Origin of the sequence: Streptomyces longwoodensis, from assembly GCF_001514125.1 — a bacterium.
GTDB lineage: Bacteria > Actinomycetota > Actinomycetes > Streptomycetales > Streptomycetaceae > Streptomyces > Streptomyces longwoodensis.
Window position 1 is genome coordinate 242,458 of record NZ_KQ948557.1, and the last position, 57,671, is coordinate 300,128.

Sequence of the window (57,671 nt, forward strand, 5' to 3'; positions counted from 1 at the left end):
TCAAGACCGCCGGGGGGCAGCGCATGGGCAACAGGCGTTCTCCGCAGCGAGCGCCTGTTGAACGGCATACGCGGCCGACCTGAGGTCTTGGTACATCTTCGGAAGAGCCTGCAGCAATACGAATCGTGTCGTCAGCTGCCGATGGTGGCCCTCCTGGAGCGGTAACACTGAAGACGCTCAATCAGTAGGCGGAGCAGGCAGGCTCCACTCGTCCTTACCGGGTGAACGCCCAGTGGTGTATGCGCGAGTCATCCACCTCTGCAGGTGTGGAGCCTGAGCCAACAGCTGGCGGTGGGCGCGGACCGCATGGTGGTGCAGAGCTTCTGCTATGGGTGCCTCGACGGCTTCCTGACGCCAGACGAGAAGATTGCGCTGCCACAGAGGGTCTCCTGCCAGAGGCTTGACCAAGACTCCGTCGATGGGACACAAGGTGGGTTGAACGGCTGTCACCCCCAGACCTCTGGCGATCATCGTCTGCAGCTGATCGAGTAGATGAAACTCGTGAGTCTTAGCGGGAGTGAAACCAGCGGCATGGCATGCGTCGTAAAAGGCTCCGGGCCAGCCCGCCCCGTCGTCCGAGGAGACGAACCAAGTGTCCTCGCGTAGCTCCTCCAGCGGCACCTCGATGCGGTGTGCCAGGGCGTGGTCGGCGTGTATCGCCACGAAGACCGGAACGGTGTTGATGGCGCGGTGCGCGAGGGCGGCGGAATGCTTCATCGGCTGTCCGGGATAGTCGACGCCCAGTGCGGCATCGAGTTCGCCGGCTTCCAGAAGCCGGAGGAGCTCGCTGGTGGCATACACGCTGTGGACGGAGACTGTGAGGTCCGGGCAGGTATGACGAAGAGTGTCCAGCAGCGCCGGTACTACTGGTGTGTTGGTCGCGCCCAGCCGGATCGTACTGGCTGCGGCGGTCACGCGGTCCGTGTGCCGTCGTGCAAGAGCATCGGCACGGTGCAGGATCTCGCGAGCTTGGCTTACGACATCTGCCCCGTAAGCGGTCAGACCCATGCCAGTGCTACTGCGAACAAACAGTCCCTCACCCAGCAGTCGTTCGATGCGGCGGAGCTGCGTGCTCAGTGCGGGCTGGGTGAAGCCGAGTGAGGTAGCTGCCCGGCCGACGCTGCCAGAGTCCGCTATCGCGCACAGCACACGCAGATGACGCAGCTCCAGTTCCATCGGTACACCTCGTCGTGTCGCGGAAGCAGCGCCCATTATGCGCACGGGTGCCAGCCCTCAGACAAACGGTGCTCGGCACTCGCGAGGTATAGCCGTATGGCCTGGCTGACGAGCCGACTGCAGGCACCTGAATTTATGCCCTCTCCATCCTTTTTCTTATGCCCTCACCGGTTGTCCTGACGGAGTGGCTCCTGGAACTGTCCCCTGTGCGTCCTGCTTGCGTCCGGGTGCATGGGCCGGCACGCCGTGACGCCTGCACCGCTGTGGCACAGCGTTCTGCCTGTGGAGTGCTCGCGCGCCGCAGCGCCAGCGGGTCCGATCCGTGCTGAGCGCCTCGTGTCCAAGGAGAAACACTGTGCCTCACTCCCAGATCCGCTTCACTGTCGAAGCGACTGCAGCTGCGGTTCACAGTGCTCGCCATCGTGTCTCCAGGGCGGTGAGGTCGTGGACTGCGTCATCTGACGACGAGTTGTCCTTCCGGCTGGAACTGGTCGCTTCGGAGTTGCTCACCAACGGCCTCGAGCACGCAGGGGGGCCTATGTTGGTCGAGGTGGTGCTGGACGCGGGCCTCCTCGTGATTGCGGTCCACGACGGCAGTTCGACAAAGCCCCAACCCTGTGACGCGGACGTCGATGATGAGCGAGGGCGTGGTCTTGCGCTCATCGAGGCTCTCTGTCTGTTCCAAGGATCTGACCGCACCACCGCCGGCAAGCGCTGTTGGGCGGCTTTGCCTGCGGCATCGTTACTCAGACCGGAAGTCAGCGAGTTACGGCACGATGCTCAGGACGGCGGAACCGAGGTGGACCAGGCGCGCTGGTCGGTGACTCCCGCCGGAGAGAAGCTGCTGTCGAGCATTTTCCCGTCGATATGATGCCGCAGCTTTCGTGGAGAAGTCCAAACCCGCATATCCAGCTGGTGAGACAGAAACTTTGACAAGGGGGCGCACCTATGACTGATTCGTTGCAGGATTCAATAATTGCGACAGAGGCGGACGAGAACCGCAAGCGTAAGAACGGTCTGTACCGGCAGGTAAGCGCCGAACTCGCCGATAACATGAAGCAGGGCTGGGCAGATACCGAACGCCGTGACCTCAGACCGATCGCACAGGCGGCATACACCGCGCGGCGCAGGCTGGAGCTGTCCGCACGCTTTCCCGATGAACTGCTGGTGGTACCGGCCGGCAGGGTGAAGGTCCGTGCCAACGACACGTCTTATCCCTTCAGGGCCTGTTCGGACTACGTCTACCTGACCGGTGACCAGTCCCCGGGCGCTGTGCTGATCATGGAGCCGGGACAGTACGGAGGGCACCGGGCGCGCATCTACATGCTTCCGCGTTCCGATCGTGAGACAGGCGAGTTCTGGCTCGACTATCACGGTGAACTCTGGGACGGGCGCCGGAACAGTCTGGCCGAGAACGAGCAGTTGCTCGGCCTGCCCTGCCTCGACGTGCGCACGCTCACCGATCGACTCAAGACAGCTACCGCCCCGGTGCGTCTGCTGCGGGGCTACGACGCAGACATCGATGCAGTGGTGGGCACGGAGGCCGGATACGAGGGCGACGAGGAGTTCCGCGTCGTGCTCTCAGAGATGCGCCTGGTCAAGGACGAGTTCGAGATCGCCGATCTCCGCTTCGCCTGCGAGGCCACTGCGCTCGGCTTCGAGGACGTTGTCCGCGCCCTCGCTACCGCCGAGCCGACCCCCGAGCGCCTCATAGAAGGAACATTCTGGACGCGCGCACGCATCGAGGGGAACGACGTCGGCTACTCATCGATCTGTGCGGCGGGTTCTCACGCCACAACCCTGCACTGGGTCCGCAATGACGGCGAAGCGCGGCCCGGTGATCTCCTGCTACTCGATGCCGGCGTAGAGACCCGCAACCTCTACACGGCCGACGTCACACGCACCCTGCCCGTTGGCGGCCGCTTCACCGCGGTACAGCGGAAGGTCTACGACGCGGTGTATGCGGCGCAAGAGGCCGGCATCGCCGCGGTCAAGCCGGGGGCCGCTTTCCGTGACTTCCACGACGCGGCACAGCGGGTACTGGCCGAGCACCTCGCCGCCTGGGGCCTGTTCGGAGACCGGTCGGCGAACGAGGCCTACGAACTCGGGCTGCAGCGACGATGGACACTCGCCGGCACCGGTCACATGCTCGGCCTGGACGTCCACGACTGCGCCAAGGCGCGGACCGAAACGTATGTGGACGGCACGCTGGCACCAGGCATGGTGCTCACCGTCGAGCCCGGCATCTACTTCCAGCCCGACGATCTGACGGTTCCTGCCGACTACCGCGGCATCGGCGTGCGCATCGAGGACGACATCCTCGTAACCGAGGAAGGCAACGAAAACCTGTCCTGCGGTCTTCCACGAGAAGCAAGCGAAATAGAAGCATGGATGGCCCGGCTGCGCGACTGAATTTCCTCTAAGCCCTGACACCTGCACGTCCGAGACGGAGATAAAAGGCGGTTTGTGCTGTATGGGTAACGATGAATGCCAGGCTCCGGCCGCCCCAGTGACCGACCCGTTCCTGGGGGGATGGGCGAATACGGATCTGCAAGTGCCGCTCATGCCGGGAGCGATATATGCGGCTGCTCGCCGCTCGGCGGTGTCCAAGCGTTTCCCCGACGAAAGAATAATCGTTCCATCAGGTGGACTCAAAGTCAGAAGCAACGACTTCGACTACGCGTTCCGTCCGCACTCCGCATTCATCCACCTCACCGGGGAGGAGGGCACGCAGGCAGTTCCTGACAGCGTCCTCGTCTTCGAACCCTCCCAGAGCGGCCACTCGGTCACCCTGTTCACCCGCCCTCGGTCGGCACGCGCACCCGGCCCGAAGGGCACAGAGTTCTACAGCGACCGGCGGCACGGTGAGTTCTGGACCGGCAGGCGCCGCACCATCGCCGAGACTGCGGACGCACTCGGCGTGGAGACCGCCGCAAACGACGATCTCGAACGGGCGCTCGGCGGAGCCCTTCCCACTCGTGTACTGCGCGGGATAGACCAGCGTGTCGACGCCCTGGTCCCGCCGGCGCCGCAGGCCGACGCCGAACTGGTCACCTTCCTGTCGGAGTTGCGCCTGATCAAAGACGAGTGGGAAATCGATCAGCTGCGCATCGCCGTCGACTGCACAGCCGCAGGATTCCACGACGTCGCTGGCGAGATGCATCGAGCGACGAGCTTTGGAAGGGGAGAACGCTGGATCGAGGGCACGTTCAACCGGCGAGCCCGGCTCGGAGGGAACGGTCTGGGATTCGAGACCATCGCGGCGGCCGGAGCACACGCCTGCGTCCTGCACTGGATGCGCAATGACGGCCCCGTGAAGAATGGAGACCTGCTGCTGCTGGACGCGGGTGTCGAGGCCGACTCCTTCTACACCGGCGACATCACACGCACGCTGCCGGTCAGCGGGCACTTCACCGACACCCAGCGCCGCGTCTACGACCTGGTGTTCGCCGCTCAAGCCGCAGGTATAGCCGCGCTCCGCCCCGGCGCCCGCTACCGCGAGTTCCACGACGCCGCGATGCGGGTGATCGCTGAAGGCCTTGACGCCTGGGGGCTGCAGCCGTACGGCAGGACCGCTGCGACCTCCGAGTCCGATCTCTACCGCCGGTACACCGTATGCGGCTCAGGCCACATGCTGGGTCTGGACTGTCACGACTGTGCCAGTGCCCGCAGCGAGACCTACATGGACGGCCTGCTCGAAGCCGGGCACGTCCTCACCGTGGAGCCCGGCCTGTACTTCCAGCCTGACGACCTGACGGTGCCCGAAGAGCTGCGTGGCATCGCCGTACGGATCGAGGACGACTTCGTCATCACGGCCGACGGGCCCGTATGCCTGTCATCGGAGCTTCCGCGCAGCGCAGACGGTGTGGAGGCCTGGATAGCGTCCCTACGCTGACTCACGCGGCGCCCCGGCGCCGCCGACAGCAGATCGTCGGGACGGATACCCCGGCGTCCGGGGCACACCGCGGATCCGGCTGCGGCCGCGCTCGCTCCGCCCAGCGAGTGGCTGCATGTCCACTCAGGCAACGTGACATTGTATAGTAGGAGGCCATTGGGCTGGATCCGTGGAGGAGCGAAGATGCCTCATCTCAAACCGCAGGCAATCTCCGTTCAGACGCATCTACGCGATCAGGTTGCCAGTGCCCTCCGGTCCGCCCTCATCGCCGGCGAGCTCCGCCCAGGCGTCGTCTATTCCGCTCCCACGCTGGCAGCTGATCTCGGTGTCTCCGCCACCCCAGTACGTGAAGCCATGCTTGACCTGGCCCGGGAGGGGCTGGTCGAAGCGGTGCGCAACAAGGGTTTCCGCGTCACGGAGATGACTGACCAGGACCTCGACGAGTTCACCGAAATCCGGACTCTGATCGAGGTCCCCACCGTGGGACGTGTCAGCGCAGTGGCCAGCGCTGATCAGCTGGAGGCATTGCGTCCGCTCGCGCAGCAGATTGTCACCGCAGCTCAAGAGCACGACGTGCTGAAGTACCTCGAATCGGATCACCAGTTTCATCTGCAGCTTCTGGCCCTGGCCGGCAATCATCACCTTGTGGAGGTGGTCGCCGATCTCCGCAAGCGTTCTCGTCTGTTCGGGCTGGCGAGCCTCAACGAGACGGGACGACTGGTTGCCTCCGCTCAGGAGCACATCGAACTTCTTGATCTGATCGTGGGTGGCAAGACGCAAGAGGCCGAGGACTGCATGCGGCGGCATCTCGCCCACGTGCGCACTCTGTGGGCCGACGGCCGGGCCGAGGCTGAGGAGCGCAAGCTGGCCCATCGGCTCGGCAGCCGCTGAGGCCCTTCACTGCTCCCATGCGGCTTTCGCGCTTGCGTGAAAGCCGCTATGCGATTCTTCTCGTCAGCATTATGACGCCGCATCGTCTCTAGGTGCCGCGGCCCGCTGCACCTGTACTGCTGCTTCGTTGGTCTATTGCGCCCGAACGTGCGACGGCGGGCTGACCGTCTATGCATTGTGGTTGCCGCCGCACGGCAAGGCGCTATCTGAGCGAGGTCTGCCCGCCGTGGCATATCCGGGCAGGCGTTGTGATGCGCGAAGCGAGCTGACCCTGCGCCGGCACACCCACCAAATGCCCGTGGGCGGGGGCCGCTCCATGTCTAGTGCTTGCCGCCGGGACACAGATCGGTAACGAGGCGCCATAACCCTTGGCTATAAAATTTCACATTACTATGTTACCGGTCACACCTCACGGGATCTCGTATCCCCGCCTCCTAGGAGTGGCCATGTCTCGTCAAACTCGTGCTCTGTCCACAGCGCTGAGCGCCTCGCTCGCACTGGCCCTGCTGGGCGCTTGCACCACTCAGGAGGGGGGCAGCGACCCCGACAGGCGCGAGCAGCCTGGAGTCGCCACCGGCACCATCATCGGCGGCCTACCGAAGAAGGGCGGCACGCTCACCGTGCTGTCCAACCAGGACTTCGGTCACCTGGACCCGGCCCGCAACTGGGTGATGCCGACCATGGACTTCGGTACCCGCCTGCTCTATCGCACCCTGACGACGTTCAAGGCCGCCCCCGGCGACCAGGGCAGTGGAATCGTCCCGGACCTGGCTACCGACCTCGGCAAGCCGTCCAAGGGTGGGCGGGTCTGGACGTTCAAGCTCAAGCCCGGCCTGAAGTACGAAGACGGCAGCCCCATCCGGGCCCAGGACATCAAGTACAACGTCGAGCGATCCTTCGCCCCCGACCTGGTCGGAGGCCCCGACTACGCCCAGCGCTACCTGGCCGATACCGACGGCTACACCGGGCCCCTGCAGGGCAAGCACCTTGACTCGATCCAGACGCCCGACGAGCGCACCATCATCTTCTCGCTGCGCAGACCCGTCGCCGAGTTCTCCTACACGGTCACGCTGCCCACCTTTTCTCCTGTGCCGCAGTCGCAGGAGAAGGGCGTGCAGTACGACCTGCGCCCATTCTCCTCCGGTCCCTACAAGATCAAGAGCTACGCACGGGGCAAGAAGCTGATACTGGTCCGCAACCCCCACTGGGCCAAGACCACGGACCCGGTGCGCGAGGCCTACCCGGACCAGATCGTCGTGCAGATGGGGCTGAAGGGCGGTCAGATCGACGACCGCATCATTGCCAGCGAGGGTGCTGACGCTTCGTCCGTCGAGTGGTCCGACATGCAGCCGTCCAGCATCGCCAAGGTGCTGCCGCGGCCCGAGGTCAAAAGAAGGCTGGTCGCCGAGCGGACCGGCTGCACCGACATGCTCGCCCTCAACACCTCCCGGCCGCCGTTCAGCAACCTGAAGCTGCGTCAGGCGATGCAGTACGCGGTCGACAAGTCCGCCCAGGTGACCGCCAGCGGCGGACCCGCCCTCAACGACATCGCAACCCGCTACCTCCCGCCGGCACTCACCGGTGAGGGACGCTCCAACTCGGCCTACGGGCGCTCGACCACCAGCCACGCTGACAAGGCCAAGAAGCTCCTCGCCGAGGGCGGCAAGCCCAACGGCTTCTCCACCACGATCACCGTGTCCACGGGCGACAAGACCCGAGCCGAGGCCCTCCAGCAGAGCCTTTCCCAGGTAGGCGTCCGCCTGAAGATCCAGACCGTCGACCCTTCCGTCTACTACGACACCATCGGTGACACCAAGCACGCGCCCGACATGGCCATCAACGGCTGGTGCCCCGACTACCCCTCGGGTTCCACCTTCCTGCCCTTCGTCTTCGACGGCCGGACCATCAAGGAGAAGGGCAACCAGGGCAACGTCTCCCAGTTCCGCGACAAGGCAGTGGAGAAGCGGATGGACGAGATCGCCGCGATGTCTGACGCAGCCAGCGCCGACCGGGCCTGGAACGATCTTGACATCGTCATCCAGAGCAAGTCACCGGCCGTTCCCCTGCTGTGGAAGCGCAAGCCCTTGCTTGTCGGCGACAACATCGCCGGAGCCTTCGGCCACGGCGCCTGGACGGGGCAATTCGACTTCGCAGTGATCGGCTTGAAAGACCCGTCCAAGAGCAAGGGCTGAGGACAACGCCCCGTGGCCATCACACTGAACACCAGCACGCAGGCCGATCCGCCAGTCCTACCAGAGCACCCGCTTCGCTCGACCTCGCGCAAGCTGTGGAGCGACTGGGGCACCAGGACCGCCCTGATCGCCGTAGCACTGCTGATCCTGACCGCGCTGACCGCCCCGCTGCTCGCCCGGCTGGGCGGCTGGTCACCCACCGCCTTCGACAGCCGCGCCATCGACCCCTATCTCGGCGGCATGCCCCGCGGCTCGCTCGGCGGCATCAGCGCCGAGCACTGGCTGGGAGTCGAGCCGGCCACCGGCCGCGACCTGTTCGCGCGCGTCGTCCACGGAGCCCAGGTCTCGCTGCTGATCGCGTTCGCTGCCACGGCGATCGTCGTCGTGGCGGGAACTGCGGCAGGCATTGCGGCCGGCTACTTCGGCGGGCGGGTCGACACTGTGCTGAGCCGGCTCATGGACCTGACCATGTCCTTCCCCTCGCTCATCTTCATGATCGCCATGATGTCCGTGGCGCAGGACGTCAACCGGGTCCTGCTGATGACCGTTGTCATCGGCGTCTTCGGCTGGCCTGGCATCGCCCGCATCGTGCGGGGCGAAGCTCTCTCCCTGCGCCACCGCGAATACGTCGACGCGGCCCGCGTGGCCGGCTCGGGGTCGTGGCGCATCCTGACCCGGGAGATCCTGCCCAACATCTCCGGCCCCATCATCGCCTACACCACCCTGCTGATCCCCGGCATGATCAGCACAGAGGCAGCACTGAGCTTCCTCGGGGTAGGGGTGCGTCCGCCGACGTCCTCCTGGGGTCAGATGATCGCCGAGGCCGTCACCTACTACGAGACAGACCCCATGTACTTCCTCATCCCGAGCGCGTTCCTCTTCATCGCGGTGCTGGCCTTCACGGTGCTCGGCGACGCTCTGCGCGACATCCTCGACCCCCAGGGAGGCCGCTCGTGATCGCCTACCTGGTCCGCCGGTGTCTCGGCGTGGCGGGCGTGCTGCTCGCCATCTGCGCCGTCACCTTCATCATCTTCTACCTCCTGCCTGCCGACCCGGCGGCAGCTGCCTGCGGCAAGACGTGCAGTCCGCAACGGCTGGCCGAGGTGCGCCATTACATGGGACTCGACCAGCCGCTATGGCGACAGTTCGGCGACTACCTCGTCGGAATCTTCGCCGGGCGTGACCTCGGCAGCGGACCGCATGCGCTGCACTGCGGCTTCCCGTGCCTGGGCTACTCCTATGACAACGCCCTGCCGGTGTGGGACCTGCTGATGGACCGGTTGCCTGTTTCCGCCTCGCTCGCCTTCGGCGCCGCCTGCATGTGGCTCGTGCTCGGGCTGGGCGCCGGCGTAACCGCCGCCCTGAAGAAGGGCGGACTGCTCGACCGCACGCTCATGGTCACAGCCGTCGCCACCGCCTCGCTCCCCGTCTACTTCACCGCCGTCATGCTCATCTACGGCCTGGTCCGCATCAGCGGCCTCCTGCCCTACCCCACCTACACCCCGCTGACCAGCGACCCGCTGGGATGGGCCACCAACCTCCTGCTGCCCTGGCTCGCACTCGCACTGCTCTACGCAGCGATGTACGCCCGCCAGAGCCGCAGCTCCATGATCGAGGCCATGGCCCAGCCCTACATCCGCACCGCCAGGGCCAAAGGCATGCCCGCACGCACCGTGGTGGTCAAGCACGGGCTGCGCTCCGCCATGATGCCCGTGCTCACCCTCTTCGGCATGGACCTCGGCGCCCTGCTCGCCGGCGCCGTCATCACCGAGTCCATCTTCGGCATCCCCGGCGTGGGCCGGCTCTTCTACGACGCCCTGCAACGGTCCGATCAGCCCGTCGTACTGGGGGTCACGCTCCTGGCAGCCTTCTTCATCGTGATGGCGAACGTCCTCATCGATCTCCTGTACGCCGTCATCGACCCGAGGGTGAGGACCTGACCGTGCCGTCGAACACCGAAACCGATACGCCACTGCTGCGGGTAAGAGATCTTCAGGTCCAGTTCGAGACCCGGGCCGAATCCATCCGTGCGGTCGACGGCATCTCCTTCACCGTCGAGGCCGGCCGCACCCTGGGGCTGGTCGGGGAATCAGGGTCCGGCAAATCGGTCACCTCCATGGCCGTCATGGGCCTGCACCGGCGAGCCCGGATCAGCGGCTCGATCGCCCTGGCCGGACGAGAGCTGCTGTCCCTGACCGACCAGCAGCTCAGCCGACTGCGCGGTCGGCGCATGGCGATGGTCTTCCAGGACCCGCTGTCCGCGCTGCATCCTGCTTACACGGTCGGTGAGCAGATAGCCGAAGCCCGCCGCCGCCATTTCGGCACCGGTCGCCGGGCGGCCCACCGGCATGCCGTGGACATGCTCGGCGAAGTCGGCATCCCCGAACCCGCCCGAAGGGCGGGGGAGTACCCGCACCAGTTCTCCGGCGGCATGAGGCAACGAGCCGTGATCGCCATGGCGCTGTCCTGCGAACCCGACCTGCTCATCGCTGACGAGCCCACCACAGCCCTCGACGTCACCGTCCAGGCGCAGATCCTCGAACTCATCGCCCGGCTGCAGCAGCAGCGGCAACTGGGCGTCTTGATGATCACTCACGATCTGGGCGTGGTGGCCCGTGTCGCTCACGATGTACTCGTCATGTACGGCGGGCGTGCCGCCGAACAGGCGCCCGTGGATGATCTGTTCCGGCAGCCCGCTCATCCCTACACCCGAGGGCTGCTCGACTCCATACCGCGGCTCGACGACCCCGACGACGCCCCCCTGCGAACGATCGCCGGCAGTCCGCCCTCACTCGCCTCACCGATACCCGGGTGTCCCTTTGCACCGCGCTGTTCCCGTGCGGCCGGAGCGGAGGAGGCCATCCGCGCTCGTTGCACGGATGAGCAGCCCAGGCCGTCTTACTACGCTCCAGGACGACTCGTCGCCTGCCACCTGCCCCTCGGTATCCCCGAACACGGCACATCCCCTACCGACATACAACACCCGGCTGAGGAGGCGCGGTGAGCCATTCGAACGCCCCCGCTCCCACCCCGCTCACCGACAGCACACTGCTCTCTGTGCGCGACCTGACGAAGACGTTCCCCGGACGGCGCCGCCTGGGCCGGCCTGCCAGCCGTGTGCGAGCAGTGGACGGGGTCGCTTTCGACCTGGCAGCAGGCGAAACCCTGGGACTGGTCGGCGAGTCCGGATGCGGCAAGTCCACCACCGGGCGAATGCTCGTCAGGCTCTTGGAACCAACGGCCGGCACGGTGGCCTTCGACAACCAGGACATCACCCACCTGTCACAGCGTCAGCTGAGGCCGACACGACGGCACCTGCAAATGATCTTCCAGGACCCGTACGCGTCCCTCAACCCGCGGCAGACCGTCAGCCGCATCCTCTCCGAACCGCTGCTGATCCAGGGCAAATCCGCGCGAGCCGCACGCCATAGAGCCGCAGAGCTGTTGGAACTGGTCGGGCTCAACCCCGAGCATCTGGACCGTCATCCGTACCAGTTCTCCGGTGGCCAGGCCCAGCGCATCGGCATCGCCCGCGCGCTGGCCACAGGCCCCCGACTCATCGTGGCCGACGAACCGGTGTCCGCTCTCGATGTGTCCGTGCAGGCCCAGATCGTCAACCTGCTGGAGCGACTGCAGCACGAACTCGGCCTGGCGCTCCTGTTCATCGCCCATGACCTGTCGGTGGTCAAGCGGATATGCGACCGGGTGGCGGTGATGTACCTCGGCCGGATAGTTGAGATCGGCGACAAGCACGCCGTATACGACGCACCAGCTCACCCTTACACCCAGGCGCTGCTCTCCGCCGTCCCGCTTCCCGACCCCGCCGCCGAGCGCCGGCGTGAACGAATTGTCCTGCTCGGTGATCCCCCGAGTCCTGCCGCGCCTCCCAGCGGCTGTTCCTTTCATCCGCGTTGCCCCAAGGCGCAGGACATCTGCCGCAACCAGCGGCCCGCACTGGCCGCTGTCGGACGCGAAGGCCGCCAGGCTGCCTGCCATTTCCCTACTGACCACTGACTGAGCAGCGGAACCTTTAGGGCTGGGGCTGGGACGGGGGCGGCATCCGATAACCCCGGATGCCGCCCCCGTCCCGCCTGCCAGGCCAGTCGCGATTTATGACCCATCGCACGCTCTTGTTATGGCAATTGGCGCCTGCAGATGCGCCGCACCGCTTCCCCGAAACATGTCACCTGTGCAATGGTACATGGCACCCAGTCGTGGTCATGTCAATCACGGCCTTGTCGTGCCCTCTCGTGGCGCGGCCCCGCGAAACGCGGCCTCCACCTATCCCCCATAGACCACGACTCACGTGGTCCAACCCCTCGTGGGAGGCATAGTGAGAATGTCACTCGTCCGGCGAAGTCTCGGCGCGGCACTGCCGCTGGCCCTGACTCTCACCATGGGCGCCGGTCTGCTGACGCAGCCGGCCAGCGCCCAGACCCGAGCCCCAGGGTCCGCAGCACGCGTTGCGGTCGGAGGAGAGAAGCACTCCGGTCCGGCGCCTGCGGCGCAGTCCGCCGCGACGGAGACCGAACACGTCGCCAAGGGACGCCTGAAGGTCTCCGAACTCCCACCGCTCGCGGCGAGCAAGGACGCCCTCAAGGAGTCCTACGACCAGTCCGAGAAGCCCCCGCTGCGGCCTTCCGCCGGCAAGACATCAGCCTCCAAGAACACGGCCGGCAAGAAGTCCGCCGCAGCAGCAGCCGTCTGCAACGTCTCCGACTTCACCAGCCGTTCAGGCAGCGCGCTGGTACAGCAGATCAAGACGTCCACGACGGACTGCGTCAACACGCTGTTCAACCTGACCGGCAGCGACGCCTCCGCCGCCTTCCGCGAAGCACAGATGACCACGGTCGCCTACGCCCTGCGCGACGGCTCCGCGTCCTACCCCGGCAACTCCAGCACCGGAATGCCGCAACTCGTGCTCTACCTGCGGGCCGGCTACTACGTCCACTACTACAACGCCAGCACGGTGGGCGCCTACGGCAGCGCCCTGCAGACCGCGATCCGCTCCGCTCTGGACGCCTTCTTCGCCAGCGCCCACTCCCGCGACGTCACGGACGCCAACGGCGAGACCCTCTCCGAGGCCGTCACCCTGATCGACAGCGCCGAGGAGAACGCCCGCTACATCTACGTCCTGAAGCGGATACTGGCGGACTACAACTCCTCCTGGAACACCTCCTGGTGGATGCTCAACGCGGCCAACAACGTCTACACCGTCACCTTCCGCGGCCACCAGGTGCCCGCGTTCGTGACCGCCGTGCAGTCCGACCCCAGCCTGATCGACGCGCTGTACAACTTCGCCTCCAGCCACGTCTCACTGCTGGGCACGAACCAGGCCTACCTCACCTCCAACGCCGGAAGGGAACTCGGTAGGTTCCTGCAGCACTCCACGCTGCAGACCAAGGTCCGGCCCCTGGCCGCAGGCCTGCTCAACTCCAGCGCCATCAAGGGCACCACCGCCCCGCTCTGGGTCGGCGTGGCCGAGATGACCGACTACTACGACAAGGCCAACTGCTCCTACTACGGCACCTGCAACCTGTCGTCGCAACTGGCGAGCTCGGTGCTGACAGTGACCTACGCGTGCAGCTCCAGCATCACCATCAAGGCCCAGCAGATGACCTCCGGTGAGCTCTCCTCGACCTGCGCCAGCCTGCGCAACCAGGACGCCTACTTCCACGGCATCGTGCGTGACAACGGACCGGTTGCCAACGACTACAACAGCACCATCGAGGTCGTCGTCTACGACTCCAGCACCGACTACCAGACCTACGCCGGTGCCATGTACGGGATCGACACCAACAACGGCGGCATGTACCTCGAGGGGAACCCGGCGGCAGCCGGCAACCAGCCCCGGTTCATCGCCTACGAAGCCGAGTGGCTGCGCCCGGACTTCCAGATCTGGAACCTCAACCACGAGTACACGCACTACCTCGACGGCCGCTACGACATGTACGGCGACTTCAGCGCCGGCACCACCACCCCGACCATCTGGTGGATCGAGGGCTTCGCCGAGTACGTCTCCTACACCTACCGTGGCGTCCCCTACACCGAGGCCATGACCGAGGCAGGCCGGCGCACCTACGCCCTGAGCACCCTGTTCGACACCACGTACAGCAACGACACCACGCGCATCTACCGCTGGGGCTACCTCGCCACCCGGTACATGCTCGAGAACCACCGCGCCGAGATGGACACGGTGCTGGGCTACTACCGGTCCGGCAACTGGAACGCCGCCCGCACCTACCTGACCAGCAGCATCGGGACCCGCTACAACAACGACTGGTACACCTGGCTGGCGGGCTGTGCCGCGGGTAACTGCGGAGGCGGCACCAACCCGCCTGGCAACCAGGCGCCCACCGCCGCCTTCACCACCTCAGTTCAGGGCCTGCAGGTCACCTTCACCGACCAGTCCACGGACGCCGACGGCACCATCGCCTCCAGGTCCTGGAACTTCGGTGACGGCACCACCTCCACCGCCGCCAACCCCAGCAAGACCTACAGCGCCGCCGGAACCTACACGGTGAAGCTCACCGTCACCGACGACAAGGGAGCCACCTCCACCGCCACGAGGACCGTCACCGTCGGCAGCGGCGGGGGCACCGTCACCGAGTGCACCGGTACCGACACCCGGGAGCTGGGCCAGAACTGCCAGCGCAGCAACCAGGCCGCCACCACGGGCAACTACGCCTACCTCTACCTGTACATCCCGGCCGGCACCACCCAACTGAAGATCACCTCTGCCGGCGGCACGGGTGACGCCGACCTGTACTACAGCAACAGCGGCTGGGCCACCACCACCAGCTACACGCAGCGAGCCACGGGGGCAGGCAACAGCCACACCCTGACCATCACCAACCCTCCGGCCGGCGCCAACTACATCAGCCTGCACGCTGTCAGCGGCTTCAGCGGCGTCACCGTCAGCACCAGCTACTGACAGACCAGCACTACACCGACGCACATCCTCACAACGGCCCGGGGCGGCTCCCCCCGCCCCGGGCAACGTCCGGGGCGGGGAGAAGAGGCCGGCCCCTGCCCCGGACTACCCGAACCGTCCGGCCTAGCGCTCACTCAGCTTCCCCCCACCCCCGGAGGTAAGGCATGAAGACGTTACTGGCACGCAAAGGACGACGCCTCCTGTGGCCCGCCCTCGCGTCTCTCACCGTCACCTGCGCACTCACCTCGCCCGCCGTCGGCAGCAGCGACACGAACACGCCGCAGCTCAGCACCTCGCAACGAGCCGCCGCCACCCAACTCGCTGCGGACAACCACATCTCGGCCCAGGAAGCGCAGCAGCGCATACTCCGCCAGGACCGCCTCACCGACATCGCCACTTCGCTGCGCGGACGCCTGGGCTCCCGCTTCGGCGGCGCCTGGATCGACCAGGAGCATGGCGGCCGGCTCACGGTCGCCGTCACCCAGCCGACAACCGCGCCGCTCGTGAAGGACCGGGCGAAGCAGATGCAGGCGCCCGACACAGCAACCGTCATCGTCGGCCACAGCCTGCAGGAGCTGGACCGCATCTCGGCCCGGCTCGCGCAGCGCATCGCGGCAGTGAACAAGGGAGCCGCGCACGGGCTGCAGTCCGCGGTCGTGGTCCAGGACAACAAGGTGCGCCTGGACCTGCCTCAGGGTGCAGCACTGAGCAGGGCCCAGCGCTCGGTGGTGCAGTGGGCGCAACGAACCTTCGGGGACGCCCTCACCGTCAGCACCTACGCGCACGCCTCCAAGCCCTTCTACTGCGGCGGCCAGTACTCCTGCGACCCCCCGCTGCGCTCAGGCCTGGCCATCTACGGCGCCAACATCCGCTGCTCCAGTGCGTTCATGGCGTACAGCGGCAGCAGGTACTACATGATGACCGCCGGCCACTGCGCGGAAGACAGCGCGTACTGGCAGGTCCCCACGTACAGCTACGGCTACCAGACAGTGGGCAGCGTGGTCGACTACACCTTCGGCTACTACGGCGACTCCGCCATCGTCAGCATCGACGATCCCGGCTTCTGGCAGCCCCGCGGCTGGGTCTACCCCTCGACGCGCATCACCAGCTGGGACTACGACTACGTCGGTCAGTACGTCTGCAAGGAGGGCTCCACGACCGGCTACACCTGCGGGCAGGTCACCGAGACCAACGCAACCGTGTCCTACCCCAACCGCACTCTCACCGGCATGACCTGGAGCACGGCATGCGATGGCCCTGGTGACAGCGGCAGCGGCGTCTACAACGGCTCGACCGCTCACGGCATCCTCAGCGGCGGCCCCTCCAGCGGCTGCGGCATGATCCACGAGCCGATCAGCCGGGCCCTCTCGGACCGAGGGGTCACGCTGCTGGCCGGCTGAACGCGCCGAGCGCCTGGGGAGAGCGCCGGCGCCTGAGGCCCGGGACCTGCGCGAGCAGGTCCCGGGCCGATGCCGCTTGCCGCCCCGGGCGACCGGACAGAGGACAGTGCACGGCAGGAGGAGACGACGCAAGTGCAGAGCAGTTCCGAGTACAAGCGGGTGCGCATTCGTGTCAAGCGGGTCGGCCCCCGTACGACGCATGTATCCGTTCCGACATTCGCCGCGGGACACATACTCGTCCCGGTTCACACCCACGGCGTGATGGCGGCCACGGGCCTGGACCAGGAGCAACTCGTAGGTGCCGCGCTCTCGGCACTGGTGAACGTCACCGCGACATCGGAAACCACTGTCGACCCGCACAGCTGGCGGGCGCGCACCCGGGAGGAGCTAGAGCCGGCCGGTCCTGATCCCCTGCCGCCGTCCGCGTGGCCGTGGTGGGAATGAGTTTCAGTGGAGAAGTAGCCTTGATCCGCACCGCTGTACCACTCGCTTATGGGAGCGTGCAGATCCGTTCTCAGTACTAACCGTGGGATGCCCAAGCCTTCGCCAAGGCCGTGACTGAATCGTCGTGCGGTGGCGGGGGAGCAACGGAGCACGCCGGTAGATCGCGAGACACGCCGTGGTGCACCCGTCGGCCGCCCTGGCTGTAAGCCGCGACGGCGATCACCAGGTCCTCCCATGCCATCCCGCTTGTCTTCACGACCATAGGGCGGTCGGCAAGGGGGGAGCAGCTCGAGCGGAGCAGGTCGGTCATCGGCACCAGAGAAGCAGGCTGCAGCAAGCCCTCCCGTACCGCTAGGACAACGTCGCCGGCCTCACGTAGTGCGACTTGGCGGCTCTCGACGACGACCGTCGCGCGTCCCATGAGGGCGCCGTCCAGTTCACGCACCGATGGCTCGTGGGAACCGACGGCCAGGACGAGCGCCGAGTCCTGCACGAGGTTGCCATCAACGACCGGTTCACATGCTGAGGTCGCCGTGACGACGACGTCCGCGCTGCGGACACGGCTCGCAACTTCGGCATCGCCGGTCACCAGGCGGCGGTTGGCCCATAGGGGAGACGTGCCGGCGCTGCGCGCCACGACGGTGACGTCAGCAACGGGTACGTGGGCTCGGATCATGCGTGTGTGCCCCTCGCCCTGCGGCCCTGTGCCGAAGACTACGAGCCGTAGGCCGGCGGCCGAGCCGGCTGCCAGGGCCCGCAACCTGTCCAGGCCGGCCGCGACCGACACCGCCGGCGTGCGCAGAGCTGTCAGCGCGATGCCGTCCAGTATCGCTGCGCAGGTCAGTGTTTCGCTGTCGTGCAGGAGGTAGGTGGCATTGATCCGTTGCAGGCCGCGGGCGGGGTTGCCGGGGGACACCGTGGCGATCTTCACTCCGAACCACCCGCCTGCCTCCGACGGCATGAGCAGTCCCTGCCCATAGGCCAGGGGGAGGACAGCTCGCGGTACGTCGCTGTCGGGTTCGAGGCCTCCAGCCAGTGCGTCGCGGATAGCGGCGACGGCGGCGACAGGGCCCAGCGCGAAGACGTCTGCGGCGTCGAGGTTGACAGTCATCGCAGCACGAATCCGGGAACGAGGTCATCTCGTGGATCGACGGTGAATCGGCATTCTGCCACCATGTGAGCTGTTCCCGTCATGGATGCGATCACGGCTGGCTGGCCGTGCGATGTGGCGGGCTTCTTTATGCGCGCGCGGAAGACGGAACCGACCACAGATTCGTGGTGCAGCTCGTCTCCGGGGCGCAGTTCCCCGGTGGCGGCCAGGAGCGCGACCCTGGCCGAGGTGCCAGACCCGCACGGGGAGCGGTCCACTTCTCCGTCCGCGAATACGGTGATGTTGCGCTGATGCAACTGACGGCTGCCATCAGCGTGAACTCGTGGAGGTCTGACTTCCTCTACGAAGATGGTTCCGTACACCCCTGACAGCCGTGGGTCGCTGGGATGCTCCGCGACGCCGGCGGTGTTAAGAGCGTCACGGATCTCACGGCCCACCGCGATGAGCTGGCTGACATCCTGCGGCCTCACCTTCAGGCCGATCGCCGCTGCTGGCAGGACGGCATACATGGCACCGCCGAAAGCAATGTCGACGGTGACGGGTCCACGCGAGGTCTCGACTGGGATGTCGGTTGCGTGGACGTGGCTGGCGACATTGGTGAAAGTCACCTCCTCGACCAGCCCTTTGCTGGTGCGCACACTCGCAGTGACGCGCCCCGAGGGCACGTCCACGACGACGTCGGTGACCCCGTCGGCGGGGGCCGGTACCCGACCCGAGGCGACGGCCCACGCTCCGAGAGCCATGGTTCCGTGTCCGCACGCGGTGGAGAAGCCGTCCTTGTGCCAGAACAAGACCCCTAGATGGGCACCGGCGTCATCCGGCGGAACCAGGAATCCGCCGTACATGTCCGCGTGACCGCGCGGTTCGCTGCACAGCAGGGCCCGCATCCACTGCACTTCGTCGCTGTTCATCGCTATGACGCGGCGCTGGGCGACGGTAAGCCCGTCGCCGGTCACCGCGGCCGGGCTGCTGGGCACGATGCGGAAAGGCTCGCCCCCGGTGTGCCAGTCGATCGTGTCGATCGGTTCTGTTCTCTGCATGTCTCACGCCCCCAGGTACGCCTCGACGACCTGCGGGTCGGTACGCAAGTCACCAGCCGGTCCGGTCAGCGTCACGCGGCCGGAGTCGATGACGTAGCCGCGGTGCGCGACCTTCAACGCGGCCCGTGCATTCTGCTCGATCAGCAGCACGGACGTGCCCGCTTCGTTGATGGAGCGGATGGCGTCCATGACCTGGGCGACGACCAGTGGCGCCAGGCCCATCGAGGGCTCGTCCAGCATGATCAGCCGGGGTCCGGCGACCATCGCCCGGCCGATGGCGAGCATCTGCTGCTCACCGCCGGAAAGAGTGCCTCCCTGCTGGTGGCGGCGCTCGGCCATGCGGGGGAACAGTTCGTAGACCTGCTTGATCCGCTTGTCGACCGTGGCCGTCTCACGCACGGTATAGCCGCCGACTTGGAGATTCTCGTGCACTGTCAGCCGAGAGAAGATGCGCCGGCCCTCGGGCACGTGCACGATTCCGCGCTCGACGATCGACCAGGGCGCGGCCGCGGTGATGTCCCTGCCGAACGCGGTGATGGTCCCGGCCCTGGATCGCACCACGCCCGAAATCGTCGAGACCGTCGTGGACTTGCCGGCCCCGTTGTTGCCGAGCAGAGCGACGATCTCTTTCTCGCCGACGCAGAGGTCCAGGCCTCTGAGGGCTTCCACCTTGCCGTAGGCGACTTCCAGGCCCTTGATGTCAAGGATCGGTTCCATTACCGCGCCTCCGCAATGCCGTCCGTGCCTGCTTCGGCCGCGATGCGTTCGGCCTCGGCGTGCGCTTCCTGGTCTTCGGCGCCGAGGTATGCCTCAATGACCGCCGGGTTGGACCGGATGGCCGCGGGTGGGCCGTCGGCGATCTCCTTGCCGTAGCTCAGGACGACGATCCGTTCTGAGACCTCCATGACCAGGCCCATGTCGTGCTCGATCAGGACCACTGCGGTTCCGAGAGCGGCGATGCGCCGCATCAGGTCGAGCAGTTGGGTCTTCTCTGTGTGGTTGAGTCCGGCCGCTGGCTCATCGAGCAGGAGCATCCGCGGCTCGCGGGCCAGCGCCCTGGCGATTTCCACACGCCGTTGTTCGCCGTACGGGAGGTTGCGGATCTGCGCGGTCCGGTCGTAGTGCATGCCGACGAAGTCGAGCCAGCGGTGTGCCTCGTCGGTCGCCGCGTCCTCACTGCGCCAGTAGCGCGGTGTGTGCAGCATCGCATCGAGGGAGTTCTGTTTGATGCGGACGTGCATGCCGGCACGCACGTTGTCCAGGACGGTCAGGTCGCCGAAGAGCCGCAGGTTTTGGAACGTGCGCGCGATACCGCTGGCAGCGATCACAGCCGGCCGTTTCCCGGTGATGTCGCTGCCATTGAACGTGACCGAGCCGGAAGCCGGCTGGTAGAAGCCGGTGATGCAGTTGAAAGCGCTGGTCTTGCCGGCGCCGTTGGGGCCGATGACGGAGAGCACCTCGCCTTCCTGGACGGAGAACGTCAGGCCGTCGACGGCGCGTACCCCTCCGAACGAGACAGACATGTTCCTCACGTCGAGGAGCACCTTGCTCACGGCCTACCTCCCTGCGATTGGCGTCCGCGCCGCCTGGGTTCACCTGTACGGCTCGGCAGCAGTCCCTGGGGGCGGAAGATCATGACGACGATCAGCAGCAGGCCGAAGACGAGATAGCGCCAGTTCTCCGCCCCGCGCAGCAGTTCGGGCAGTAGCGAGATCACCAGCGCCCCGACGACCACGCCCGGCACCGAGCCCATGCCGCCGAGGACGACGGCCATCAGGATGAGCGCGGACCACAGGAAGTTGAAGCTCGGAGGGGAGATTGCCGTCTGGTGTGCCGCGAACAGCACGCCGGCGATTCCGCCGAAGATCGCCCCTGCGATGTAGGCGGCGAACTTCACCTTGTAGGTGTGGATGCCCATGGCCTCGGCGGCGTCCTCGTCCTCACGGACGAACCTCCACGCCCGGCCGATCCGTCCGCGCCCCAGCCGGCTGGAGAAGAGCACGGCCACGATGACAATGACCGCGGTGATCCAGTAGAGCGCGACATCGGCACGCAGTCCGAAAGCGCCGAAGTCCGGGATGCCGTACAGGCCGTTCGGCCCGCCGGTGAAGTCGAGGTTGTTCGCTGTGATGCGGATGATCTCCCCGAAGCCCAGGGTGACGATGGCCAGGTAGTCGCTGCGCAGCCGCAGCGTCGGCCCGCCGATGACGAGCCCGCCGATGACTGCGGCGGCCACGACCACAGGGATGGTTGCGAGCAGCGGCCACCCGTACCTCGTCGACAGCAGCCCTGAGACGTATGCCCCGATCGCGAAGAAGGCGGCGTAGCCCAGGTCGAGGAGTCCGCAGTAGCCGACCACGATGTTCAGCCCGACCGCGAGCATGATGAAGATCAGCGCGTCAATCGCGATCTGGATGACGTAGGTACTGGAGTTGAGGTACGGCAGAGCAAGCGTGACTGCCGCTAGACCGAGGGCGAGCCATCTGCTCGCAAGGAGTCCGGATGCAGTTTCGGCGAGGGCCGCGCGACGGTCTGTGAAGGTTCCGACTTTGGAGCCGGCGGGCGCGACGTTCGCGGGTGCTCGCTCTTCCACGGCCCTGACATATGCCGAGGGTGCCTCCATGGTGCGCGGAGTCGACTCGTCGTTCATCACACACGCTCCGTGACGCGTTCGCCGAGCAGCCCGGTGGGGCGCACGGTGAGGAAGAGGATGAGGAAGCCGAACGCAAAGACATCGCGCCATTCGCTGCCGAGGTAGGCAACTGCGAACGACTCCAGCAGGCCGAGCACGACCGCTCCCAGAACGGCTCCTCGCAGGTTGCCGATTCCGCCGATGACCGCGGCAGTGAAGGCCTTGAGTCCGATGACAAACCCCATCAGGAAGTCGATCTTCCCGTAGTACGCTCCGGCCATGACTCCGGCAGCGCCAGCGAGTGCCGAGCCGATGAAGAAGGTCCGCGCGATGACCCGGTCGACGTTGACTCCCATGAGCAGGCAGGCCTTTGGATCCTGCGCGATGGCCCGCATCGCACGTCCCGACCGGGTCTTCCTGACCAGGGTGTCCAGAGCGATCATGAGAAGGACGGCGATGGCCATCATCGCCAGCTGCGCATAGGTGATCCGCGCGCCGGCGATGTTCAGCGTGCCTCCGGTGACACCGATCTGGTAGACCTGCGGATTCGGACCGAAGGCGACTGCGATGCCGTATTCGAGGGCGAAGCTCGCGCCCACAGCGGTGATGAGGACGGACAGCCTCGGTGCGCTGCGCAGTGGGCGGTAGGCCACCCGTTCCAGGATCACCCCGAAGGTGCCAGTGGCGGCCATCGCGGCGATCATGATGGCTATGAGGGCGATGAGTCCGCCGCCCAGTGCGCCGGCGCCGACGCTCAGCACGGTGAAGCCTGCGAAGGCGCCGAGCATGTAGATGTCACCGTGGGCGAAGTTGAGTAGTTTGATGATCCCGTAGACCATCGAGTAGCCGAGTGCGACCAGGGCATAGAACGAGCCGACGAACAGGCCGCTGACCACGAGTTGGATGAAGTGGTGCATGAGGGTTCCCTGGGGCTTAGGGGAAGCGGCAACACGCAGGTGACCGACCGAGGCCGGCCACCTGGCGTCACTTGTTCGGGACGAAGCCGTTGTCCTTGACGACGAGGATGTCGAAGCCGCCCGCGCTCAGCGTGTGCTCGGGGGTGAACTTCAGAGGCCCGGAGAAGATCTTGAAGCCGTCGGTCTTCTCGAGGGCAGCGGTGAGGGCCTGGCCGTCGGTGGTGCCGGCCTTCTTGACCGCCTCGGCGGCGACGCGCACCGCGTCATAGGCCTGTGTCGAGTAGGGCCCGGGCTCGGAGCCGAACTTCTTCTTGTACTTCGCTACCCATGCCTGGCCGCCGGGTATGGTCTGCGGCGTCTGGGTCATCGTTGCGAACACGCCCTGGGCGTTGTGCTTGCCCGCGATCTGGATCAGTTTCGCGTCGACGGATCCGTCCGCGACCATGATCCGGCCCCGGTAGCCGGCCGCCTTGAGCTGCTTGATGAGCAGACCGCCCTCCTGGTAGTACCCGGTCCAGTAGACGAAGTCCGCCTTCGCTTTCAGCACGGCGTTGACGGCTCCGGAGTAGTCCGACTCGCCGGCGGTGACTGCCTGGTGTTCGGCAACTCGGACGCCGTCCGCCCGTAGGTTCTTGTCGGTGCGCTTGGTGATGTCGGCCGAGTAGGAGGTGTTGTCGTCGATCAGGGCGACGCTCTTGCTGCCGCTCTCCTTGATGAACTGGGCTGCGGCTTCGGCTTGCTGTATGCCGGTGCCGTTGATCAGGAAGACGTTGTTTCGCTTCTGCGCCACGAGGTCGGCGGAGTTGGCGGCCGGAATGAGCATCGGGATGTTCGTCTTGCCGAAGATGCTGAGCGTCGGCAGGGTAGCCGAGGAGCAGTAGCCGCCGACCGAGATGTCGATGCTGGCACTGACGAGTTTGGCGGCACCTGCGGCGGCGGTCTTGGGGTCGCAGGCCTCGTCCTCGACCGTGAGCGAGAGCTTGCGGCCGTCGACTCCGCCTGCGGCGTTGATTTCGTCGACTGCGAGCTGGGCTCCGTGCTTCATGTAGGGCCCGATGGCGGCCGAGCTGCCGGTCAGGGGGGCGAGCATGCCGAGCTTGATGGTTCCGGAGTCGCTGCCGGCGGAGCCGTCCTGAGTGAGATCACCGCAAGCGGTGAGGGTGAGGCCGAGTACTACGGCAGCAGCCGCCATGGTTCCGCGACAATTGATGGTCATGCCTTGCTCCGTCTCGCGTGGTCTCTTGGGGACCACCGGGGAGCCGAGAGTGCTCCCCGGTCGTGACGACGTCTCCTCCGATTGCGAGGTGTGACATGTCACAAGTGATTGCTGTTGTGCCGCGAGGGCGGCGATGGCGCTGCCATGGGTGTGCAGGCGGCTCGCCCTGTTGTTTGCTGCGCGTTGGGTGCGGACTGCGTCGACAGTCGGATCATGGGCCGTTGTGAGGCTTTGTGCGACCTTCTGTCCGGCTCGTGCAATGCCACCCATCTTTAATGTGTGACATTGCACTGACGATAGCGGGCCGTTTCGCGAGGCGCGAGATGTGAGCGCCCTCGTGATGAATGTGTAATTTTCAGCCAGAGCATGTGGGCCACGCCGGGCGCATGCCTCTGTTCAGAGGGTGAAACCGGCCGGGTACGGATCCGATGGATCGAGCATGTACTGCGCAGTGCCCGTGATCCAGGCGCGGCCGGTCACAGAGGGCAGAATGCCCGGCCGATCTCCGACCGTTGTTTCTCCCAGAATGCGCCCAATGAACCGGGAGCCGATGAAGGACTCGTTGACGAAGTCCTGACCCACGGGCAGCTGCCCGCGCGCGTGCAGCTGCGCCATCCGTGCGCTGGTGCCCGTACCGCAGGGTGACCGATCGAACCAGCCTGGGTGGATGGCCATAGCGTGCCGGGAATGTTCTGCCGTCGATCCGGGGGCTTCGAGGTAGACGTGATGGCACACGTCGATGGCCGGGTTCTCCGGGTGGGCCACGGGGTTCTGCTTGTTGATGGCGTCCATGATGGACAGTCCTGCAGCGAGCAGTTGCTGCTTTTGCGCGCGGTCGAAGGGGATGCCGAGGTCTTCGGTGCGGACGAAGGCGTAGAAGTTGCCGCCGTAGGCGATGTCGTAGCGCACCGCGCCGTACCCGGGGACATCGACGACCTGGTCGAGTGCGTGGCAGTAGGAGGCCACATTCTCCAGAGTCACCGATTCGGCATGGCCGTCGCGGACTCGTACCCGGGCCCGGACCAGCCCGGCCGGCGTGTCGAGCTGCACGATGGTTTCCGGCTCGACGGCCTCGACCATTCCGGTCTCGACGAGGACTGTTGCCACGCCGATGGTCCCGTGCCCGCACATCGGCAGGCAGCCGGACACCTCGACGAAGAGCACCCCGAAGTCGGCGTCCGGCCGGGTTGAAGGCTGCAGAATCGCTCCCGACATCGATGCGTGTCCGCGCGGCTCACACATGAGCAAGGTGCGCAGGCCGTCGCGTTCCGCGACGAATCGCTGCCGTCTCTCGAACATCGTCGCCCCCGGCAGGACGCCCACGCCGCCCGTGATGACGCGGGTCGGCATGCCCTCCGTGTGCGAGTCGACGGCGTGATAGCAGACGGTCGAGCGCATGGTCAGCTCACCCCGGCGTCGATGAGGACCTGGGTGACGGCACGCACGGTGGCCTCCGTCTCCAGGCTGAGAGGCTGCCGCGGCGGACGGCAGATCCCGCCGCGGCGGCCGATCATCTCCTGGCCGAGCTTGATGGCCTGGACGAACTCTGTCTTGCTGTCCCAGCGCAGAACCGGGTGCAGCTGGCGGTAGAGAGGCAGCGCCGTCGCCAGGTCGCCGGCGACCGACGCGTTGTACAGCGCGAGGCAGGCCTCGGGGAACACCTGCGGGTAACCGGCGACCCAGCCCTTGGCGCCGGCGAGGCCCACCTCCAGGAGGGTGTCGTCGGTTCCGATCATGAGATCGAGGCCGGGCGCGAGTTCGGAGATCTCGTAGCAGCGCCGCACGTCACCGGAGAATTCCTTGACGCCGACGATCAGACCTTCGGCGTGCAGCTTGGCCAGCAGCTCCGGGCGCAGGTCGACCTTGGTGTCGATGGGGTTGTTGTAGGCGGTGACGGGCAGGCCGACCGAGGCGACCAGCTCGAAGTGCTCGAGGACTGCGCGGTCGTCGGCACGGTAGGCGTTGGGCGGCAGGCACATGACGGCCTGGCAGCCCGCGTCCTTGGCGAACTGGGCGTGCCGCTTGGCCTCGGTCCCGCTGTAAGCGCCGACGCCGGGCATGACGGTGAATCCGTCGGGAGCGTTCGCTATGGCCGTCTCCACGACGCGGTCGCGCTCCTCGTACGTCAGCGTCTGGTACTCACCCAGCGAGCCGTTCGGCGCGACGCCGTGCAGTCCCTGTTCGGCGAGCCAGGCGACGTTGTCGCCGTAGGCGGCGAAGTCGACCGTGAGGTCGTCGTTGAAGGGCAGGCTGGTCGCGACGATGACGCCGTGCCAGGGCTTGCGGGTCTCGTTCATCAATGCTCCTTGTCGGTTTTCACTGTCATTCGTGCGATGTCGACGGTTGTTCGTCGAGCCGGGCGAGGGCCCCGAGAGTGACGGGGGTCGCCACGATCCGTTCCGCGGGCGTGTATGCCCGCTCGTGTGAGGTGAGGCAGTGCACGGCTGGCCCGCACATCCGTCCCTGGCACCAGCCCATGCCGGCCCGGGTCAGTTGTTTGACCTGCCGGTGGTCCTGGGCACCGCCGTCGGAGCAGGCAGACCGGACCGTAGCTGCCGAGACCTCCTCGCAGCGGCAGACGACGGTGTCGTCGGTCAGCCACGAAGACCATGCTGGAGGAACCGGATGAGCGAGGCCTAGCGCCCGGCCGAAGGCGCGCTGACTGGCCACTGCGGCACGGACCGCAGCCAGGCGCTGTCTGCCCAGCACCGGGGGAGCGCCTATGTCGGCAAGGATGGACTCGGCGGCAAGGCGGCCTTCGCTTACCGCGAGTGCCGCCCCGCCCACGCCGCATGCCTCGCCTGCAACATAGACACCTGTGACGGAGGTGCGCTGGCCACCGTCGACGGCGATGACCGAGTTACCGTCTGCCGAGGTGGTCAGCGCGCAGCCCAAGGGGATGAGCAGGTCAAGCTGTGGTACGAATCCCCAGCCGACACCGACGGCATCGACGTCAATTCGCCGTTCCGTTGCCGGACGCGGTCGGCCGTCGGATGTCAGCGACGCAATCCGGACCGATGTGACCCGGGCCCCGCCTTCGGCGCTGATGATCGCCGTACGCGGCCGGATCGGGATCCGGTGGCGGGCGAGTGCAGCAGCGTATCCGGCGGCCTCCAGCCATTTGCCGGGGTTACGCAGCAGAGGGCCAGGATGGCGCAGCCAGCCTGTTGGACGGGCTGCCTCGCACACCGTGACCACTTGGACTCCGCGTGCCGCGAGGCCAGCCGCCACCGGCAGCAGGAACGGCCCGGTGCCCCCCAGTACCACGCGGCTGCCGGCCGCGACCCCGCCACCTTTGAGGAGTGCCTGGAGGCCTCCGATGGTGAGCACACCCGGCAGGTCCCAGCCGGGGAAGGGCAGCTGCCGGTCATAGGCCCCCGTCGCTACACAGATTCTGGGCGCGCGCAGAATGGTGGCGGCTTCTCGGGGTGCGTCACGCCGGTCGACCATGTGGATTGCAAAGCCGTCGCCGTCCCGGACCACGGACCACACATGGTGCGCCAGACGCAGTTCCAGCCGTCCTGCCGCCTGGCCCGCCGCCAGGGCGTCACACAGGGTGCGGTACTGGCGCAGACCGTGGTGCAGATCCTTGGTGGGGATTGCCGAGCGCGCGTGCTCTGGCGGGTGCCGCCAGAACTGGCCGCCGACAGCGGTTCCGGAGTCCACCAGCACGACGCGCAGTCCACCAGCTGCGGCCGCGGCCGCAGCGGCCATGCCGGCCGGTCCGGCGCCGACAACGACGAGGTCAAGTAGCTCACTCATCGTCACCCTCCTCGGTCGTGACGGTCATGTCCGGACGCGCTGGGACCAGGCAGGCACGCTGCCCGCCGATGCCGTCAATGGTCACCAGGCAGTCGAAGCAGACGCCGATTCCGCAGAAGACGCCACGCGGGCGCTGATTGATGCGGGTAGTGCGCCAAGCGACCCGGCCTGCGGCAACGAGGGCTGCGGCAATGGTCTGTCCTTCGGTGAAGGGCAAAGGCTCGCCGTCGACGACGATGTGGCTCACTTCGACGCACCTCCTTGGGTGAAGAAGCGGTCGGGTAGAAGACCGGTGTATGCCGCCGGGTCGGCACCGTGCCAGGGGTGTCCGAGCAGGTGGGCTGTGACAAGTGCGCCCGTCGCGGGGGCGAGTCCGATGCCCGCCCCTTCGTGCCCGCACGCGTGAACAACCTGCGGCAGGCGCGGATCGGGGCCGATGACCGGCAGATGGTCCGGGCAGTAGGGCCGGAACCCGCGATAGGCGCGGATCAGGTGGACCTTCTTCAAGGACGGGAAGAGCCGGCATGCCTGCGCGGCGAGCGTGGTGAGCACGGCAGGGTTCGGCGTCATGTCGAAGCCGACGCGTTCGCGGCTGGCGCCGATCAGGATCGTTCCGCCGCGGGTGCCCTCGACCACACAGGAGGTTTCCAAGCCCTCATCCGAGGAGGCGACGTTGGCGACGTAGTCGGCCGAGTAGACCTTGTGGTGCACCATCGGCGGCAGCGGCTCGGTCACCAGGACGAAGCCCCGCCGCGGCAGGACCTCGATGGGTGCGCCAAGCCGGCGGCCGACCTCTCCTCCCCAGGTTCCGGCCGCGTTGATGACGGCATCAGCCTGAAGGACATCGCCAGACGCGGTGAGGACGCCCGTGACCCGACCGCCGCGGTCGGCCGCCGCGGCAGTGACCTCGCCTGTCAGCAGGCGCGCACCCCGGGCCACGGCGGCGTCCAGGAGCGCGGCTGCCGCGAGGACGGGCTGCACCTGTGCATCCTGCGGGTAATGCACACCTCCGGGAAGCCCAGCTGCGAGGTGGGGCTCCAGATCACGGACGTGCTCGACCGGCTCGACGCGGACGCCGCACGCAGCCTGCCGTGCAGCGAACGCATTGAGCGATCTCAGGCTCTCTTCAGTGCTGGCGACAACGAGGCCGCCCTTCGGCTCCAGCTCGATGGTTTCCGGCCCGACCTCCTGGGCGGCCTCTTCCCAGAGCGTGCGGCTCAGTCGGGCCAGGGAGAGCTCAGGGCCCGGCTCCTTGTCGGAAACGAGGATGTTCCCCTCACCGCGGCTCGTTGTTCCAGCACCGACAGGACCGCGGTCGATGACGGTGACGTCCATGCCGGCCGCAGTAGCGTGGAAGGCGCACGCGGCGCCGACGACGCCGGCGCCGACGATGACGACCTTGCGAGTCACCGACTCCTCCTCTGTGCAATGTCACATGCCATTGCTTAGGGTATACATCTGCATCACCCGAAGACAATGACCAGCTCAACGTGACTTCGCTGGCCCTCCAGCATGACGAACGAGGGGATCCACCACCGTGAACCTGACCGGGAGCTCAATCGTGGCCGGCCGTGACCTCCAAGGAGAAGGGCCGGCATGGCGCGCTGTCGCGGCCGAGACAGGCGAACCCCTCGGCCCGCAGATGCACGATGCCTCGCCAGAACAGGTCGCACAGGCGACGAGGCTGTCCGCGTCGGTGGCCCGGGAATACCGCGCCATTCCGCCACACCGGCGAGCCGCCTTCCTCGATGCCTGCGCCAAGGAGATCGAAGCACTCGGCGGCGACCTCATCAACCGTGCAGCGCTCGAGTCGGGACTGCCGCCGGAGCGCCTCATCGGCGAACGCGGGCGTACATGCGGACAACTGCGCATGTTCGCCGACCTCATCCGCAGCGGAGACGCACTCGGTGTCCGTATAGACCCCCCGCTGCCTGAACGCCTGCCTCTTCCTCGAGCGGACCTCCGCCTGCGTAAGGTGCCTGTCGGCCCGGTGGCGGTCTTCGGGGCGAGCAACTTCCCGCTGGCCTTCTCCGTCGCCGGCGGCGACACCGCTTCAGCCCTCGCGGCAGGATGCCCGGTAGTCGTCAAGGCGCATCCAGCCCACCCAGGGACCAGTGAACTCGTCGCGCGTGCCATCACACGTGCCGCCGAGAGCACCGGCATGCCAGCCGCGGTCTTCTCGCTGCTGATCGGGCGCAGCACAGCAGTCGGACAGGCACTCGTGCGCGACCCGCGGATCGCGGCCGTCGGTTTCACCGGCTCCCGTGCCGGTGGACTCGCACTGGTAGAAGCTGCCAACGCCCGGCCCGTGCCCATCCCCGTCCACGCTGAGATGTCATCTGTCAACCCTGTGATCGTGCTCGAGGGCGCACTGGCCGATCCGCAGTCGACCGCTCACGCATACCTGGCCTCGCTCACCAACGGGTCCGGGCAGTTCTGTACCAATCCCGGCCTTCTTCTCCTGCCGACAGGCGAGAAAGGAGACGCCTTCTGCGAAAGGGTGGCGAACACGCTGACCCACACTGCAGGACAGATCATGCTCACCCCCGAGATCGCTCACGCCTTTACCGCCGGGGTTCAGCGGTGGATGACTGTCGACGGTGTCCACGTTGTAGCTCAGGGAGTGCCGGGCCCAAGCTCCTACGCGCCCGCACCCGTCGTTCTGACCTGTGACGCTGCAACCTATGCAGCCCACGAAGACCTCACAGCCGAAGTCTTCGGCGCCGCCGGACTGATCGTGCGATGGCGAGACGTCCAAGAGCTCGCAGCGCTCATGGAACACATGGAAGGACAGCTGACAGCGACGCTGCATGGAAGCGACATCGACCTGGCGACGGCCGAACAGCTTCTGCCCGTCCTGGAAGAACGGGCAGGACGCATCCTGTGGGGCGGCTGGCCGACTGGGGTCGAGGTCAGCCATGCCATGGTGCACGGCGGTCCGTGGCCCGCAACGTCCACGCCCACCACGACAAGCGTCGGGACCATGGCAGTCGAACGATGGCTCCGGCCAGTCTGCTACCAAGGCTTCCCCGACACGCTTCTCCCTCAAGAGCTGCGCACGAGCAACCCGCTCGGAGTTGCCCGGTACTTCGACGGCCAACTCGTGCCTCGAACCCAGGTAGTCAACGACTGATGTCAGCTAGGTGGAGCGTGACTGTGCCGTCGACCGAAGCGCAGTGTGACTAGGCATGGTGGGCATGTCGGGTAGTGATCAGTTGGCTCAATGCCTGGCTCGCAACGTCAAGCACTGGCGCACCGAACGCAACCTCACCATCGACGCGCTCGCAGCCCGGGCCCGTGTAAGCCGCGGCATGATCATCCAAATTGAGCAGGCCCGCACCAACCCGAGCATCGGCACAGTCGTCAAGCTCAGCGAAGCCCTCGGAGTCAGCCTCACCACCCTGCTCAACAACGCGCAGAGGCCCTTGGTCCGTATCGTTCCCTCTGAGCAGGCCGTACAGCTATGGCAAACCACAGTAGGTAGCTACAGCCGTCTCCTCGCAGGCGTCCAGGCTCCTGGACTCCTGGAGATGTGGAGCTGGCGGCTTATGCCCGGCGACAGCAGCCCTTCCGGCCTGCAACCCGCGGGCGCGACCAGCCTCATCCACGTTATCTCTGGCGATCTGACCCTCACCGTCGACGGCACCCTATTCCAAGTCGCCGCTGGAGCCAGTGCCTTCCTGGCGGCCAACACACCCCATACCTATAGCAATGATGGCGATGCCCCGACGAGTCTGGTGATGGCCATTTCCGTTCATGAGTGACGCCACCCCTCCGTCAGTTGGACGAGTTCGCAGGGCTAGGGGAGGTCTGGCAAATCACTGCACCTAGAGGGAGCCTTTGGGAAGAATGTGTGGGTCGGCTAGTGGCGTGACAATCCGGACTACCCGTACAAAGTTCGTGAAGGGGAGATGATGTTGGCTAGGCAGGTACTGACTTTCGCCCACTGGGTGGACTTTATGATCGATTGTGGGGAGACCAACACGCACGCCAGTGCGTGGCGGATGCTAGCCGATACGCCCGTTCCGGTCTTCGACCAGGAGAGCATGACAGTGTCTCTGAGCGGACGGTTCGAGGGCGCTTCGTTCGGTGAGTACGTTGAGATGCTGAGGGCCTCATCGGCGGACAGCCGGTATGCCGATGATTGGCCGATGGAAGTCGATGCTCCCGTCCCTGTATTCACCCCCTACACCAGAACTGTTCACCTCGGGAAGCCGGCGAGCACGTTCTCGTTCTTCCCTGCGGATCCGACTGCAGCTTGACGAGTGGGTCGCTGGCCGGAGTGGAGGGGCGCTCTGCGTGGCGGTGTCAGGCGATCGTCTGGCTCGGAAATTACGCTCCGGTTTACGACCACACCGCATCCGAGCGGTCAATGTCGAATGAGTCGACCAGATTGCAAGCCGACAGCGTCGTGGGACGGCCGGCCTTCCGACTGGCATATGGTCGCGACCCGATAGTGCGATGCGCGTCAGGCTGAGAGTGTGCTGTGCATCCGGCTCAACGGCTAGTGGCTGCGGTGCGGGAGTTGACGTCGAGTTTGGCGTAGATTCGGGTCAGGTGGGACTTGGTGGTGCCTTCGGTCAGGGGAGGCGTGTGCCGATGGCCTGGTTGGACAGCCCTTCGGCGACCAGAGTGAGAACTTTGGGTTCGTGCCGGATCAGGGCGGTGCCCGGGGTGCGTAACCGGTCCATTAGCCGGTCGGCGACGGTGCGGGCGACTGTGGTGCGGTCGACGGCTGCAGTACGTACGGCAGCAGCCAGGTTCTCGGGCGGGGCGTCCTTGAGGAGATAGTCGGTGGCGCCGGCTTCGATGGCAGGCAGGGTGTCGGCGTCGGAGTCGTAGGTGGTGACGATCGCCGTCCCTACCAGCTCTCCGGCGGTCAGCGCCAGCGCGTCAACATCGCCCGCGCGCTGATGAACCGACGGCGAACCCGCCAGCGCTCTCGACCATGAACGCCGCGCCGTTGTCCTCGACCTCATCACCCGCCTTACCCACGAGAAGGCCACCGCCATGATCCTGTCACCCGGGACCGCACCCGCCTCACCTCAGCCGATCAGATCGCCGAAGTCCCCGACGCAGTCCTGCGCCTCCCGGCAACGAGCCGGGGTAAGGGATCAACTTGCACGAGCCAAAGGGCCAAGCGGCTCCGCATACGACGAGCGTTCCGCAGGTTCTGAGAGCCGGGCTTACCTGCACGAACCCGATGACGTCCAGCGCCGGGTTCTATGACAGTGGAAGGTCTGGGATTGCTGGACCGCTTACGGACGCACTAGGAGTCGCGTTCATCCACGGTCGGCTGTCCGACTGCAGGTGCGTGACCAGGAAGCCGTCGATGTAAGGCACCGGCTGTGAGAGGAGCGGTTGTCCATGATCGGTGTAGCGAGGTAGAGGCCGCCTTCAGCCCGAGCGGCTGGAGGCTTCGTTCGCCGTCCGAGCCTGCTCACGTGACACACCGTAGATCGGTTCGACTCAGGGTTGGCCCCGATGTGCGGGGTGGTTGCGGTCCGTACGTTGGGCATCACCGGCAGCCGGGCACGGGGGCGGCCGCCGGGAGCCGTGCTTCCGCTGCGGCCGTGGCACCGGATCGGTGCATGGGTGGTGCGGGAGCGGACCGGTGCACATGACCGGGCACGGGCGGTTGCTCCTCACGCACAGCCGTCACATGCCCGGCCATGACGGCCCCCGATGTTCCAGCGACAGACCGGGGGTACAGCCATGCCAGAGCGGATTGACGCACGTGCGACCGTCGCCGCCACATCGGCGGTTCCGCTCGGTGCCCCGGCATCACGGGCCGTTCGACGTGGGTGCCGGCACGGACTGCCGCACATCGCGCCGTTCCGCCCCCGCGGTTCGCACCGTGCCACGGTTCCCGGACCCGGCGGACCGCGGCGTTCCGCGGTGACACACGCCGCCGGATAGCAGGCCCCGCCTGCCCCTCACCCATCCAGCATGCTCCATCACCACCACTTCACCTCGGGCACGGCTTCTCACGTCAAGGAGACAGCAGATGCACAACGTCAAGCGCGTCCGGTACGCCGTCACGATGGCGGCCGCCGGGCTGGTCCTGTCGGGCACGGCCATCACCGCCGCGGTGGCCGACTCCTCGTCGGCCACCGCGCCGAAGGCGGCCGCCGCCACCGGCACACACAGTGCCGACGTGGCGGCCGCGGGCAGGAGTTACACCTACCTGATGTTCAAGAAGAACTCCAGGAACCCGTCGAACTCCCGGCTGAGCCTGGTCTACGTGAACATGAACAACCCCGACCACCCGCACAGCTACACGGTGAACAGCTGGCGCGCCGGGTCGGGCAACGGCAGCAAGGACACCTGCGCCCGCAACCGGGGCTGGCTGCCCAATGGTGAGTACGCCATCAAGGCGTTCTACGACCACCACAACGGCGGGTCGCACGGCGTGAACGGCGTCTCCTGGCTGCTGAGCAACCACAAGTGCCACAGCGGCACATGGCGCACGGACCTGTTCATCCACAGCGAGATGCGCCCCAACGGCACCCAGGGCCCTCGCACCGGGGGCGACAGCCCCTACCGCTGGGACGGCAACGGCGACTACAAGTCCAACGGCTGCATCAAGCTCAAGCCGTCCGACATCCGCGAGCTGAAGGGCTACCGCTCCGGCTACCCGAAGCCGACCAGGCTGTTCGTGTCCTGAAGCCTCGGCCCGGTCGCCGGCACACGGCCGGCGACCGGGCACGGCCGACCGCAACCAGAACACAAGGAGATCGATTGTGAAGGCATCCCGCATACTTCACGCGGCGCTGCTGACCGCTGCCGTACTGACCGGTGCTCCGGTAACCGCCGCTGCCGCGTCCGCGTCCTCAGCCGGTGCATCGTCCGCCCCGGCGGTGACCTCTGCCAACCAGTGTGCGAAGACGCGGCCGTTCCTTTCCCGCGGCGACCAGGGAAGCTGCGTACGGTTCCTGCAGCGCAAGCTCGACGACAACGGCATCCCCACCCGGGTCGACGGCGTCTTCGGCCGGGGTACTGCCCATTCGGTGAAGGTCTTTCAACGGGCCTGCGGCTTCCAGGGCAAGGAGATCGACGGCCTGGTGGGTCCCCGCACCTGGGCCGGGCTGCTGGATCACTCCTGCGTATGAGCTCGTGAGGGCCCTAGGAGTCCCTGGGGGCGGGAAGTCGGTCATGCGCGCAGATATGTCAGCACGGCGAGCACCCGGCGGTTCGCGCTGACGTCCGGTTCGAGCTCAAGCTTCGTGAACACGCTCCGGATATGGGTCTCCAGCGTCTTCGCGCTGACCCGCAGCCGCCTGCCGATCTCCTCGTTCGACCAGCCCTCCGCCATATGCCTTAATACCTGCCGTTCGCGCGCGGTCAGCGCGTCCAGTGCCCCCTGGGTGCCACGCCGCCGCAGCAGCCGGGAGACGATTTCCGGATCGACCGCCGACTCTCCGGCCGCCACCCGTTGCAGGGCGGCACACAACTCCTCTGGGTCGGCGATCCGTTCCTTCAGCAGATACCCGAACCCCCGGGGGCTGCGGGCGAGCACCTGTACCGCCGTGCTCGTCTCGACGTACTGGGACAGCAGCAGCACGCCGGTGCCCGGGCGGCGGGTCAGGATCGCCTCCGCCGCCCGCACCCCCTCATCGGTGTAGGTCGGTGGCATACGGATGTCGAGCAGCACCGCGTCCGGCCGCTCGGCCTCGACCAGTGCGAGCAGCCCCTCCGCCGAGCCGGTCTCGCCGACCACCTCGATACCGCAGTCGGCGAGCAGACGTAGCAGCCCCTGGCGCAGCAGCACGGAGTCCTCGGCAACGATCACGCGCACGGCAGCTCCACACGGATCCGCGTGCCCCGCCCTCGAGGGCTGTCGACCCGCAGGTCGCCGCCCACGGCGGACACCCGGTCTCGGAGCCCGCTCAGCCCTGTGCCCCGCGCGGGGGCCCTGTCCAATGACGGATCGTCCGCACCGCCGACTCCGTCGTCCGTCACCTCGACCACCAGACGGACGCCGTCGCGCCGGGCGCGGACCTCGATGTGGCGGGCGGCGGCATGCTTGACGGCGTTGGCGAGCGCCTCGCAAGCCACGAAGTAGGCGGTGGTCTCAATCAGCGGAGGGCAACGGCCGGGCTCCGCGTCGACCGTGACGGGCACCGGGCACTGTTCGGCCAACGCCATCAGCGCCGGGGCGATCCCCGCCCGGCCCAGGACCGCCGGGTACATGCCCCGCGCTAAGTCCCGCAGTTCATCCAGCGCCTGACGCAAGCTCCCCTCGACCTCTTCGACGGCGCTCCGCAGGCCCGGGTCCGTGCCAGCGGGCAGCCTCGCACCGAGGCCGCGCAGCGTCATCAGCGTGTACAGCAGCCGGGTCTGGGCGCCGTCGTGCAGATCCCGCTCCAGCCGTCGGCGCTCCTCGTAGGCGGCCTGGAGCAGCCGGCCGGGTACCGTCCGCGCCGTCATAGCTTGCTCCTCCGCCCGGGCGCGCAACCGCGCGTTGCGCCGCCACAGCCGGACGACGGCGCAGGCCGCGGCGAGCAGCGCGGGATCCTCGGTGAGAGCGTCGTCGTGCACCAGGACGGCATCGGTGTCCGTGTGCGTCATCTCCCGGCCGGCCTCGGCCGACAATGGCCGTCCGTCCGGATCGGCGTAACCCTCGCCGGTGCGTAGGCCCAGTACCAGCGTCGGGTCGCCCAGAGTGCGGCGCAGCACGTCCTGCAAGCGGTGCGCCGTGCACGTATGACCGGCAGTCACCAGCAGCTCGCCGACGTACGCCCGCCGCAGCCGCATGCGCAGCAGGCTCACCAGAAACACGACGGGTACGACCACCTCGCTGAGGTCGGAAGGCACAGTCAGCGCGGCGTTCGCGTCTGCCAGAACTTCAGGCATCACCAGATACAGCATTTCCCAGCCCACGAAGGCAAGGGTCAGCCCGACGGCGACCCAGGACGGCAGCAGCACCCGGCGCCGGGCCGGACTCGCCGAACGCCACCTGTGCACCATCCGCGCCGCCACCAGGATCGTGAGGACCACCCCGGCCCACCGGTAGGCCAGGTCCACCGCGTCGAAAAGGGCCGGGTGGTGCAGGACGAGAAAGGCGTTCGGTCCGCAGCCGGAGCAGGTGAGGTAGCTCACCGAACTGTCCCTCACAGGGTCGTACAGCACCACGCGGACCAGTCCGCCAACGCCCACCAGCAGGTACCCGGTGGCGATGAGCCGGCGGTCGCAGACGCCGCCGGCCCGCCCGTCCGGGAACACCAGCAGCAGATGCGCGAGAACGGCCAGGTTGAGCGCCTCACCCCACGCACCGAGGCCGAACAGCAACGGCACGGGAAATCCTTGGAGGTTGCCCAGAAACCAGGCCATCCCCTCGGCGAGCATCACCGGACCGGTGCGATTGGCCGGACGCCGGGCCCACGCCACCAGCCCCGACCCGGCGAAGGCCCAGCCCGTACAGAGATCGCGTACCAGGTCGGTGCCGTCCGCACCGGTCCGCGCGTACCCCCAGCACCCGCACAGCCCGGCGGCCACCGCCGCGGCACCCCACCCGACGAGTGCCGCTGGCAGAACGCTGCCCGGCTGGCGCTCCGCACGGAGAGTCTTGCCGTACGCGCCTCTCACCGCGAACTGCCGTGCACGCGTGTCATCGGAAACATGCCTTCCCCCGAATTATGTCGACCGCGCGAGGCGCGGAGCGTGTACACGACACCGGGCCAGCCCCGAGCTTGATCGATCTCAGGTTGCCGCTCGGCAACTCCTCCGGGCGCACCAAATATCAGGCTATCGAGACCATCCGATCCGAGGCTCAGGAACAGGTACTAAACTAGTCATTTAACGTCCGGCCGCCGGAGGTGGCTCAATTGAGCCAGATCAGCACCGCATGACCGGTGGATGCGGCATCTTGGAAGAGCCGAGGGTATGCACTCGGCGTGGTCCATCACGCCGGGCCGTGCCATGCAGAGCCGCACTCTACGAATCACGCCGAGGCGACAATCTTCGCACGTCTCGGTGGCAGCGGATCCAAGTGCGGCGACGCCGGTGAAGGTGAGAGGGACGGCTGCCTTGCGTTCGTGGAGGCGGTTCCGGCGGTGACATCCGGTCAGCCGAGCGACGGTGCGTCCAAGAACTCAGATCGAGTGACTTGTTACGGCTGTTACGCAGCAGGCAGTCTGACGCGCGCCCAGACGGACTTGCCTTCAGCCTGCGAGTCCGTGGTCCAGCCCCATGTGTTACTCAAAGCGTTCACGATGGGAAGTCCCCGGTGACGTTCTGCCATTGGCTGAGGGGGAGTAAGTCTGGGGTGAAGCTGGCTGGGATCGCGTACGACGCACAGCAGGGTACGTGGACGCAGAGTGAAAGCCAGCCATACCCCGGCTTGCTGGTCGTCTCCTGCGGCAGTGTCGGGGCGGCCGTGGCGGACGGCGTTAGCGACCAGTTCGGAAGCGATCTGCACCGCGTCGTCGCAGAGGGTGTGCAGTCTCCAGCGGCGCATGGTGTGCCGCGTGAACTGCCGCGCGATGTAGCAGCAGTGTGGGGAGGAGGCAGGGATGCGGCGTGCGGCGAAGGGAGTACTGCCGAGGCCGGAGCGGACGGCGAGGTTGGGTGTGGACGCCAGCGGTTCACCGAGGAACAAGGTCGGTCTTCTTCGCTCGCGGCGTGCAGCAGGCATGAACTCTGGCTGGATCGTGCCGTCGGCTTGTGGCGTCATCGTCCGTCCCCCGGAACTGGTGCCGTGCTTTGTGCATGACCTGGCGTCGTGCCCGTCACTATTCCGGCCCGTTCCTCGTTTCTGCAAGCGCGGCTCTGCAATTGCAGGACGCCGATAATCGCACAGACAGTCGGTTCAGCTGCAGGCCGCAGACGAGCGTGAGCCGCGGCGGGCAGAGGCGACTGGGAGAGGCACGGTGGGTTATGCAGCGGGTGCAGACGGGTGTGAGGTCAGAAGCTGTTGAGGGAGCGCACTGGTTCAAGAGCCGTCGCAGTGGAGGGAACGGCAACTGCGTGGAGGTGGCGCGTCTTGCCGATGGTTGCGTAGCGATGCGCAATTCCCGTTACCCCGAAGGGCCCGTCCTGGTCTATACGCGAGAGGAGATCATGGCCTTCCTCGGAGGCGTCAAGGATGGGGAGTTCGACTTCACCCTCTCGCGTGACTGAGGGTAAAACCATGGCCATCCGCTGACACCCTGGAGTCGCGGCTGCAATACTCGGCTTCTCAACAGCCCAGTAGGAGTGCCCGCATGGCAGCCGACCGTCAGGCGCCGTCGATTCTTGGATTCTCGCCCCACCCGGAGTGGGGCCCTGCAGCGCATCGCAAGGCCCTCGCCGGGCACTTGCGGCGCTGTCGCGAGAACGTGGGCCTCGGGCCCCGGCAGGTCGCCCGGTGCATCCATACCTCCGAGGCGACGATCAGTCGCATGGAGACGGGCCGGACATCATTCAAGCCCGCCGAGGTCGAGCAGCTCCTCGATGTCTATCAGGTGAGGGATCCGCGGGAGCGCGCCCGGATTGCCGACCTGATGCGGGAAGCCGCCCAGCCTGAGGCGTGGCAGCCCTATGCCAACGCTGCGCCGGCCGCCCTGCGTCCGCTGCTGGCTATGGAGCCCGCCGCTCGCCGCATCATCTCCTACGAGCCTCAACTGGTCCCGGGCTGGCTGCAGACGGAAGAGTACGCCGAGACCGTGATCCGGGCGGTTCACCCGACCAAGCCGGCCAGGGAGATCAACGAACGCGTGGCCCTACGGATGCAGCGCCTTCAGATGCTGCGCCGCGCTGAGTCTCCTCCGGTCCTGCTCGCCGTGATGGACTCTGAAGTCTTTCGCCGTCCGGTCGGTACTCCAGGAGTGATGTACCGCCAGATCAAGCACTTGCTTGCTCTTCTGGAGGAGCTGCCCTACCAGCTGCATCTCCAGATCGCCTCGCTGGCCGTGGGCGCCGCCGGCGCCATCGGGCATCCGATCGTGCACCTGAGGTTTTTCACACCTGAGTACCTGCCCGACATGGTCTACCTCGAGCAGTACGAAGACGCCCTCTACCGGGAGAAGCCCGCCGAGTCCGAGCGCTACCTGGCCATCTTGAACAACCTGTGCGGTGTGGCGAACCCCGCCGAGCAGACACGAGCGCTGTTGGAACAGGCGCTTTCCGCCTGGTCATCACAGGTCGTCTAGCCTCCCGGCTGCCCGCGGGCTCAGTGCCTGACGAATCCGACCCCGCCGTACTCTTCCCACTCCCAGCTGAGCTGGGCGGGAACATCAGCATGGCGGGGCCGCCATGCGGAGACCTCCACCAGGCCCGGTGGTATCAGCTCCAGCGGCGCGCAGAAGTCGGCCACGTCTTTCCTTTCCCGCACCCGTCCCCAATGCCCTTGGGTCTGCTCGTCCATGAAATGAGTGACGAAGTCACGGACCGGGGCGGATTCGCTGACGAGCTGGCAGACCACCATCATGCTGCCGCTGGGCAGCCGGTCGGCGACCCGGGCTATTAAGTCCGCCGGCCGGTCGAGATCGGGGATGCAGTGCAGGACCGAGACGAACAGCGCCGCGATCGGCTCCTCGGGATCGATGAGACGGCTGAACGGTTCACTTGAAAAGATGCCATCGGTGTCGCGCATATCGGCCTGCAGGACGGCGGTGTTCTCGTTGCTTGCCAGCAGTACGCCACCGATGGTGCGGACGATGGGATCGTTGTCGACGTACACCACCCGGCTGGAAGGGTCGACCCGCTGGGCGATCTCGTGGACGTTGTCCTGCGTGGGCAGGCCTGAGCCGTGGTCGATGAACTGCCGAATGCCGTAGTCGGCTGCCAGCACATGGACCACGCGGCGTAAGAACTCCCGGTTATTCAGGGCCAGTTCCCGCATGCTGGGTACGTGCGAGAGCAGCTCTTCGCAGGCCGCACGGTCGGCGGGGTAGTTGTCCCGGCCACCCAGGAGACTGTCGTACATGCGGGCCACACTCGGAACAGTGACGTCCACTCCGTACGGCAAACTCACGCGCATCCCCTCCTGCCCTACGCGCCCCGACAGCGCGCATTGCGATGGGACGGAGTCTAGGGACAAGCGCGCCGCGACGCTGCGCAGCGGCTGGAATTCTCACCCTCCGGAGGAACGCGGCGGCAGACTGGGAAGGTCCGCCAGGTGTATCCCAAGGACCTCGGCAATGCGGTCACGGTCAAGGTGCAGTCGCTCGTGCAGAAAGTACGCGTCGTCGTGCAGTGTCTGCATGCCGTGGCCGGCCGCAACAGCGGTTGGGTCGCATCCTGCCGCCCGGTCGACATGGTGGTGCAAGATGCGCCAAGCGACGGCGGCAGGGCCGGCGCTGCCCAGGATCGCCGTCCAGGACACCGCCAGTTCCGTAAGTGCCGCGGTCACCGCCGTCTCGGCTGCCCCGCGCCGCCCGATCCGCAGCGAGGCGTATTGCAGGTACGCCTCGTAGTGGCGCTCACGGAAAGCGGTGTAAGCGGTCAGCGCGGTGCGCTGGGCGCGATGCTCCAGCCACGGCCGAAGCACAGCCTGGCGCCGTGCGTTGGCCGCAGCCGACGACAACTGGCCCAACCGGAGGGCGGCGTGGCGGCCGCTCACGGTTCCTCTTCCGGCACGGCGATGTGCGCGGTGCCCTCCGGCAGCCGAGGGTCATCGCACATCAGGAAGGTGTAGTGCACTGCTTCCCACAACGGCTTGAAATCATGCGGACGCCCTCCGAGGGCGCACACGAGCGCGGCCAGTACTTCCCATTCCGGAACGTCGATGCCCGACAGGACGCGTCGCGCCTGCAGTGCGGTCACCGCCTTGCGGCTGTACTGCTCGATCCGCTCAGGGGAAGGTGACTTGGCTGCCCGGTGCAGGCCCCGCACCGCGGCGTGCAACTGCTCGATGGAGACTGCCACGGGTTGCCGTCCGTGCACGGTCATACCGTGTGCCGCCTCGAACAACACGCGCAGTTCAGCCGGGTCAGCGCCGAAGAGAACGGCCAGGGAGCACGTCAGATCCCAGGTGGGCAGCCGGTCACCCGACAGCACGCGGGAGATGAACGACGGCGACAGCATTGTCCTGTCGGCGATCTCCCGAATCGTCAAGCCGCTGGTCGCCTGAAGTTGCTCCAGTGCAGAAGCCAGCTGGCCGGCGGGGGAGGCCACACCAACGGTGTTCGGGCCGCCTGCCGCCTCTTCAGGTACGTCAGCGAGCCGGGCAAGTTGAGGGCCTCGCCAGCGAGCCGGAGCGGCCCGCTTGTCATTGGCATGCAGATCCATCATCCGGGCGACCCGCTCCGGTCCCCACCGTGCCCGCGCCGTCTCCGGTGCAACGTGAGCGGCCTTGCCTACCGCCTCCCATTTCTCACCCCGGTGCCGGGCATCCTGCACCGCAGCCGCGGTGTAGATTTCCAGCTCCCGGCGGATCGCATCGGCTCTTGCCAGAAGAGTGGCAAGCTCCTCCTGGCGGACCTCACTGTCCAGCAATTGCTGAGCGAGCCGGCGCACCTCGGCCGCCACCTCAGCGCCCAAAGGCCCCTGGACAGTTGGCAGGGGGACTCTGCGCGCCTGCCGGTTACGCTGAGCCCGCCGGCGGCACGCAGTGCTGCAGTAGAGGCGTCGCCGCCCGGCCCCGGCATTCTGCACCAGCGGGCCCCTGCACACCGGACACTGTCCCGGCTGCGATTGATCAGCCGTCACGTTTGCACCCTCTTTCCTGCACCCCACACCGCGGACCAGCGCTCACCGTCCTCCTGGGCGCCGGCCGGCCCACGATGAACGTCGCAGGCCGGCCCCCCGAAGTGCAGACGTCAGTCCAGGCGTGCCCAGAGGTACTCAATCCGGGAGGTGCGCGCTGCGGCCGCCGCAACGGCCGTGAACGCCACGCACGCGGCAGCGGGCCATTCACCGGCAGACGGCAGGACAAAGGACAAAGCCAGCACCATCACAGGGCCCAGGCTGACCGTGACAGCGAGGGCACGCAGGCGTGCGTAATACCGGCCGGAATTGCTACCGTCCAGGCTTGTCCCGGACACTACGGTGCCCCGGACGACATTGGGGTCAGTCATCGTTCCTCACAGAATCGGTGGTGGCTCAAATGTGCAGGGGGTCCGGGCCTGTTGGTCCCATCCGTCGGGCCTGGGCCCCCAATCTTGCGTGAGATTAGCGCGCTTGCAGATCACACCGCCAACGGAGTGAGGCCATAACGGGGAACGTGGCCCGCAACGATGTGCGAAACGTCCCCGGAAGGAAAAAGCACGCTCGATCATGCCTCATAAGAGGCAGTGATCGACCACCTGCGAACGCAATTGATCATTGCTGCACGTTAAGTCTCCTGATACACCGCAAAGCAGTGTGTGAAAAATCAGCCGGAGTGCGCTCCGGCGCACCCGCGGGCGCATCCGATGACCCCCAGGGCGCCCCCGTGTGAGCGTGCGGGCCCGCCGCCGGGAGCCTCCGAAGTGCCGTTGTGCGCTGCGACAGCTCGCGGACGGCAGCCAGACTCCACGGCACCGCCGCTTCCGCTGCCCCCTGCCGGTTGCCTGTCGGCCTCTGCAGTAGCTGGAGTTGCAGGCGCGGCGGCGCTCTTTGACGCTCCTGAAGCAACCCCCTAATGTAGGTCCCACATCAGATATCAGAGTGCGGTAGTACGGGGGGATGGGCGTGTTGCTGACAACCGGGCAGGCCGCGGAGGAGCTCGGCTGCGCCGTCACGACCTTCCGGCGCCTCGTCCACGCGGGGCTGCTTCCCGAACTGTCCCACCGCGGAGTACGTGTCATGACCCCCCTGGCCGTCGTACAGGCCCTCAGCACGCGCAATCGTGCCCCCCTGGACCAGATGGACACCCGTGAAGTCGCTGTGCTGCGCGTCGATACCGCTCAACGGGTCGACGACGCCGACCGCGACTGGATCGGGTTCGCCGCCGACCTCAGCCCCGACAGCCTCCTCAAGGCGCTGCGCGGCTGGTGGCGATGCGACCCGGCAAGCATCGCGGCCGGGGGAGCACTGCCGGTCACCTTGTCCGGCTACGTGGTGGCGGTGCTGACCGGACTCGAACGCTGGGAGAAGAACACCGACGGCCGGCATGCCTTTCCTGACGCCCGCCTGGCCGGCTACGTCACCGACCTGGCCACCCCCCGCCTGTCCATCACCTCCGACCACGACGGCGACCAGCGGCTCGCCCGGCTGCTGCTGGCCACCCGTCTTCCGTCCCACTCGGGCGGGGCCATCGCCTACGTCTCCACCACCCGCGCAGGCTGAACTCCAGGCCCGGACAAGGAAACTCCTCATGGATGCACAGAGCTACAACACAGCGCTGGCCGACCTGCGCGGCGTGCGGGACCAGATCAAGAAGACGCGGGCCGCGCTGGTGAAGCTGGAAGCCGACCGGGACAGGCGGATCGTCCAGCTGGCCTCCTACGAGAAGGCGAAGGCGGAGCGGATCGCCCCCGCAGCCGGACTGGGGGTAGCCGCCGTCGTCGCCCTCGCGCCCGACCTGGCCCCCGACAGCCTCGACCTGCAGCAAGCCCCGCAACCGTCTGCACCAAAGCCGTCCACCAGCGAGGCTCCTTCCGCAGCCGTGCCGCTGCCGCCGCAGCCGCAAGCCGCTCTGGCAGCAACCGCCGTTCGTGCAGACCCCGCTGCTCCTGACGCGGCACGCACCGTCTCCGCAACGCCGCCCGCGGCGGCCCACAAGGCTCAACGGGAGCTGCCGTCGATCCCGGCAGGCCCCAGCGGTGACGCCTGGTTCGCTCACACCACCGGCCTGGCCTCCACCCGCCCAAACTTCACCCAGCAAGCACGCTCCACGGTCTTCCTGGACGCCACCACCGGAATCCTTGTCCACCGCAGCCAGGCCCACCACCTCGACCTCGCCGGCCGGTCAGCCGCGGACATCCTCACCGCCGTCTTCCACACCGTCCCCGAGGGCGTGGAACGCATTTACATCACCGCCGGTGACCCCTGGCATCGCGACGCCGACCGCTATCCCTACCTCCGCGACGCGGTCGCCGCCTGGCTGAACGCCCCCATCGCAGGCTGGCGCACCGACACCGGCCGCGGCCGCGACCGCATGGCCGGGCACTTCGTCCACGCCCGCCACCCCGTCGGCCGCTACCAGTCCGAAACCGGTGACCTGCACGTGGAGATCCGCTCCGTGGGGGAGTGGTTCGACACCGACGGCGACGACCCCCACATCATCCGCGACGCCTTCGTGCTGCTGTGGCAGGCGCTGCGCCGGCACTGGGACGACGCGGTGATCATGGGCTCCCCGTCACAGACCGGCCGAGACCTGTGGACGCGCACCATCCCCGCCCGCGGGCAGCACGCCGACGGCTTCCCCGTCCTGTCCGAAGAACTGCGCAGCCTGCTCCACGCCACCGCCGGACAGGGCCGCAACGAACTCCTCACCCCGCCCCGCGTGCCGGAACAGCTGCCCCAGCTCGTCGAGTACGACCGCACCTTCGCCTACGCCAAGCACACCTGGAAATCCCCGGTCGGCACCCCCCGCCGCATCACCGCCCGCACCTTCGCCACCTGGAGCGAGAAGGAACAGATGCGGGCCCTGTACGGGTGCGGGCACTGGCAGGTCCGCGTCACCGTCCCCGACACCTGGAACCACGTCGGTCTCCTTCCCGCCCCCGCCCCCGCAGACCGCGCCTGGCACTACCCCGCCCAGCCCGGCACCACCTTCACCACCTGGGCCGGCGGCCCCGAGATCCACACCGCCCTGACCAACCCCCTGACGCCGTGGAAGGTCGAGATCCTCGACGGCATCCTGTGGGACGACGGCAAACCCCTCGACGACTGGGCCAGGAAACTCAAAGACACCTGGACCAACCTCTCCGCCCAGGCCCACTTCCAGGGCACCCCCCAGCAGGCCCGCGCCGCCCACCTCGCCTCCCGCGCCGTACGCTCCATCCTGCTCTACGGCATCGGCTCCTTCGCCCAGCGCCCCCGCATGGTCACCGGCACCACCCCCCGCACCATGGAACGCGATGTGCCCCCGGACGCCGAAATCATCGGCTTCGACGACGAGCTGATCACCTGGCAGAAGCCGACCGGCTTCACCCGCGACCCCAACGCTCACCCCGAATGGTCCGCTGCGATCTGGTCTGCCGCCCGCGCCGCCCTGCTCACCCAGCGCCACCGCGACGACGACACCTATGCAGGCGCCCTGCACACCCCACCCCGCACCGTCGTCGCCTTTCGCACCGACGCCCTTTACCTCACCCAGCCCCACCACTGGCCCTACCACCACCAGCCCGGCGACTACCTGCTCAAGGGACACCTCACCGGCCCTGTGCCCGCGCCCGCCACCGAAGAAGAACTCCTCGCCCTGCGCGACCTCGGACGAGCCGCCCTCACCACCCGTCAGGAGGGCTGATGCCGCCCCGCCCCCGCCGCAATCAGCCAAGCAAGCGAGCCCAGTTGAACGAGGCGGCCCGCCTCGCCGACCGGCTCCAGCAGGCCGGCTACACCAAGCGGGACATCGCCCGCATCATCGACCGGGACCCGTCCCTGGTCTCGCAGTTCTACACCCGCAATAAGGGCGCAGCCTTTGTGCCCGCCCTCCAGCAGGTCCTGACCGCCGTCGAGACCGGCGGCATCACCGACCTGCCCGAACTCGCCGCGATCGCCGCCCGCCACACGAAGCGGCGTACCACCGCCTCCGGCGCCCGCGCCCGCGTGCGCACCAGAGCCCTCCTGATCACTCCCACCGGCTCCGGCACCGGCCGCGTCGGCGCCCAAGCCATTGCCTCCGGCTCCTCCCGACTGCGCCCTTTGATCGCCGAAGCCGCCCGTCAGGGGCTGCGCCTGGCCTTCACCGTCCGCCTCGCCAAGACCGGCTACCTGCACCCCTCCGGCAGCCGCACCGACTCACCCGGCATCCGCCGCGACGTCATCCAGCGCGCCGACCACACCGAGGAACGCTCCTACGGATCCGCCCAGACGGGCGGCCATGACGCAGCCGACTTCGCCCGCCGTGTCGACGCCGCGGGCGGAGACGTCACCGCCGCCGTCCACCAGTGGCTCGTCGACACCGGACGCATCCGCCCAGACGCCCACATCCTCCACCTGGAAGTGCGGACCTGGCGCCCCCGCTGAGTCGACGCACATGCAGGGGCTCACCATCCCCGCGGCCCGTCTGCCCGACCACGCGCGACATCGTCTGAGGAAACTGCGTTAGTGCTGCCCGGCTGCGCTCTGGACTGCTGGGTGGTCGTTGATCCAGGCCAGGCCGCCCAGGTCGAGGTGCCGGCGGGCGCGGGTGACGGCAACGTAGGCGAGGCGGGCGTCGGTGTCGCTGACGGGTTCCGGGACGGGGCGTCCCTGGGCGTCCGTCTGGTCGGTGTCCTTGGGCGGGGGGAAGTCGTCGCCGATGCGGACGGTGGGCCATTCGCGTCCTTTGGCGCTGTGCGCGGTGGAGACGGTGACGTCGGCGTGGGCTTCTTCGGTGAGCTGGTGGACGGCGGCCAGGATGGTGTCGGTGCCGTGGCTGTCGACGAGGTCGACGAAGGGCTGGAGGTCGCGTCCGGCGGGGTCGTGGGCGGCGTAGTCCTGTAGTTCGCCCCAGGAGGGGAATAGGACGAGTTCGGGGTGTGTGGTGCGGCGGCCGCTTTGGAGGTCGCGGGCGGCGAGGGCGAGCTGGGTGAGCTGGTGCTGGCCGCGGGTGAGGGCGACGCGGCGGCCGGCGGAGAGCAGGCGCAGGACCTCGGCCATGGCGCCGATGTTGGTCCGGCACAGCACCGCAGAAGGGCGGGGGAGGGCGCCGATGTCGGTGGGGAGGTCGTGGCTGCCGGTCAGGCGTAGGGGCGCATCGGCGAGGGTGAGCCAACGGTTGGCTTCCGCAGCGATGAGAGGGCCGAAGCGGAAGGAACGGGTCAGGGCGAGGGGGGTGGCGTCGAAGCCGGTCATCACGTCGCGGGCACCGCGCCAGCCGTAGATGGCCTGCGCGGAGTCACCGACCATGACGAGCTGGGCGTGGGCGCGCTGGGCAGCGAAGACTTCCTCCAGGACCGGGTTGGTGTCCTGCGCTTCGTCGAGGAAGAGGAAGTCGGCTTCGATCCTGGGCCCGGTCAGGGCCCACATCTTCAGGTAGTGGTCGTGTTCGAAGCGGACCGCGCCGCGGTCGGGGCGCTGCAGGTCGGTCCAGGCCTTCGAGGCGTACGGCAGGACATATTCGGCGAGTTGCTGCTGTTCGCCTGAGCCGTCCAGACCACGCAGGCGGGGCACGTGGTGGCCGGCCAGATCGCGGTCGGCGGAGTGGCAGTAGCGGGTCACGGCGCGCAACACGGTGTGGGAGAGCAGCCGGGGACCGATCTCGTGCGTGCCGATGCGGACCGGCCGGGTGATGCCGAGTGCCTGACCGACCTTCCAGGCCGGCTGGCGGGGACTGTTGAGCCGGCTGGTGAAGCGGTGGCCCAGCGCAGCGTAGGCGGTGGCGTGGGCGGTCCGGCACACCACGGTGCTAGGGAAACGGCCCGCGGCGTCACGCGCGATGTCCCTGTTGAAGGCGAGGTAGCGGCCGCGGCGAGGAGTGCTGGCAGCGAGCAGGCCGAGCGTGCTGGTCTTTCCTGTCCCGGCGCCGGCCTGCAGGACAAGATGATCACCGGCCCGGAAAGCATCGACGGCATGGGCCTGTTCATCGGTCGGCGTGTGCAACAAGGGCTCCGCAAACAAGAGGGTGAAGGACAGGGGCGGATCTGCAGTCGCCGTGCCGGGAGTGCGGGGGAGGGGTCACGGCGCGGTGCTGGCGGGAGGGTGCCGGTGGCTGTGCACGAGGTCGGCCACACAGATCAGGACCTCGTCCGGCGTGTGGTCAGCGAGCACGATCTCGAGCCGGGCCTGCAACTGCCGGGCACGTCGAGAGGCGTCCCGGGCGAGGGCATCAGTCACCCGCTGCTCGAGCACGTCCTGGGGGCGCTTGCCCAGGGCGGCCGCAGCCTGGCGCAGAGCCGTGTCCGCGGCATCGGGCAGGGTGACGTTGAGCAGGATGCGGCCGCACCGGTCGGGGTAGTGCGTAGTCAGGACGTCGACCGGCAGGCGTGTGTCCAGACGGCGCCGCACTGCGTGCAGGGAGCCGCTGGGATAGCGGGCGCTGTGAACCGTCATCAGCCGGGTGCGGTCCGCGTTTGCGGCCAGGAGCATGCTGCGGCGCGCGTCCCGGAGCTCATCGCGAGTGGCGGGCCTGGTCAGCGTGACCTCGACGGCATGGTGCGGCGTCACGGCCGCGCCGCCTGTCGCATGCCGCCGTGAGGCCGGGGACGCCGTGCGCCGACGGGCAGGCGTGGGTGGATGTGCTCGTGGTGCCGCAGCGGGTCGAAGGGCTCCCAGTCGGTCACCGCCAGGTCGGCGGCCGCGGGCGTTGCGGCGTGTTGCGGACAGCGCTGGGCGCGCCAGCGAAGCTGCTCGTTGTAGGGGAGACGGCTCAGGTCGTAGACGGTCATGACATCGGCAGGCAGAGCCAGTTGGCCGCTCGCCGCGGTGACGGGCATCAGCTTCCACATGCCCGCCGCAGCGGCGGAGGTGAGGAGCGCGCTGGTGCAGCGGTGACGGCGCCGGGTCTGCGCGACGCACCGGATCTCCTCCACCGGCCGGGACGCGAGGTATCGCACGTACAGCAGCTGCACGACGGGCCGGGCCGGACGGCAGACCCGCGCATCGGCGCCCACGGGCATCGAGTGGTCCTGAGCCGGGGTGGGGGTGAAGGCGCCGGCGTCGATCAGACGGCGTGTGGTCACGGACAGGGCCCGGCGCAGCCCGCTCAGGTCGGCACAGGCCGGGTCCGCATCGCGGGCGGGGCAGACGGCCGCGTGCGGCAGGCGGCACCAGCGGCTGCCGTCACCAGCCGGGTAGGCAACGCCGGAGCTGACGTGCCAGCGGCACGCGGCGGGCACGCGGGCGGCTGGCACCTCGCCGGGATGGAGACGGACGGAGCGCTGATGCGGGTCGGTGCCGCGGGTGTACCACTCGATCCGGTTGCCGCACGCGCGGCACCGGTCGCGCTGGCCGCAGCGCAGCAGGCGGCTGGCGCTGTGGGGGGAGATCTGCAGGAGACGGCGCGGGCGCGCGGCGATCTGGCTGCCGTCCCGGTGCCGGGCCGGGAAAGGTGGTGTGGAGCGCATGCGGGTGAACCTGCCAGCCGACACGCCGCACCAGGGTCAGCAGCGCCGGGCGGTCGCCCACTCGGCCGCATCGGATGAAACAAGTGTCCGATCTTGCGGGCGTGCGTTCGGCGGCTCTCGCCGGTTCGGGTGGTCTCCCGCGCCGGGCCGGCCGCAGCTCAGCCGTCGACCGGACCGGGCAGGTCGTGCCCGTGGCACAGCGTGCTGAAGAGCTCGTCCAGCGGCGTTCCCAGGGCGTGGGCGAGAGCGTGCCAGGTCTTCAGGGTGCCGACGGTGCGGCCCTGCTCGATCTCGATGAGAGTGCGCCTGGCCAGGCCGCTGCGGGCTGCCAGCTCGTCGTAGGTCCATCCGTGCGCGGCCCGCAGGCGCGCCAGTTCCAGCCGCAGCGCGTTGAGGTCCGGATCGGGCGGCAAGATCGTCACCCGTCCATCCGACGGTGCAGACCCATGCCCTGTCAGTGCAGACCTCTGCCCTATTTCCGCAGGTCGCACCCGCCATCGAGAGGGCAGAGGTCTGCACTAAGGTGGCCGCCGCCCCGCACCCCGCGGGAAGGCCGGCGCGCACAACAGGAGGAGCACGCGCCCATGAGACTGCTGCGCACAGCGTGCCCGGCACCGTCCGGCGCATGGACCGTCGAACTGCGCCCGCACGCCAACGGCCTCGCCCTCATCTGCCGCCAATGCCCCCACACCGGCCATCAGGTGGCCGCCACCACCGCCCGCTCGGCCGCCCTTGCCCACCTCGCACGCCACGCCCGCGGCGATCTTCGCCCATCTCACCTGCGTACCTGCCAGTGCCGTGAACGCGGCTGCCACTGGCATCCCCGCCACCGCGGCTGCAACGGCCCCATCCGGCTCCTCCTCACCTGTGAACACGGCGGACGGATCTGGAGACTCGCCGACACCTGCACCGCCTGCGCCGCAGCCACGGACCGGGCAGCCGTCGTCCCGGACACCACCCTCGTGACACTGCCCCGCTCCGTCCCGCCCCGACGCCGTCAGCGGCAGCCCAGAGGACCGGACGAGAAGACCCGCGTCCGCGACATGCTCAGCTACCTGGCCGCCACCCTCCCGGACGGCATCCCGGCCCCCGCCCGCCTCCTCGCCCTGCAATGCGCGCTCCGCATGGACGACACCCTGCACGTCCGACTGCCTCGAGGCCTGCTGCGTAGCCTCCGTCTCGACGCCCCCGAGCTCTGGCGTGACCTGGAACGGGTGCACTGGCTGCGCACGTCGCCCATGAGCACCCGCAGCGTGACTATTGGCGAACTGTTCGACTCCGGCCTGCTCAGCCAGGCTCCAGCACGCCCCGACCGACGGCGCGCAGCAGACTGGGCGCTGCGCGCCGACCTTCCGGCCAAGGTGGGGAAGGCCGGGGGACAGCAGCGACTTGCCAGTGTCTACCTCGCAGCACACACGGATACGTGGGGCCGTGGCCTAGCCGAGCCTGACCGGATGGCGCGGGCCTGCGGCCTGCAGCCTGCAGAAATCCATTGTCTAATGCACCAGTTGACGGCCACTGGGGCGCTCGGGTCATGGCGTTGTTGCCCGTATACGGGAGACCTGCATTGGGCCCTTTAGCACCTGCCTGGCCCATAGTGGCGATGTACGGCCCGGCCTATGGCTTACTCGCACCGGCTCGTCGGCAGCGATTTCGTGGAGTTCGTCCTCGCGCCGGGATGGTCTCAAGGGATGGGCTGTGGCTTCCACAGGTCTCAGAGGCACAGAGGGGAGCCCGGCTGCCCAAACAATCACGCGGAAGTGACGTCACCGGATGTCCAGGACGGCCTGCGGTTTCGAGGCGCCTGCCCACGGGCGACGCGTACGGGGCGAGCCATCGCTTTGCGCCACTCCGTGGTGGTATGACGAAATGGCTAGGTCCTGTCACCGGCTATCGGCCGTCAGTAGGTAGGCGGCTGCGGTTTCTGCTCGCGCACCACGTTGGGCCACCTCGTAACTGCCCTGATGAAACCGTATGCCGTTGCTGTCCGCTGCACGCCTCACTCAGCTCATGACGCACATTCGCAGGGGCCGCGCAGACGGCTCTGGATGAAGGACGGGCGGTGCGAGATGTCCGGAACTCGGTGTGCAGTCAGCGGAGTTGAGCCAAGCGGGGTGATCGACTGTCAGTGGCGGTCGTCAGGATGACGGGGATCGCGGGGAATTGACGATCCTCTGGGGGAGGGCCAAATGCCTTTTGTCCGGCCGTACGTGCGCTCTGACGGGACACCGGTACGCGGATACTTCCGGTGGGCGCCGGGCGCGCGCCGGGAGATGACCATCTTCACCGTCTTCGGGCTGGTTGTCCTCGGCTTCGGCCGCACCTCGTCCGGGGACGCAACGGACGGGGTGCCGCCGACGCCGTCGGTGTCCTACCCGATCCGATTCGACCAGGACACCGACAACGCCCGACGGGCTGTTCTTCCGCACCCCACGGTGTCGTACCCGATCAAATTCGGTACCCCTGCGCCGCGCAAGGCCGCGCCCGCTCCGAGCGTGTCGTACCCGATCGATCTTTCCGCTCTGGGCGGTGGCCGATGACCAGGCGCCCGCCGGCCCGGCGACGGACCAACCGGCGCCCCAGTCGCCGCGCCCGCCAGGAGACCCCGATCGCCGTCTGGGCCGTGGCCGCGGTGGCTGCGGTCGGTCTCGTGACGGCGGTGGTCAACTGGCTGCTCGTGCACTGGTGGCTGCTGCTTGTCCTGATCCTGCTGGCTGCGGTAGGAGGCATCGGCTGGTGGCAGCAGCGCACCCGGCGGATCCTGTGGGAGCAGGCACGGGCGCGTGCACTGCGCTACCAACTGGCTCAGCTGGACGGGCTTTCTCACCAGCAGTTCGAATACGCGATCCGCGATCTGATGCAGCGCGATGGTTGCGCTGATGCCGTGCAGGTCGGCGGGCAGGGCGATCTGGGCGCGGACGTGAAGGCGACCGATCCGCAGGGCCGGCGCTGGGTGATTCAGTGCAAGCATCGCCGGCACGGTGAGCGTGGCGCCGCGGTGGGCACCCCTGAACTGCAGGTCCTCAACGGAACGGGACGCCCGGTCCACAAGGCGGATGTCGTGGTGCTGGTGACCAACGGAAGGATCACGCAGCCCGGCCGGGCTTTTGCCCGGCAGCAGCGGCTGCATCTCGTCGACCGCCGGATGCTCGGTTCGTGGGCCGCTGGTTCACGGCCGCTATGGGACCTGCTGCCCGCTCTTCCGACGCCCCGTAAACCCTCGCAGTACTCCTGACCCGTTCCGCTCAGTGACGCACAGGCGAGGTCCTGGCCGGCGGATGAGCGGGCATGCGGAGCACAGCCGTGTGGCGGTAGGTTCGGTGTCCTTGCCGAAAGGGTGCCGTATGCAGCTGGACAGATTCTGTGTTCCTGTCGGGGAGGACGTCCCTGTCGATTCAGACGGATTTCTCCTGAGTCTGCCCGGCAGATATCGCCTGCCGTCGGTCGTGCCGCTGGCCGAGGCCTGCGCCGCCTCAGCCGTCCTGCTCGGGGAAGCCGGCATCGGTAAATCGCATGCGCTGTCGGCCGTTCTGGAAGCAGGCCACAACGGCCCCGGACGGAAGGTCTGTGTGCGGGTCGACCTTGGCGGGGTCAGGTCCTGGGAGGATCTGACCCGTAAGGCCCGGCCGGTACTGAGCCGACTCGCGCCTGCCGTCTCGTCCCAGGGTTCCGGTCCGTCGGAGGAGGAGACGGCATCCGAATACCTTCTCCTCCTGGACGGTGTCGACGAGTGCCAGGCCACCGGTAAGGAACTCGCTGGCTGGTTCACCGATCTGGCCGACACCTATGACTGCCGCCAACTCCAGGTACTGATCGCCTGCCGCAGCATGGCCTACACCGACACGCTGAGGCAGGCTGTTGCCACCGCCTTCGGCATCACCGATGCCCGCACCTACACTCTCGCTCCTTTGCGCATGGACGACCTGGCCGCGGCTGCCGCCGCCAAAGGCGCTGATCCCCAGCGGTTCATCGAAGCGGTGAAGGCGGCCGGTGCCCAAACCCTCGCGCGTACCCCCTTGACGCTCGACCTGCTGCTGGACACCTTCCTGCAACACAGCGCACTGCCCGCCAGCCGCGCCGACCTGTACGCCTTCGCCCTCCCGCACGCGGTCATGCACCAGGGCAAAGACCGTGCCCCGCAAGAGCTTGCCGGAAGCCGAACCCAAAGATTCGCCACCGCCGCCCGTCTCGCCTGCTACTGCCTGCTCACCGGCGCCGACGGCATCACCACATCGCTGCACCACCCCGACTCCAGCCGGGCCCTGCTGCCAGTCGACACCTTCCTCGGCACCCGAGAGGGCACCACCGGGGAAAGCTTCATCATCGAGCGTCCCCTCCTCGAAAGCGTCCTGCACAGCGCCCTGTTCAGCAGCCGCGGCCCTGCAGCGGCCGGCCCCGCTCACGCCTCCATCGCCGCCTACCTCACCGCCCGACACCTGAGCGACCACCGCATCCCTCGCGAACAACTACAGGGGCTCCTCATCCACCGCGGTGAGGTCGGCGAGCCCGGCATCCCCACAGACCTGCACGAACTCGCCGCCTGGCTCATCGCCCTGCGCCCGGACCTCGGCCCGTGGCTGATCGGGACCGACCCACAGGCCATCGCCTCCTACAGCTCCTACATCGATGACCCACAGTGCACCGGACTCATCGTCGACGGCCTGCTGCGTACCGCCCGGCACAACCCATCCCGCAGCGGTCTCTTCTGGCGGCACGCGACGCCCCTGCACCATCCCGGCCTCACTGAGCAATTGGGGCAGGCTCTTGACGACGCCGTGAGCCGTCCGCTCCACGGCACCTACGAGCTGGAACTCATTCTTACGTTGATCGCCGAGAACGAGGTCGAGGATCTCCTGCCCGCGGTAGCGTCCCTGGCCGCCGACACTCAACGTCCCCCTGCGCTGCGCCGCCTGGCTGCCCAATGCACCGACATCCTGGACCAGGACAGGGCTGCGACTCTGCTCAAGCCCATCCTGGCTGAACTGGCGGAGCACCCCGAGCACGATCCGGACGACGACCTGCGCGGCGCCGTGCTGGGCGCCTGCCGGCCGTGGCTGACCACCGACGAACTCATCTCGGCTCTGACGCCGCCACGAACCGACCCGAGCCCGTACACCTCTTTCTGCCAGAAGCTGCCCGCCCTGCTCACGGACGAGCAGGTCGCGCCGCTTCTCGAATGGGCCAGCACACGAGTGATGGACCTCGACTCCCCGTGGGCGGGCTGGTCCGACGCGAGCGCGATGGCCCAAGGCCTCCTCGATCGCGCCCTGAGCGGACCCGCGGCCGAAGCGCGCATCCCCGCCGTGGCGGCAGGGCTGCGTCCCTACCTTCGCACCTATCCGCAGCTGGCCGTGCCCGCCCCGCTGTGCGCACCACTCGACGATCCCGGCGACCCGCACACACGCCATCTACGCCGCACGCTCGCCCATCACCTCATCACCGTAGCCCGCGACACTGAGGACGCGTTCCAACTGGCCGAGGGGTGGGACACGAGCCCTCCACGGCCCATCCGCTGGCGGTGGGAGAGCTCCATCGGCCGGGAACGAGAACAGCGCACCAGTCTTCTCGATGCCGCGGACCTCGCCTGGCTCGTGGAGCTGGAGAAAAGTCTCAGCGATACGCAGGCCCCCCATGCCTGGCCTGCGCTCCAGCACGTATGGGCCATGGTCAAGACGACAGACGCCGGACAGGACACGGCATGGGCCACGCGCCATACCAGGGTCTGGCCGCAGGTTTTTGCCCACGACTTCGACGCTATCCCCATCGACAGCCCCTATGCGCAACAGCTGAGGATTCGACAGGAACGGCTGCAATCCCGATCACGACCGTGGGAGGGCCGAGCCGAGTACATCGCCACAACCTGCGCCCTGCTCACGCAAGCCGCATCGGGCGATGACGACAGCTTCGTGACCCTGTGCAGAAACCTGCAGCGCGACCCGAAGACCGGCAGATTCCCTATTGCCGACTTCGACAGCGACCTGGTGTCGCTGCCCGGCACCGCCATCCTCGCCAACGGCCACGAAAAGCAACTGCTGTCCGCAGCACGTCGCTTCGTTACGGAGAGCCGCCCCGGCGACGACAGCTGGATCGGCACGCACAGCGTTCCCTGGCGTTCGTGGGCGGCCATCTTCGCCTTCATCGCCCTCCTCGATGACGGCCAAGCGCTGTCCACCCTCACCCCGAGCCAATGGCGAACCTGGGCACCCACTCTTGTAGCTTTCCCCCTCACCAGCACGGCAGTCCAGCACAGCAGCCCGCGACGCCGACTGCTGGAAAAATGCCTCCCCCACGCCCCACGGGAGCTCGAGACCACCTACGACGCACTCGTCCGGGCGTCCTACGCGACGGAAGAGGCCCAGTCCACACTCGATCTGATCTCGACCATCTGGACTCCCCAACTGGAAGCCAGACTGCTGGAGACACTCACCGACCTCACCACGCAGGCTCACGACAACACCACCGGCCCAGCTGGCCACGAGGTACTGGCCATGGTCCTCGCCCACATCCTGGAACAGGGCAGCGCACAAAGCCGCGCTCAGGCACTCGAGCGATTCGGTGCACCGCTACGTGAGACCAGCCCTGCGCGTGACGAGCTGCTGGACACCGCATATCTGCGCGTCTTCCTGATTAAGACGCCCCATGAGATCTGGCCGACAGCAGAACACCGCCTCCGCACCGACCCCACGGCACTCGAATCCGTTTGCGACGCCTTCCTGAGCGCCGGCAGCACGCGAGCATGGCTCGCCGAACTACCCACTCCCGCACTGGGCGACATCGCCCGCATCCTCCTGAACCACTACCCTCTGACGGCCTCCCCGGACATACCCCCGCACAAGCACAGCACCGTCGTACTCGACCACCTCGCATCCCGAGGCACCAGCGAGGCCGTTCACATTCTGCGTGCCCTCGCAACCGACTGGCCCCAGGACGGCATCCTGCGCACCCTCGTACAGGAAGCCGAGCAAGCACACCGGGAAGTGTCCTGGATCCGTCCTACCCCCAACGAGCTGGGTGAGCTGATCCAGGACCCCCGACGGCGACTGGTTAAGGACGGAACCGACCTGCTTGATCTCGTCCTAGTGCTCCTGCAAAGGATTCAGGAGGACCTGACCCAAGGAACTCTCCCCGCGGCGATCCTGTGGAACGAGACCGAACTGGAAACCGTCGACGGACGAAAGACACGCCAGCGACTGCGCTTTCCCAAGGACGAGAATCTCGTATCTGACTACCTCGCACACGCCCTGCGCCGCGACCTCGCCGAAGGCGGCATCCTCATCAACCGCGAGGTGCAGGTCTACCGCAACATCAAGGGAGCTGGCGACCGCATCGACCTGCTCCTGCAGGCACCCACCGCTGCGCACGCCCAAACCGCGCCGCGGCGGCCGGACGAGCCCGTGGCCCAGGTCGCCATCGAGGTGAAAGGTAACTGGCACGACAAGATCGAAACGGCCATGGAGACCCAGCTCGCCGACGACTACCTTGCAGCGCTCCGCACCCGCAACGGCCTCTACCTGATCGCCTTCTTCCCCAACGATCAATGGACGGCGAAGGAACGCAAACAGCCGGCAGCAGGTCAGACAGGGGCAAACCTGCGGGAATTCTACGACGCCCAAGCTGCTCAGCTCAGTGAGAGACGAAGCCTGGACATCCGCGCCTTTGTGCTCGACTGCACCCTACGCAGCCCAGCCCAGCGCAACACCTGACCAGCGGGTCCCGTCACCGCTGGTATGCACCGCGCCTTCTGCGGCGTGAGCGCTGGGACTTGTGTCCAGGTGCCGGCGACCGACTCGACCGGGCACGGAGGCTTGTCACTCCTCCATGGCCCCTGTCGTGGTGCGAACCGGGATAGCGGCCAGCAGAACGGCAACGCTGCGCCGCGCCGTGTATCAGTGGTCAACAGGAGGAGCACGTGCCCGTGAGACTGCTGCGCACAGCGTGCCCGGCACTGCCTGGCGTATGGACCGTCGAGCTGCGCCCGCACGCCAACGCCTAGCCCTCATCTG

47 protein-coding genes and 2 pseudogenes are annotated in these 57,671 nt (G+C 67.5%); 25 read left to right on the forward strand and 24 right to left on the reverse strand.

Annotated features, from left to right (window positions below; all coding sequences use genetic code 11):
- Positions 1–177 precede the first annotated feature (177 nt).
- Positions 178–1,176: a LysR family transcriptional regulator gene (locus AQJ30_RS37215; protein WP_079084256.1), complete on the reverse strand. Its 999-nt coding sequence runs from the start codon at positions 1,174–1,176 to the stop codon at positions 178–180.
- A gap of 355 nt (positions 1,177–1,531) precedes the next feature.
- On the opposite strand from AQJ30_RS37215, the gene AQJ30_RS24145 reads away from it, so the two are divergent.
- The 11 genes from AQJ30_RS24145 (at position 1,532) to AQJ30_RS24195 (ending at position 16,488) form a co-directional block, all read left to right on the forward strand.
- Positions 1,532–2,047, forward strand: coding sequence for an ATP-binding protein (locus AQJ30_RS24145; protein WP_067237738.1), 516 nt, complete (start codon positions 1,532–1,534; stop codon positions 2,045–2,047).
- 77 nt (positions 2,048–2,124) lie between these two features.
- Complete coding sequence (locus tag AQJ30_RS24150; protein WP_067237741.1) at positions 2,125–3,588, forward strand: aminopeptidase P family protein; 1,464 nt, start codon at positions 2,125–2,127, stop codon at positions 3,586–3,588.
- Positions 3,589–3,649: 61 nt separating this feature from the next.
- Positions 3,650–5,071 carry an aminopeptidase P family protein gene (locus AQJ30_RS24155; RefSeq protein ID WP_067237744.1) on the forward strand — a complete coding sequence of 474 codons (1,422 nt, stop codon included), beginning with the start codon at positions 3,650–3,652 and terminating at the stop codon, positions 5,069–5,071.
- 183 nt (positions 5,072–5,254) lie between these two features.
- Positions 5,255–5,962 carry a GntR family transcriptional regulator gene (locus AQJ30_RS37220; RefSeq protein ID WP_079084257.1) on the forward strand — a complete coding sequence of 236 codons (708 nt, stop codon included), beginning with the start codon at positions 5,255–5,257 and terminating at the stop codon, positions 5,960–5,962.
- Positions 5,963–6,408: 446 nt separating this feature from the next.
- Positions 6,409–8,154 (forward strand): ABC transporter substrate-binding protein, encoded by a 1,746-nt coding sequence (locus AQJ30_RS24165; protein WP_067237750.1) that lies wholly within the window; start codon positions 6,409–6,411, stop codon positions 8,152–8,154.
- Positions 8,155–8,166: 12 nt separating this feature from the next.
- Positions 8,167–9,111: an ABC transporter permease gene (locus AQJ30_RS24170; RefSeq protein WP_067237753.1), complete on the forward strand. Its 945-nt coding sequence runs from the start codon at positions 8,167–8,169 to the stop codon at positions 9,109–9,111.
- Complete coding sequence (locus tag AQJ30_RS24175) at positions 9,108–10,094, forward strand: ABC transporter permease (protein ID WP_067237754.1); 987 nt, start codon at positions 9,108–9,110, stop codon at positions 10,092–10,094. Before AQJ30_RS24170 ends, AQJ30_RS24175 begins: the two co-directional genes overlap by 4 nt.
- Positions 10,095–10,096: 2 nt before the next feature.
- A complete protein-coding gene (locus tag AQJ30_RS24180; protein WP_067237757.1) occupies positions 10,097–11,158 on the forward strand; it encodes an ABC transporter ATP-binding protein in 1,062 nt (353 codons plus the stop codon).
- Positions 11,155–12,168 (forward strand): ABC transporter ATP-binding protein, encoded by a 1,014-nt coding sequence (locus AQJ30_RS24185; RefSeq protein ID WP_067237760.1) that lies wholly within the window; start codon positions 11,155–11,157, stop codon positions 12,166–12,168. The genes AQJ30_RS24180 and AQJ30_RS24185 overlap by 4 nt, the downstream gene beginning before the upstream one ends.
- A 325-nt stretch (positions 12,169–12,493) precedes the next feature.
- Positions 12,494–15,088 carry a collagenase gene (locus AQJ30_RS24190; protein WP_245727053.1) on the forward strand — a complete coding sequence of 865 codons (2,595 nt, stop codon included), beginning with the start codon at positions 12,494–12,496 and terminating at the stop codon, positions 15,086–15,088.
- Positions 15,089–15,252: 164 nt separating this feature from the next.
- Positions 15,253–16,488 (forward strand): S1 family peptidase, encoded by a 1,236-nt coding sequence (locus AQJ30_RS24195; RefSeq protein WP_067237765.1) that lies wholly within the window; start codon positions 15,253–15,255, stop codon positions 16,486–16,488.
- A 520-nt stretch (positions 16,489–17,008) separates the two neighbouring features.
- Here the strand turns inward: AQJ30_RS24195 and AQJ30_RS24205 are convergent.
- The 12 genes from AQJ30_RS24205 to AQJ30_RS24260 all read right to left on the reverse strand — a co-directional run bounded on the left by AQJ30_RS24205 (position 17,009) and on the right by AQJ30_RS24260 (position 29,020).
- Positions 17,009–18,043, reverse strand: a complete 1,035-nt coding sequence (locus AQJ30_RS24205; protein ID WP_079084258.1) for an ornithine cyclodeaminase family protein — start codon at positions 18,041–18,043, stop codon at positions 17,009–17,011.
- Entirely contained in the window at positions 18,040–19,083 is a 1,044-nt protein-coding gene (locus tag AQJ30_RS24210; RefSeq protein WP_067237771.1) for a proline racemase family protein, read from the reverse strand. Before AQJ30_RS24210 ends, AQJ30_RS24205 begins: the two co-directional genes overlap by 4 nt.
- Positions 19,084–19,086: 3 nt before the next feature.
- On the reverse strand, positions 19,087–19,800 hold the full coding sequence (locus tag AQJ30_RS24215) for an ABC transporter ATP-binding protein (RefSeq protein ID WP_067237773.1): 714 nt from the start codon (positions 19,798–19,800) through the stop codon (positions 19,087–19,089).
- Complete coding sequence (locus AQJ30_RS24220; protein ID WP_067237775.1) at positions 19,800–20,636, reverse strand: ABC transporter ATP-binding protein; 837 nt, start codon at positions 20,634–20,636, stop codon at positions 19,800–19,802. Before AQJ30_RS24220 ends, AQJ30_RS24215 begins: the two co-directional genes overlap by 1 nt.
- Positions 20,633–21,733 (reverse strand): branched-chain amino acid ABC transporter permease, encoded by a 1,101-nt coding sequence (locus tag AQJ30_RS24225; protein WP_067238022.1) that lies wholly within the window; start codon positions 21,731–21,733, stop codon positions 20,633–20,635. Before AQJ30_RS24225 ends, AQJ30_RS24220 begins: the two co-directional genes overlap by 4 nt.
- Positions 21,733–22,632: a branched-chain amino acid ABC transporter permease gene (locus AQJ30_RS24230; RefSeq protein ID WP_067237779.1), complete on the reverse strand. Its 900-nt coding sequence runs from the start codon at positions 22,630–22,632 to the stop codon at positions 21,733–21,735. The genes AQJ30_RS24225 and AQJ30_RS24230 overlap by 1 nt, the downstream gene beginning before the upstream one ends.
- Positions 22,633–22,699: 67 nt before the next feature.
- Positions 22,700–23,848 carry a branched-chain amino acid ABC transporter substrate-binding protein gene (locus AQJ30_RS24235; protein ID WP_067237782.1) on the reverse strand — a complete coding sequence of 383 codons (1,149 nt, stop codon included), beginning with the start codon at positions 23,846–23,848 and terminating at the stop codon, positions 22,700–22,702.
- Positions 23,849–24,244: 396 nt separating this feature from the next.
- Positions 24,245–25,246, reverse strand: coding sequence for a proline racemase family protein (locus tag AQJ30_RS24240; RefSeq protein WP_067237784.1), 1,002 nt, complete (start codon positions 25,244–25,246; stop codon positions 24,245–24,247).
- A gap of 2 nt (positions 25,247–25,248) precedes the next feature.
- Positions 25,249–26,145 (reverse strand): dihydrodipicolinate synthase family protein, encoded by an 897-nt coding sequence (locus AQJ30_RS24245; RefSeq protein ID WP_067237786.1) that lies wholly within the window; start codon positions 26,143–26,145, stop codon positions 25,249–25,251.
- Positions 26,146–26,170: 25 nt separating this feature from the next.
- Complete coding sequence (locus AQJ30_RS37225) at positions 26,171–27,610, reverse strand: FAD/NAD(P)-dependent oxidoreductase (RefSeq protein WP_079084259.1); 1,440 nt, start codon at positions 27,608–27,610, stop codon at positions 26,171–26,173.
- Positions 27,603–27,857, reverse strand: coding sequence for a (2Fe-2S)-binding protein (locus AQJ30_RS24255; protein WP_067237792.1), 255 nt, complete (start codon positions 27,855–27,857; stop codon positions 27,603–27,605). The genes AQJ30_RS37225 and AQJ30_RS24255 overlap by 8 nt, the downstream gene beginning before the upstream one ends.
- Entirely contained in the window at positions 27,854–29,020 is a 1,167-nt protein-coding gene (locus tag AQJ30_RS24260; RefSeq protein ID WP_067237795.1) for an NAD(P)/FAD-dependent oxidoreductase, read from the reverse strand. The genes AQJ30_RS24255 and AQJ30_RS24260 overlap by 4 nt, the downstream gene beginning before the upstream one ends.
- A 127-nt stretch (positions 29,021–29,147) precedes the next feature.
- Between AQJ30_RS24260 and AQJ30_RS24265 the strand changes: the two genes are divergently transcribed.
- Together AQJ30_RS24265 and AQJ30_RS24270 are read left to right on the forward strand one after the other, a co-directional pair.
- Positions 29,148–30,743, forward strand: coding sequence for an aldehyde dehydrogenase (NADP(+)) (locus AQJ30_RS24265; protein ID WP_067237798.1), 1,596 nt, complete (start codon positions 29,148–29,150; stop codon positions 30,741–30,743).
- Between the two features lie 64 nt (positions 30,744–30,807).
- Positions 30,808–31,374, forward strand: coding sequence for a helix-turn-helix domain-containing protein (locus tag AQJ30_RS24270; protein WP_067238024.1), 567 nt, complete (start codon positions 30,808–30,810; stop codon positions 31,372–31,374).
- Positions 31,375–32,107: 733 nt separating this feature from the next.
- Here AQJ30_RS24270 and AQJ30_RS24280 read toward each other — a convergent pair.
- A pseudogene (locus AQJ30_RS24280) lies at positions 32,108–32,463 on the reverse strand (LuxR C-terminal-related transcriptional regulator); the annotation flags it as partial.
- Here AQJ30_RS24280 and AQJ30_RS38990 point away from each other — a divergent pair.
- The 3 genes and pseudogenes from AQJ30_RS38990 to AQJ30_RS24290 all read left to right on the forward strand — a co-directional run.
- A pseudogene (locus AQJ30_RS38990) lies at positions 32,440–32,787 on the forward strand (P-loop NTPase family protein); the annotation flags it as partial. The pseudogenes AQJ30_RS24280 and AQJ30_RS38990 overlap by 24 nt on opposite strands.
- 830 nt (positions 32,788–33,617) lie before the next feature.
- Entirely contained in the window at positions 33,618–34,277 is a 660-nt protein-coding gene (locus tag AQJ30_RS24285; protein WP_067237803.1) for a hypothetical protein, read from the forward strand.
- Between the two features lie 76 nt (positions 34,278–34,353).
- Positions 34,354–34,722 carry a peptidoglycan-binding domain-containing protein gene (locus AQJ30_RS24290; RefSeq protein WP_159052379.1) on the forward strand — a complete coding sequence of 123 codons (369 nt, stop codon included), beginning with the start codon at positions 34,354–34,356 and terminating at the stop codon, positions 34,720–34,722.
- 41 nt (positions 34,723–34,763) lie between these two features.
- On the opposite strand, the gene AQJ30_RS24295 is transcribed toward AQJ30_RS24290, so the two are convergent.
- The 3 genes from AQJ30_RS24295 to AQJ30_RS39965 all read right to left on the reverse strand — a co-directional run bounded on the left by AQJ30_RS24295 (position 34,764) and on the right by AQJ30_RS39965 (position 38,285).
- Positions 34,764–35,402, reverse strand: a complete 639-nt coding sequence (locus AQJ30_RS24295; RefSeq protein WP_067238027.1) for a LuxR C-terminal-related transcriptional regulator — start codon at positions 35,400–35,402, stop codon at positions 34,764–34,766.
- A complete protein-coding gene (locus tag AQJ30_RS24300; RefSeq protein ID WP_245727055.1) occupies positions 35,399–37,108 on the reverse strand; it encodes a sensor histidine kinase in 1,710 nt (569 codons plus the stop codon). The genes AQJ30_RS24295 and AQJ30_RS24300 overlap by 4 nt, the downstream gene beginning before the upstream one ends.
- Positions 37,109–37,730: 622 nt before the next feature.
- Entirely contained in the window at positions 37,731–38,285 is a 555-nt protein-coding gene (locus AQJ30_RS39965; RefSeq protein WP_079084261.1) for an ATP-binding protein, read from the reverse strand.
- A gap of 203 nt (positions 38,286–38,488) precedes the next feature.
- Between AQJ30_RS39965 and AQJ30_RS24305 the strand changes: the two genes are divergently transcribed.
- Positions 38,489–38,731: a DUF397 domain-containing protein gene (locus AQJ30_RS24305; protein ID WP_067237807.1), complete on the forward strand. Its 243-nt coding sequence runs from the start codon at positions 38,489–38,491 to the stop codon at positions 38,729–38,731.
- Positions 38,732–38,814: 83 nt separating this feature from the next.
- Complete coding sequence (locus AQJ30_RS24310; RefSeq protein ID WP_067237810.1) at positions 38,815–39,741, forward strand: helix-turn-helix domain-containing protein; 927 nt, start codon at positions 38,815–38,817, stop codon at positions 39,739–39,741.
- A 20-nt stretch (positions 39,742–39,761) separates the two neighbouring features.
- Here the strand turns inward: AQJ30_RS24310 and AQJ30_RS24315 are convergent, their stop codons facing one another.
- The 3 genes from AQJ30_RS24315 to AQJ30_RS39505 form a co-directional block, all read right to left on the reverse strand.
- Positions 39,762–40,571 (reverse strand): SAM-dependent methyltransferase, encoded by an 810-nt coding sequence (locus tag AQJ30_RS24315; protein WP_067237813.1) that lies wholly within the window; start codon positions 40,569–40,571, stop codon positions 39,762–39,764.
- Positions 40,572–40,664: 93 nt separating this feature from the next.
- The gene (locus tag AQJ30_RS24320) at positions 40,665–41,153 is read right to left on the reverse strand and encodes a hypothetical protein (RefSeq protein ID WP_067237816.1); all 489 of its coding nucleotides are present in this window, start codon (positions 41,151–41,153) and stop codon (positions 40,665–40,667) included.
- The gene (locus tag AQJ30_RS39505) at positions 41,150–42,061 is read right to left on the reverse strand and encodes a helix-turn-helix domain-containing protein (RefSeq protein WP_067237818.1); all 912 of its coding nucleotides are present in this window, start codon (positions 42,059–42,061) and stop codon (positions 41,150–41,152) included. The genes AQJ30_RS24320 and AQJ30_RS39505 overlap by 4 nt, the downstream gene beginning before the upstream one ends.
- A gap of 1,257 nt (positions 42,062–43,318) precedes the next feature.
- On the opposite strand from AQJ30_RS39505, the gene AQJ30_RS24335 reads away from it, so the two are divergent.
- The 3 genes from AQJ30_RS24335 to AQJ30_RS24345 are packed head-to-tail and all read left to right on the forward strand — an operon-like array spanning position 43,319 to position 46,648.
- Entirely contained in the window at positions 43,319–43,801 is a 483-nt protein-coding gene (locus tag AQJ30_RS24335; RefSeq protein ID WP_245727059.1) for a DNA-binding protein, read from the forward strand.
- Positions 43,802–43,829: 28 nt separating this feature from the next.
- Entirely contained in the window at positions 43,830–45,926 is a 2,097-nt protein-coding gene (locus AQJ30_RS24340; protein WP_067237823.1) for a hypothetical protein, read from the forward strand.
- Positions 45,926–46,648 (forward strand): hypothetical protein, encoded by a 723-nt coding sequence (locus AQJ30_RS24345; protein WP_067237826.1) that lies wholly within the window; start codon positions 45,926–45,928, stop codon positions 46,646–46,648. The genes AQJ30_RS24340 and AQJ30_RS24345 overlap by 1 nt, the downstream gene beginning before the upstream one ends.
- Before the next feature lie 78 nt (positions 46,649–46,726).
- On the opposite strand, the gene AQJ30_RS24350 is transcribed toward AQJ30_RS24345, so the two are convergent.
- The 4 genes from AQJ30_RS24350 to AQJ30_RS24365 all read right to left on the reverse strand — a co-directional run bounded on the left by AQJ30_RS24350 (position 46,727) and on the right by AQJ30_RS24365 (position 50,090).
- On the reverse strand, positions 46,727–48,205 hold the full coding sequence (locus tag AQJ30_RS24350; protein ID WP_067237828.1) for a UvrD-helicase domain-containing protein: 1,479 nt from the start codon (positions 48,203–48,205) through the stop codon (positions 46,727–46,729).
- A 75-nt stretch (positions 48,206–48,280) separates the two neighbouring features.
- Positions 48,281–48,691, reverse strand: a complete 411-nt coding sequence (locus AQJ30_RS24355) for a hypothetical protein (RefSeq protein WP_245727061.1) — start codon at positions 48,689–48,691, stop codon at positions 48,281–48,283.
- 74 nt (positions 48,692–48,765) lie between these two features.
- Entirely contained in the window at positions 48,766–49,692 is a 927-nt protein-coding gene (locus AQJ30_RS24360) for a DUF6083 domain-containing protein (RefSeq protein WP_245727062.1), read from the reverse strand.
- Positions 49,693–49,826: 134 nt separating this feature from the next.
- Positions 49,827–50,090: a helix-turn-helix transcriptional regulator gene (locus tag AQJ30_RS24365; protein WP_067237832.1), complete on the reverse strand. Its 264-nt coding sequence runs from the start codon at positions 50,088–50,090 to the stop codon at positions 49,827–49,829.
- A gap of 162 nt (positions 50,091–50,252) precedes the next feature.
- On the opposite strand from AQJ30_RS24365, the gene AQJ30_RS38080 reads away from it, so the two are divergent.
- The 4 genes from AQJ30_RS38080 to AQJ30_RS24385 all read left to right on the forward strand — a co-directional run bounded on the left by AQJ30_RS38080 (position 50,253) and on the right by AQJ30_RS24385 (position 57,371).
- Positions 50,253–51,248 (forward strand): hypothetical protein, encoded by a 996-nt coding sequence (locus AQJ30_RS38080; RefSeq protein WP_107119682.1) that lies wholly within the window; start codon positions 50,253–50,255, stop codon positions 51,246–51,248.
- 693 nt (positions 51,249–51,941) lie between these two features.
- Positions 51,942–52,208: a hypothetical protein gene (locus AQJ30_RS24375; protein ID WP_245727064.1), complete on the forward strand. Its 267-nt coding sequence runs from the start codon at positions 51,942–51,944 to the stop codon at positions 52,206–52,208.
- Between the two features lie 83 nt (positions 52,209–52,291).
- Positions 52,292–52,903, forward strand: coding sequence for a restriction endonuclease (locus AQJ30_RS24380; protein WP_107119683.1), 612 nt, complete (start codon positions 52,292–52,294; stop codon positions 52,901–52,903).
- Between the two features lie 109 nt (positions 52,904–53,012).
- Entirely contained in the window at positions 53,013–57,371 is a 4,359-nt protein-coding gene (locus AQJ30_RS24385; protein ID WP_159052380.1) for an NACHT domain-containing protein, read from the forward strand.
- Positions 57,372–57,671 lie beyond the last annotated feature (300 nt).

Excerpts from the sequence above, each read along its gene's own strand:
- AQJ30_RS24235 (WP_067237782.1), bottom strand. The coding sequence starts at position 23,848 with ATGACCATCAATTGTCGCGGAACCATGGCGGCTGCTGCCGTAGTACTC.
- AQJ30_RS37215 (WP_079084256.1), bottom strand. The coding sequence starts at position 1,176 with ATGGAACTGGAGCTGCGTCATCTGCGTGTGCTGTGCGCGATAGCGGAC.
- AQJ30_RS24340 (WP_067237823.1), top strand. The coding sequence starts at position 43,830 with ATGGATGCACAGAGCTACAACACAGCGCTGGCCGACCTGCGCGGCGTG.
- AQJ30_RS24310 (WP_067237810.1), top strand. The coding sequence starts at position 38,815 with ATGGCAGCCGACCGTCAGGCGCCGTCGATTCTTGGATTCTCGCCCCAC.
- AQJ30_RS24315 (WP_067237813.1), bottom strand. The coding sequence starts at position 40,571 with ATGCGCGTGAGTTTGCCGTACGGAGTGGACGTCACTGTTCCGAGTGTG.
- AQJ30_RS24190 (WP_245727053.1), top strand. The coding sequence starts at position 12,494 with ATGTCACTCGTCCGGCGAAGTCTCGGCGCGGCACTGCCGCTGGCCCTG.
- AQJ30_RS24230 (WP_067237779.1), bottom strand. The coding sequence starts at position 22,632 with ATGCACCACTTCATCCAACTCGTGGTCAGCGGCCTGTTCGTCGGCTCG.
- AQJ30_RS37220 (WP_079084257.1), top strand. The coding sequence starts at position 5,255 with ATGCCTCATCTCAAACCGCAGGCAATCTCCGTTCAGACGCATCTACGC.
- AQJ30_RS39965 (WP_079084261.1), bottom strand. The coding sequence starts at position 38,285 with ATGACGCCACAAGCCGACGGCACGATCCAGCCAGAGTTCATGCCTGCT.
- AQJ30_RS24155 (WP_067237744.1), top strand. The coding sequence starts at position 3,650 with ATGGGTAACGATGAATGCCAGGCTCCGGCCGCCCCAGTGACCGACCCG.
- AQJ30_RS24215 (WP_067237773.1), bottom strand. The coding sequence starts at position 19,800 with ATGGAACCGATCCTTGACATCAAGGGCCTGGAAGTCGCCTACGGCAAG.
- AQJ30_RS24165 (WP_067237750.1), top strand. The coding sequence starts at position 6,409 with ATGTCTCGTCAAACTCGTGCTCTGTCCACAGCGCTGAGCGCCTCGCTC.
- AQJ30_RS24305 (WP_067237807.1), top strand. The coding sequence starts at position 38,489 with ATGCAGCGGGTGCAGACGGGTGTGAGGTCAGAAGCTGTTGAGGGAGCG.
- AQJ30_RS24335 (WP_245727059.1), top strand. The coding sequence starts at position 43,319 with ATGACCCCCCTGGCCGTCGTACAGGCCCTCAGCACGCGCAATCGTGCC.
- AQJ30_RS24225 (WP_067238022.1), bottom strand. The coding sequence starts at position 21,733 with ATGAACGACGAGTCGACTCCGCGCACCATGGAGGCACCCTCGGCATAT.
- AQJ30_RS24285 (WP_067237803.1), top strand. The coding sequence starts at position 33,618 with ATGCACAACGTCAAGCGCGTCCGGTACGCCGTCACGATGGCGGCCGCC.
- AQJ30_RS24205 (WP_079084258.1), bottom strand. The coding sequence starts at position 18,043 with ATGACTGTCAACCTCGACGCCGCAGACGTCTTCGCGCTGGGCCCTGTC.
- AQJ30_RS24385 (WP_159052380.1), top strand. The coding sequence starts at position 53,013 with ATGCAGCTGGACAGATTCTGTGTTCCTGTCGGGGAGGACGTCCCTGTC.
- AQJ30_RS24240 (WP_067237784.1), bottom strand. The coding sequence starts at position 25,246 with ATGCGCTCGACCGTCTGCTATCACGCCGTCGACTCGCACACGGAGGGC.
- AQJ30_RS38080 (WP_107119682.1), top strand. The coding sequence starts at position 50,253 with ATGAGACTGCTGCGCACAGCGTGCCCGGCACCGTCCGGCGCATGGACC.
- AQJ30_RS24210 (WP_067237771.1), bottom strand. The coding sequence starts at position 19,083 with ATGCAGAGAACAGAACCGATCGACACGATCGACTGGCACACCGGGGGC.
- AQJ30_RS37225 (WP_079084259.1), bottom strand. The coding sequence starts at position 27,610 with ATGAGTGAGCTACTTGACCTCGTCGTTGTCGGCGCCGGACCGGCCGGC.
- AQJ30_RS24355 (WP_245727061.1), bottom strand. The coding sequence starts at position 48,691 with ATGCTCCTGGCCGCAAACGCGGACCGCACCCGGCTGATGACGGTTCAC.
- AQJ30_RS24150 (WP_067237741.1), top strand. The coding sequence starts at position 2,125 with ATGACTGATTCGTTGCAGGATTCAATAATTGCGACAGAGGCGGACGAG.
- AQJ30_RS24345 (WP_067237826.1), top strand. The coding sequence starts at position 45,926 with ATGCCGCCCCGCCCCCGCCGCAATCAGCCAAGCAAGCGAGCCCAGTTG.
- AQJ30_RS24270 (WP_067238024.1), top strand. The coding sequence starts at position 30,808 with ATGTCGGGTAGTGATCAGTTGGCTCAATGCCTGGCTCGCAACGTCAAG.
- AQJ30_RS24245 (WP_067237786.1), bottom strand. The coding sequence starts at position 26,145 with ATGAACGAGACCCGCAAGCCCTGGCACGGCGTCATCGTCGCGACCAGC.
- AQJ30_RS24375 (WP_245727064.1), top strand. The coding sequence starts at position 51,942 with ATGACCATCTTCACCGTCTTCGGGCTGGTTGTCCTCGGCTTCGGCCGC.
- AQJ30_RS24195 (WP_067237765.1), top strand. The coding sequence starts at position 15,253 with ATGAAGACGTTACTGGCACGCAAAGGACGACGCCTCCTGTGGCCCGCC.